Here is a 57,514-nt window from a genome sequence, read left to right as displayed (position 1 = left end):
TTCCCGCAAGGGAATGCCGAGCTTCTCGTAGGTCTTCAGAATCTCTGGATCGATCTCGTCGAGCGAGGTGATCGTCTTCTTCGGCTTCGGCGCCGAATAATAATAGAGGTCCTGGAAGTCGATCTTGGGATAATCGACGCGCGCCCAGGTCGGCTCGGTCATGGTTAGCCAGCGCCGATAGGCTTCGAGCCGCCACTGGAGCATCCAGGCGGGTTCGTTCTTCTTCTCGGAGATGAACTTGACGGTCTCTTCCGACAGCCCCTTTGGGGCCTTGTCGGACTCGATCAGGGTCTCAAACCCATAACGATACTGATCGACGTCGATGCGCTTCACGCGCTCGACCGTCTCTTGCACGGCTGGCATTCTATCCTCCGCTCGCGGTTTCAAGGACCGCGGTGGATCATCAAACTCGGACGACTATTACGATGTTTCTTGGCGGGACGCACGCGCTTAGAACCGTTCAAGCCGTGTTTCATCGCCTATCCCTTAAGTAGGGTATTACCGAGCTTTCGCCAAGCCTCTAACGCCCTGTTGATGTCATCCGGCTCCGTGGACCAGCCCAGACTTAGACGCACCGCTCCCTGGGCGACGGTCGGATCATACCCCATGGCCGACAACACGTGGGATGGCTGGACCTTGCCCGAGGAACAGGCAGAGCCTGAAGACACGGCGATGCCTTCGAGGTCGAAGCCGATCACCGCGGTCTCAGCTTTCAAGCCGGGAGCCGTGAAAAGAACGGTATTGGGCAACCGCCTGACGTCGCTTGAGAAGACCGTTGCGCCGGCCATGGAGCGGATGCCATTTTCCAAGCGATCTCTAAGACTTACCATCCGGTCCGCATCCTCTGTCAAAGCCTGAAGGCCGACCCGGACCGCTGCCCCGAAGCCGGCAATACCGGCGACATTCTCGGTTCCGGCGCGCCGGTTCAGCTCCTGTCCGCCGCCCCGCAGCAACGGCTCAAGCCCGGCCACGCCCTCGGCCGCGACCAGCGCGCCAACACCCTTGGGACCGCCGATCTTGTGTGCAGAAAAGGTCGCAAGGTCTGCGCCGATAGCTTTGATATCGAAAGGGATTTTTCCAAACGCCTGGATTGCATCGACGTGCAGGAGGCCGCCAGCCGCGTGAACGATTGCCGCGGCCTCGGCGATAGGCTGCAGCGCGCCCGTCTCGTTGTTGGCCGCCATGATGGAGACCAGCGCCGGCGGGCCGTCGCCGAGCAGCGCCTTCAAATGGTCGAGGTCGATCACGCCGGAGCGCGTAACCCTGACCTGACCGATCCTATCGGCCGGGAACCGGCCGCCCGCCAGCACCGACGCATGCTCGACCGCCGAGACCAGGAGCCGCTCGACAGGCCCGCCAGAAGGCCCTCGAAGGCCCGGCGACAGCGCCAGTGCGTTGGCTTCGGTTCCCGCGGAGGTGAAAACCACGTTCCGCGGCAACGCGCCGACGGAGGTCGCAAGCAGGGCCCGCGCGTCCTCGACAAGCCGTCGCGCCTCGCGCCCCTCGGCATGAACCGAGGAGGGATTGCCGATGAGCTCGGAGGCTGCGAGCATTGCGCTTCGGGCCTCGGGACGAAGCGGCGTGGTCGCATTCCAGTCGAGATAGATGCGGCTCGGCATAGAGTACTATATTACCTGCGATTGTGGTTGTTGCGCCATCGCTGGTACCCGACATGGGCTCCCCTGGAGCACTTGGCAATCTCGATTCCGGATTCCCCATCGCGCGACGACGCGGCCATGACGCTAACATCTTGAGCTCATTGGGCGATGTTCAAGATGCTTGCTTTTTGACCCTCGCCTCATGTTAGAACGCGCGCGTCAGTTCGCCGCGCGCCGCTCGCGCATCATCCGAGGGCGCCGCTCCACCCTTCCATTCGCGGCTTGATCGGCCCAGCAGCCGATGAAATCCGCACAATCGGTTGATTGTTGAAGAGCGTCTTCAAGGGATCAATCAAGAGATCATCATGCCTGAAGTTATTTTCACCGGCCCCGCCGGCCGTCTCGAAGGCCGCTACCATCCGGCCAAGCAGAAGAACGCGCCGATCGCGATGGTCCTGCATCCGCATCCGCAGTTCCACGGCACGATGAATCATCAGATCATCTACCAGTGCTACTATGCGTTCGCGCATCGCGGCTTCTCCGTGCTGCGGTTCAATTTCCGCGGCGTCGGCCGCAGCCAGGGCTCGTTCGACCACGGCACTGGCGAATTGTCGGACGCGGCCGCGGCGCTCGACTGGGCGCAGACCATCAATCCCGAAGCGCGCGCCTGCTGGGTTGCCGGCTTCTCCTTCGGCGCCTGGATCGGCATGCAGTTGCTGATGCGCCGCCCGGAGGTCGAGGGCTTCATCTCGATCGCGCCGCCCGCCAACCTCTACGACTTCTCGTTCCTCGCGCCCTGCCCGTCCTCTGGCCTGATCGTGCATGGCGAGAAGGACGCGGTGGTGCCGCCCAAGGACGTCAACACGCTGGTCGAGAAGCTGAAGACGCAAAAGGGCATCGTGATCGACCAGCAGGTCATCCCCGGCGCCAACCACTTCTTCGACGCCAAGCTCGAGCCGCTGATGGAAACCATCACCGCCTATCTCGACATGCGCCTCGCCAACGTGCGCTGAGCTTTCCGTGGGCGCGTTCATCGCATTGCTGCGTGCCGTGAATGTCGGCGGCACCGGCAAACTGCCGATGAGCGAACTCAAGGCCATTTGCGAGGAGCTCGGCTACGCCGCTGTGCGCACCTATATTGCAAGCGGCAACGTCGTCTTCACAAGCCGCAAGTCGCAATCTGCGATCAAGACCGCACTCGAAAAGCGGTTGCACGCCTATGCCGGCGCGCCGGTCGGCGTGCTCGTGCGCAGCGCCACCGAGATGGCGCGGGTCTTGGCCGATAATCCGTTTCCAAAGGCCGCGCCCAACCGCACCGTCGCGATCTTCCTCGACAAGGCGCCGCCGGCGGATGCGCTCGCCGGCATTCGCGGCCAGAACAAGGAGGAGGTCCGCCTCGGCCACCGCGAGATCTACGTGCATTACGGCGACGGCATGGGCACGTCGAAGCTGGTCATCCCCGCCGCCAAGACCGGCACCGCGCGCAACATGAACACGATCGCGACGCTCGCGAAAATGGCCGCAGAGCTCTAGGCCAGCTTGAGCGCCGCGATCCCCGTCAGCACCAGCACGATCCCCGCGATCTTCATCGCGCTCAGGGTCTCCCCGAACAGCACCACACCCATGACGAAGGTGCCGGCCGCGCCGATGCCCGTCCAAACCGAATAGGCGACGCCGACCTCGAGCACCTTCAAGGCGCGTCCGAGCAAGAACACAAAGGCGGCGAGCAGCACCAGCGAGACGATACTCCAGCCCACACGCGTGTAGCCCTCCGCAAATTTCATCGAGATCGCCCAGCCGACATCGAGGAGGCCGGCGATCACCAGCATCAGCCAGGCCATGGATTGCGACATCGGCGAGGGCTCAAGCCGCGAGCTTGAGCAGATGCGCGTCATGCCGCACCAGGAAGGCGCGCAGCAATTGCGGATAGTCCGCGCTGACCGCGGTGCGGACGCTCGGACGCTTCGCCAGTTCGGCGCGCCATGCGCGGACCTTCGGCACATCGCGGAAAATGCCGTGCTCCATCAGCTCGTCGAACAGATCGAAATAGCGGAAGACGGGCGCGAACACTGCGTCGACCAAACTGAACGCTTCGCCGGCAAAATAAGGACCGGCGCCGAGCGCCGCCTCGACCCGCGCGAATTTTGCGACGAGCGCCTGGCGCTTGCTCTCGAACGTCGCCGGATCGGTCGTGGTCTCCAGACCCCAGAGGTCGCCGAGCACTGCTGAACCAAACTCCATCCACGCCCGGTGCTCGGCACGCTTCAAGGCATCCGCCGGATGCAGCCTCACACCGCCTTGCGTCTCCTCGATGTACTCGCAGATCACGTTGCTCTCGAACAGCGCGACCTCGCCCTTGTCGGTCGTCACGACCAGCACCGGCACTTTGCCAAGCGGCGAAAGTTTGAGAAACCAGCCCGGCTTGTTGGCGAGATCGATGTCGACCCGCTCGAACGGAACGCCCTTCTCCTTGAGCGCGATCACCGCGCGCTGCACGTATGGACAAAGCTTGTGGCTGATCAGTCTGAGTGAAGCGGTCATGGCAAAGATCCCGGCGGTTGGATGCAACTGCATCCAAGATAGATGCATTTGCATGCATTCGTCAAGTTCAATGCATTTGCATCGACCGGTATCGATCTCGGGATCACCTCAAGGCCGCGCGATCACCCCGCCCGTCATTGGCATTGGCACGCCCGTGGTCGCGGGATACGACAGCGGCAGGCCCTTCAGGCCGCGCGCGGCAAGGAAGCCGAAGGCCTGCGCCTCGATGGCGTCGGAGGCCCAGCCGACTGCCTCGGCGGCCTCGACAGTGGCGGACCCAACGCGCTCCCGCAGCATCTGGAGCATGGTCCGGTTGCGGGCGCCACCGCCGCAGACGATCCAGCTTCGCGGCCTACGTGGCAGCAGCGGGATGATGCGGGCGATGGCCGCCGCGGTGAAGGCGGTCAGAGTCGCGGCGCCGTCGGCCGGCTGCACCTCGCCGAGCTTTAGTGCGGCAAAATCGTTGCGGTCGAGCGATTTCGGCGGCGGGCTTGCGAAGAACGGCAACTCCAGCGCCCGCGCGATCCAGGCTTCGTCCGCCTTGCCGAGGGCGGCGAACTTTCCGTCCGCGTCGAACGCCTGGTTCATGGTGCGGTACATGAAATCGTCGAGCAGCGCGTTGCCGGGCCCGGTATCGCAGGCGATCAGCGTGTCGTTGCCGTCGATATAGGTGATGTTGGAGACGCCGCCGATATTGACGACAACGATCGGCCCTTCGCGCTCCAGCGACTGGACGAGCGCCCGGTGGTAGACCGGCACGAATGGCGCGCCCTGCCCGCCAGCTTCGACGTCGGCGGCGCGGAAATCATGCATCACGGGGATGTGGATCGCCTTGGCCAGCGCCGGCGCATCGCCGATCTGCACCGTCAGCCGTTTCTCGGGGCGATGCAGCACGGTCTGGCCGTGGAAGCCGACGATGTCGATGTCTTCCGGCCTCATCCGATTCTGGGCGACAAAGGCGGCGACCGCCTCAGCATGCGCCTGGGTCACCGCGCGCTCGGCCTCGGCCAAAATCCCCGGCCGGGCATCGCGCTGCGGCAGGTGCACCGCCTCGCTCAGCGCCTGGCGCAGCAGGTTGCGCTCCGCCGGGCTATACGGCCGGTAGCCGGACGGCCCGAATGCCTTCACCTGCTTTCCGTCGGTTTCGATCAGCGCAACATCCACCCCGTCCAGCGAGGTGCCGCTCATCAAACCGAGTGCCGTCAACATCATGGATCAGCGTCCTCAAGAGACCCTTCCGGCATGCCGATCTTGTGCCAGAGGGACACATCTTATAATGCCACAGGCCAAAGTGGCGGGCAGCAATCGAGTTCCCATAGAAGACCCTTAAATTGCTCCCAAAACAGTAAACCAAGAATTGTCAGGCGCGCCGACAAATGACTGCATTCAAATCGGATTTCCTCAACACGCTGCAGGAACGTGGATTCGTCCATCAGTGCTCCGATTTCGAGGGGCTGGACGCACTCGCCGCCAAGGGCGAGGTGACCGGCTATGTGGGCTACGATTGCACCGCCCGCTCGCTGCATATCGGCAACTACCTGACCATGATGATGCTGCACTGGCTGCAGCAGTCCGGCAACAAGCCGATCACCCTGATGGGCGGCGGCACCACCATGGTCGGCGATCCCTCCGGCAAGGACGAGACGCGTGCAATCCGCTCTGTCGCCGAGATCGAGGCCAACAAGGAATCGATCCGCGGCGTGTTCGCAAAAGTGCTGCGTTATGGCGACGGCAAGAGCGACGCCGTCATGCTCGACAATGCCGAGTGGCTGACAAAGCTCAACTACATCGAGATGCTGCGCGACGTCGGCCGGCACTTCTCGGTCAACCGTATGCTGACCATGGACTCCGTGCGCCTGCGCCTCGAACGCGAGCAGGAGATGAGCTTCATCGAGTTCAACTACATGATCTGCCAGGCCTACGACTATGTCGAACTCGCCAGGCGGACCGGCTGCAACTTGCAGATGGGCGGCTCCGACCAGTGGGGCAACATCATCATGGGCGTCGATCTCGGCCGCCGCATGGGCACCCATCAGCTGTTCGCGCTGACGACGCCGCTGCTGACGACGGCATCGGGGGTCAAGATGGGCAAGACCGCGCAAGGCGCGGTCTGGCTCAACGCCGACCAATTCTCGCCGTATGATTTCTGGCAGTACTGGCGCAACACCGAGGATGCCGACGTCGGCAAATTCCTCAAGCTGTTCACGACGCTGCCGATGAGCGAGATCAGGAAGCTCGAGGCGCTCGGAGGCTCCGAGATCAACGAGGCCAAGAAGGTACTCGCCACCGAGGCGACCGCGCTCCTGCATGGCCGCGACGCCGCGAACGAGGCGGCCGAGACCGCGCGCCGCACCTTCGAGGAAGGCGCGCTGGCCGAGAGTCTCCCGACCGTGGAAATTCCGCGCGGCGAGTTCGACGCCGGCCTCGGCGTGCTCAATGCCTTCGTCAAGGCGGGCCTCGTTGCCTCCAATGGCGAAGCACGGCGCCAGATCAAGGGCGGCGGCCTGCGCGTCAATGACGAGCCTGTCACGGACGAGAAGATGGCGTTGTCGGCGGCCAACCTGACGCCGGAAGGCGTGGTCAAACTGTCGTTCGGCAAGAAGAAGCACATCCTCCTCAGGCCTGCATAGGCGTATGAGCTTTTCGCTGCTTGTCAGGGCGCGCTGAAGCGCGCTCCCTGATCGGCAATGGACCAGAACACGCTAGAGGAACAGTCCAAGCAAACGACCCGGGAACGCGTCACGGCGACGCCGCAGGGCGTCGTGCGCACCGCGCTGGTGGTGCTCGCGCTCTGCTTCACACTCGCCGTGCTCGGCCGCGGCCTCAGCGAAAGCTTCACCGTCTTCCTGAAGCCGATCTCGGAAAACTTTGGCTGGGATCGCGCCCAAGTGGTCTCGATCTATTCGCTGACCTGGCTCGTCAGCGGACTGATGGCGCCGTTGGTCGGGCGCCTGTTCGATCATTCCGGACCGCGCATCGTCTATGCACTGGGCCTTTTGCTGCTCGGCTCGGCCTTCCTGATCGCAAGCCACGCGCAGTCACTCTGGCAATTCCAGCTCTCGATCGGACTCTGCGTCGGCATCGGTGTCGCCTTCATCGGCAATGTGCCGAACTCGATCCTGCTGGGCCGCTGGTTCGGCCCAAAGCTGCCGACCGCGATGGCGGTGGTCTACTCGGCCATGGGAGGCGGCGTGCTGGCGCTGCTGCCGGCCTCGCAGCTTTTGATCGATCATCTCGGCTGGCGCGAAACCTACCAGCTGTTCGGCTTCGCCGCGCTCGGCCTGCTGGTGCCGCTGATGCTGCTGCCATGGCGGCTGTTCGCCTCGGGCTCGCCGCATATCGCCAAGAAGACCGATCCCGATTTCGTCGATCACGGCTGGACCCTTCCGAGCGCGATGCGCCATCACGCCTTCTGGGCGCTGTTCTCGACCTTCTTCTTCACCGCGGTCGGCATGTACGCGATCGCCGCCCAGATCGTGGCCTATCTGATCGATGCCGGCTTTCCACCGCTGCAGGCCGCGACGGCCTGGGGCTTCTCCGGCGTCGTGCTGGTGTTCGGCATGCTCGGCGTGTCAGCGCTCGACGGCCTGATCGGACGCCGGCCGTCGGTGCTGCTCAGCTACGCGGTCTCGATCCTCGGCATCTTCCTGCTGTGGCTGTTGCAATACTCCGCCAATCTCCTCCTGCTCACCGGATTCGTGGTCTGCTTCGGCAGCATGATGGGCTCACGTGGACCGCTGATCACGGCGACCGCGATGAAGATCTTCGGGGGCAAGCGCGTCGGCACCATCTACGGCACCATCTCGATCGGCAGCGGACTCGGCTCGGCGTTCGGCTCCTGGAGCGGCGGCCTGATCCACGACGCGACCCACGGCTACAACGCGCTGCTCGCCTTCGCGCTTGCGAGCGTGGTGCTCGGGATGATCCCGTTCCTGGTCGTGCCCGCCTTGCGGCGGTAGGTGTCTCAGAGGTAACCTGCGGGCATTCGCGTCACCGGGAAATTACGGATGGGCACGGCGCGAACAGCTGCAAAAGATGTGGATGGCGCGCGGCTGAAAGTCCCTCCCGCGGTGTTTTGTCCGACATGACAAAAATGTCAGCGCAAATTGCCCTTGGGCGGCTTGCAGCGCAGAACTGAATGCGGTCCTAGTCGCAGCATTGGATGGAGGGCACAAACCAATGAACTTTCCCTATCTCGTTCGCTTTCAACCGGTTCTCTTGAGCCTGTTTCGTTTCGTCACCGGCCTGCTGCTGTTCCAGTACGGCATCGCCAAGCTGTTCAAGTTTCCGGTGCTTCCCTACTTCGCAAACATCCCGCCGATTATCTACGCAGCCGGTACGCTTGAGCTCGTGCTTGGCGCGCTGCTGATGATCGGCCTGTTCACCCGCCTCGCGGCATTCATCCTCTCGGGTGAGATGGCCTTCGCCTATTTCATGGGGCACATGTTCAAGGGCGAAACGCCGGTGTTCCTGCCGCTGCTCAATGGTGGCACCGCGGCGATCCTGTTCTGCTTCGCCTGCCTCTACCTCTCGGCAGCCGGCGGCGGCTCGGTCAGCGCCGATGCGGCGATAGGCAAGGACTAGCGGCACAACCGGCGGCGCGTTCGCGCGGCGCTGAGGCGTCAGCAATTGATCCGCGAATAAAGAGATGGCACCCGTACATTTACGGGTGCCATCTCAGCGCGAGCCCAGCACGTTCCAGACGAGGACGAGGACCGCGACCAGCAGCATCGACATGATGAGGCGGTGGACGAATCGGTTCATGTCCGCTCCCACCGGATTCGGTCGGGACTGAAGACCCACACAATCTTTCTCCCAGTTGACTTGCCATGCGCCCACGCGGCGCATTTCCGCATGGATGTTTGCGCATGCAGCTCGCGGACGCCGCTTGCGCGGCAGCCGTCGCACGCGTCCATTCATGATTGGTAAGAATTTCATGCTACCGACGCGAGCAACAATAATCATTCCGTCGAGGCCGTGATGAAGCTGCTGAGTCACCTCAAGATCCGCACCAAGCTCGCCAGCATGGTCTGTCTTTCGGCACTCACGGTCACGGCCATCATCGGGGTGTCGTCCGTGCTCAGCAAGAGCCGCATGCTGGAGGACCGTGTCCAGCAGATGCGGACCGCGGTCGATATGCTCCACAACTTCGCCCAATCACTTGAAGAGGAAGTCGGCGCCGGCAAGCTGACGCAGGCCGAAGCGAAAATCCAGTTCCACCAGCGCGGTCGCCGCATGAGCTTCAATGGCGGCCAAGGCTATCCGGTGGTCTACAACGCCGATACGTCCCTCATCGTCAACGGCGCCAACCAGCAGCTCGAAGGCAAGATCACCGGTGCGAAGGACTCCAATGGCGTCCTGATTGCCGACGCCATTATCAAGGCCGGCGCCGAGACCACACAGGGTGGCGTAACCTCCTATCTCTATCCCCGTCCCGGGCAGACGGAGCCCGTCCGCAAGACCGTGTTCGCGCGCAAATTCGCGCCCTGGAACGCGACGATCAGCTACGGCCTCTATGTGGACGACATCGACGCCGACGTGCGAGCCTTGACGCTGGAGCTGGGGGCGATCGGCATCGGCCTGATGCTGCTGATGGCGACCCTGTCCTGGCTGATCGCCCGCGACGTGCTCGGCGCGCTCGACCGCCAGAAGAACCGCATGCAGGCCATTTCCGAAGGCGCGATCGACACGGCGGTCGAGGAGACCGGTCGCGGCGACGAGATCGGCCGCATGGCGGAGACCCTCGAAGTGCTCAGGCAGACCGCCTTGACGGCGCGCAAGCTGGAGGCCGAGCAGGTCGCCACCAAGTCCCGCAGCGAACAGGAGAAGCGCGACGCGCTGATCTCGCTTGCCGACCGGTTCGATGCCTCCGTCGGCCAGCTCGTCGGCCTGATGGCCTCGGGCTCCGGCGAGCTGGAGGTCACCGCCAAGTCGATGTCGTCGACCGCGGAAGGGACCAACCGCCGCGCCGCCGTCGTCGGCTCGGCCGCCACCGAAGCCAGCCAGCGCGTCCAGACGGTCGCGGCCGCCGCCGAGGAGCTCTCCTCCTCCATCACCGAGATCAGCCGTCAGGTCGCGCAGTCCGCCGTGGTCACCGGCCGCGCCGTGGATAGCGCGCGCCGCACCGACACCATCGTCCGCGCGCTCTCGGACGGCGCCCAGCAGATCGAGCATGTCGCCGAGCTGATTTCCAGCATCGCGGCGCAGACCAACCTGCTCGCGCTCAACGCCACTATCGAGGCCGCACGCGCCGGTGAAGCCGGCCGCGGCTTTGCTGTCGTCGCTTCGGAGGTGAAGTCGCTGGCGAGCCAGACCGCGGAAGCCACCCGCGAGATCGGCGACAAGATCGCCCAGATCCAGGGCGCGACCAAGGAAGCGGTGGACGCCATCGGTGGCATCACCGCCACCATCGAAGAGGTCAGCCGGATCGCCACCTCGATCGGCACCGCGATCGAGGAGCAAGGCGCCGCCACCGCCGAGATCGCCCGCAGTGTCTCGCAGACGGCCGAGGCGACCCAGGAGGTCACCACCAATATCGGCGGCGTCAGCACGGCAGCGAACGAGACCGGCAATGCCGCAGGCATGGTGCTCGCCGCAGCCTCGAACCTCTCCAAGCAGGCAGAGCAGCTCTCTGGCGAAGTCGGGACGTTCCTCGCGGGCGTGCGCGCGGCGTAAGGCGGCGCACGGGCCTCGTGGTTCGAGACGCCCGCTCTGCGGGCTCCTCACCATGAGGATCCAAGATTTATCCGTGGAACAGGACCTCATCCTGAGGAGCCCGCGGAGCGGGCGTCTCGAAGGATGGCCGCGCGCAAACCACCATCCGCATTCATTCTCGGAGACGTGAAGGGCGTAGCTCGCCGCTATCGCCGCGCGAGGGTGCAGCCGCTCGAGAGCTGGCGCGTCGTTCCGGTCGAGCCATCGCTCGACTGCGACGGAAATTCCTCGAACGGCGAGTTCTGTTTGCCGGTGTTGAATTCGAAGATCTTGCGGAACAGACCGGGCGCCATCGCCGAAATCGGATTGACGCGCATCACGGGTGCGGCCGGCGTGCCGACGACCTCGTAGGTCACGCCGATCAATCCTTCATTGTTGCCGCCGCCGAGGAAGATGCCGAACAACGGGATCTGGCCGAAGATGTTGTTGACGCCATACATCGGCACGAAGGTGCCGCTCATGCAGACCTGATTGCCGGGAAAGTCGATTGAGCCCTCGATGGTGGCGCCGATCATGGGGCCCTTGACCACGCCATCCCGGATCGTGAGCGCGCCGTTCTGCCGCGTGAACTCCGCGCGCAACGCCGTGAAGGCGACGCCGCTCTGCGCACCGTTGGGAGCGCCCGCCGCGACGCGATCGAGTTGATCCATGCCCTTGACCGAGAAGTCGCGCACGTTGATCAGGCCTTCCCGTGTCGTAGGCTCCGACGTCGGCGGCTCCATGGCCACCACCATCTGGCCGCCGAAGACCTTGTTGGTGGTGTCTGTGAAGCGCAGGAAGTTGCCGGCATCGCTGGTCTGGAGATAGATCACCTCGCGGTTGCCCTGGGCGCGGCCGCCGCGCAAATCGGCGGCCACAGGCGTGTCTTTTCCAATCCTGCCGCTCAGCGTGAAGGCTTTGACCGCACCATTGCGCCGCGACATCTTGGCCTCGACGCTGCGCATCGCTTCGCCATTGAACCCCATGACGGCGCCGAGCTTCACGTCCATGTCGAAATCGACGTTCTTCGTCTTGCTCTTGGCATCGTCCTTGGGATTGCCTGAGATCGCCGATTTCAGGAAGCCGCGGCCGTCGAATATGTCGCCGCGCATCGTGCCCTTCAGCACACCCTCCTGGCTGCGCTCCACCTTCAGCGACGCCTTGTCGCCGTCGGACGGCGCGTAGGTCGGGAAGTTCGCGTTCATGAGATCGCCGTTCGGATCGACCTCGAGCGCCCCCTTGATCGAGGCGCCGCCGCCTTCGATGACGATGTCCTCCAGACGCGTCGATTGCGCCGTCGGCACCACCTTGAAGCTGGCTTTGCCCGCTCTGCCCGGCAGCTTGACCCAGCCGGGCAGGATGTTGTCGAGCTTGACCGAGGTCAGGTCGGCCTCGATGCCGAGCTTCGTCGTCTGGTCGGGTCCCCCGGCGATCTTGCCTGAAAGCTTGATCGGCACCGATCCGCTGACGGCGGGGCCCAGATCGAACCCGAGGCGCGCACGGCTCGCATCATCCAGCGTGGCCTGCAATTTGACGTCCGCATCACCCTCGGCCGGCTTGCGGTAGTCGAGCGAGGCCGCCTGGCCGTTGATCTTGACGTCGCCCTTGACCTGATAGCCCTGGTTGCTCGCGACGATCTTGAGGTTGTTGGCCTCCAGCTTCTGGTTCATCACCAGCTTGTCGGCACCAAAGCCGTTGAGATCGGCGGTAACGCTGTAGGTGGTATCTGCTTTGGTCAGCTCGCCCTTGACCGGCAACCCAAGCTGGACGTTCGCCGAGAACGTCCCCTTGCTGGTATTGGGATCGATGACGGTCGACGACAGATCGCTCAGGCGATCATTGGAAAGCATTTCGGCGGCCGCAGGCACCGGTCCTTCGACACGAAACCTGGTCCGCGACGGCGACGGCTTGGGCGCCATATCGGGCACCTCGAAGACGAAGTCGGAAATCGTGATCTTGCGGCCCGCTGGCGTATCGGCAATCCCCTGCCCGATATTGACCGTCGCGGTGCGGCCGGTCACGCGCGCCTTCAAATCGGCATCGTGCACCACCGGCAGGCCATCGACGGGGCGAACCGTGATACCGCTCGCCACGATATTGACCGACAGGCCGTCGTCGGGAATGGGTGGACCCTTGCGCGGAAGATTCTTCGTCGGCGAATTAACGCCGATCTCGATGCGCTGGAGCGTTCCACGCTCGATCCGCTCGATTACCCATTCGCGCAACTCGGGAACCACAAGCGTCGGCCACATCCGCTTGAGCGCGGAGGCCGACATCGGCGTTCCCGCAAAGCCCAATGTCAGCCGCGGCTCGCCCGAATAGTCGATGGCACCGGTGCCGGCGACGCCGATCTCTCCGTTGGAGATATCGGCCTGCGTCAACAGCAGCCTCTTGTGGTCGGTATCGAAGCGGAAGCCGATCGCAATACGGTTGAAGACCAGCGGCGGCTCGTTGTCGATGCCGCCGAGCAGGATCGAGCCGCCGCTGAAACCGAGCTGCCAGTCATTGACGTTGCCGTTGGGCGGGTCGACATGAGCCAGCAGCGTCAGGCGGTTCGCGCCCGAGAGGATCTTGAACGGAGCGACCAGCACCCGCCGGTTGGCGTCCCACTCGACATTGATCTCGGCCGAGTCGATCGCCATCGGATAGTCGGGCGTATCGGTGTCGATGATGTTGCCCGCACCGACCGTGATCTTGCCGCGAAAGAAGGTCGGCACGCCGTCGCGGCCGAGCTCGCCCTTGAGCTCGCCGGTCAGCGGCAGGTCGGCGGTGTAGGTGAGGTCCTTCACCCGCAACGCCAGCAGGATGTTGGCGGTCGAGACCTTGTCGGCGCGGATATCGACCGAGCGCACGCCGTTCTCGGTGGGTCCGATCGTGGCACGCAACGACCACGGACGCGCGCCCTCCTCGCCGAGGCTGAGCGCGACGCCGCCATGGCTCGGCCGGCGCAGGCTGAGCGTGATGTTCTCGAATGTCCATTTGCTGCCGCGCTGCTGATCGTCGACGATCAGATTGCCGTTCTTCAGACCGATCTCATTGAGGTTCTGGCCGTCGAGGCCGGTCATGCTCAGACTGTCGAGCCAGTCGAGGCCCTGAAGAATGCCGGTCGGGGCCGTGACCTGGGTCGCGACTTGCGATGTGTCGGGGGTCGCAGGCTCGGTTGCGAATGGCGGCGGTGGGACACCGTTGCGCGGGAAAGTCGGCGGCAGCCCCGCGTCCTTCTTGGAGGCGACGCCGGTGGCGAGCGGCTTTGCGGTGTCGCCAGCCGACACTGTGACCGTCCCGTCAGGCGCGATCCGGATCGCGAGCTCGGCATCGACGAGGTTGAGGCTTTCGGCGCGCAGATGCCCCATCAGCAGGCCTGCACCCGACAGCTTCACCTCGGCCTTCGGTGCGGTGGCGACAATGACGTGATCGTGGTCGCGCACGACGATATCACGGATACGCACGGCGATGCGGATCCGCCCGGCCCGTTCGATCTGCGTGCCGCCGACCTCCACGGTGTTGCCGTGACCGATATTGTCCTCGATCGCGGCGGCGAGCCACGGCGTCGCAATGTCGAGATTGATGGGACCGGCACCGAGCCGCCACCACAGTGCGCCGAAACAGCCGACGAAGATGACAACCAGGGCACCGACGACCACGGCCACGCGCTTCAGCCAGCGACCGCCGCCCATCCAGCGGCGCAGCGGCCCAAACCCGTCAGCGAACCGATGGAAGCCCGAATTGGAACGCGACAACAGCCGGCGTGCCCGATAGCCCGCCGCCGCTTCCTGATCCGGATCCCAATCGGCGTCGTCCCATTGCTGCTGCTCTGGTTGGCTGCCGCGCCGATCCAAATCCCGATTGTAATCCTGGGGCGACGTATTCCTTGCCATTGCCTCTCGATACAGGCGCCCGTCGTGGGATTGAGCGCCGCCGGGGCCGCAGCCGTCGACGGGAAGCGAAGCTCCCTGCGCCGGCATTGCCGCCATACCTCGAATATTCCTTCTGTTCGTCATGTCGCCCCGGGAGCGCGTTCAACGAGCAGTGGGGTGGTGCGTGGAATTCCTTGTAACCAGACTCCGGCGTCGTCAGACTCGCCCAGCCGAGGGCACGATTCCGGTAGACCGGAAGAGGGCTGCAATACCGCTTTGGTTGACCCGCCGAAAGCGACGAAAGGAAGGCGTATGTCCAAGAAATCCCGAAAGAAATCGTCCAAAACGCCCTCCGGCAGTCCGACGGCTAAAAAGACGCCCGTGAAAGCGCGGGCTGCGACTCAAACCAAGTCCGCGAAAACACAGCGGACACCGGCGAGCAAATCAACTGGGACCATAGCAAAGACAGCATCGCATAAGGCCGCATCGAAACGGTTAAATTCTTCCAAATCGGCATCCGCCCCCAAAACGGCGGCGAAGGCCGGCTTGGCCGAGGGTCAGAAGGCTCCCGCCTTCCGCCTGCCCCGCGACGGTGGCGGTGTCGTCGCGCTGTCGGATTATACCGGCCAGAAGCTGGTCCTGTTCTTCTACCCCCGCGCCGACACGCCGGGCTGCACCAGGGAGGCCATCGATTTCACCCGGCTGACCGGCGCCTTCGCCACGGCTGGCACCGCCGTGCTCGGCATCTCCGCTGATCCAGTCAAGGCTCAGGACAAGTTCCGCGACAAGCATGGTCTCGGAGTGCCCCTCATCTCGGACGAGACACACGAGATGCTGGAAGCCTACGGCGTCTGGGGCGAAAAGTCCATGTATGGCAAGAGCTTCCTGGGAGTTCTTCGTACCACGATGCTGCTTGGCGCCGACGGCAAGATCGCCCGGATCTGGCGCAATGTCCGGGTCGACGGCCACGCCGACGAGGTGCTGGAGGCCGCAAGAAGCCTTTAACCAATCCTTTAAATTCAAGCGGTTCCGTTTCCGGAAAATTAACCATGACTGACCCAGATTGCCGCGGCAATTAGGCCGTACGGACTCATCCGACCGGCGCGGGAGTGCCGATGTCGAAAAGTTCTGCCCAACTCTCGCAGTACCCCCAACATCACCCCCACGACCACGGACGAGCCTTTCATCGCCGTGCCGCCGCTGTGGCAACAGCGCTTCCCCTTCCGGATACCGACGACGCCTACACCATCGTGCATCACGGCAAGCAGGTTCGCCTGGGACCTGTGGTGTTCTGGATCGTGGTCGGCACCGTCGTGTTGCTCGGGCTCTGGTCGGCCGCAACCGCGACCTATTTCGCCTTCCGCGACGACGTCCTCACCCGGCTGATCGCCCGGCAGGCCGAGATGCAATACGCCTATGAGGACCGCATCGCCGAGCTGCGCGCCAAGGTCGACCGCACCACCAGCCGGCAACTGCTCGACCAGGAGCAGTTCGACCAGAAGCTCGACCAGATCATGAAGCGCCAGACGGCGCTGGAGTCCCGTGCCACGGCGCTCGGGTCCATGCCGGACGTGACCGGATCGATTCCCCGCTCCACCCCGCAGCGTGGCGATGCCAGCCAGACGACGCAGGGCACGCCAAAACCCTCGCCGATCAGCGACACCGTGATCTTCGTCGCGCCGCCGGATCGCGAAGCGCGGCTCGAATCGCGCGCGCCGACCCTCGCAGCTCCGCCCGTCAATCAATTCGCCAAGAATCAAGGGTTCGACAACGTCGTCGTTCGGCTCACGACCTCGCTTGACCAAGTCGAGCGTCGCCAGATGGCGGCGCTCAACGCCGTCGAGGAAGGCATGGACTCACGCATGCGCCGGATGCGCGGCGTCGTCAGCGATCTCGGCCTGAACCTCGCAAATCTCGAAGCCGCCGTGCCGCGCACGGCGATGGGCGGGCCTTTCGTACCCGTAAAACTCACCGCCAGTTCGGGGCCGTTCGAAAAGCAGCTCTATCGCATCAACAGCACCCGCGCCGAGATGGACCGGCTCAATCGCACCCTCGCACTCGTGCCCTATCGCAAGCCCGTCATCGGCGAGGTCGAGTTCACCTCCGGTTTCGGCGTGCGCAGCGATCCGTTCCTCGGCCGGCCCGCGATGCACACCGGGCTCGACTTCCGCGCGGCGAGCGGCGATCCCGTTCGCGTCACCGCCAACGGCAAGGTCGTCTCCGCCGGCTGGTCCGGCGGCTACGGCCGCATGATCGAGGTCGATCACGGCAATGGCCTTGCGACTCGCTACGGCCATCTCTCCGAGATCAACGTCAGGGTCGGCGAGATCGTGAGAATCGGCCAGGTCGTCGGACTCGTCGGCTCGACCGGCCGTTCCACCGGCCCGCATCTGCACTATGAAACCCGGATCGACGGCGAAGCGGTCGATCCGCAGAAATTCCTGCGCGCCGGCGTGCGGCTCAGCGCGGGCTAGGCCCGCGCTTCTCGCATTCTACTGGCCGCGCTCGTGGCCGACCTCTCCTGTGATGACGTCGCCGAACAGCTCCCAGGCCTGCCCGTTGAAGCGCATCAGCTGCATCTGCTCGATCGGGAAATAATCGTCGGCCGAGGTGTTGACCATGATGCCGGGCAGCATCAGGTCGGTGTGGAAATCCTTCAGGTTCGAGGCCTGCTTCATCACGTTGTCACGCGTGAGATTATCGCCGCACTGCTTCAGCACCTGCGCCATCGCCTCCGCCTGAACGTAGCCATAAAGGTTATTGGCGTTGGTCTTGTCCCCTTCGGGATAGTACTTGTCCATAAAGGTACGCCACGCGATGACCGCTGGGTCCTTGTCCCAGGTCGGGTCGGTCGGATCCTTCAAATATGCGGTCGAGATGATGTCCTTGGAATAGTCGAGTCCGGCGGGCTTGAGCACCGAGGCGATCGACGTAGCCGTATTGGCGAGGAAGAATTTTGGCTTCCAGCCGAGCTCGCCGACCTTCCGGATCGCCTGTGCCGATCCCTTTGGCGCAGCCCAGGAGAAGAAGATGTCGGCACCGGAATCGTGAAGCGCAACGATCTGCGAGTCGATCGAGGGATCGCTGACCTCATAGGATTTGTCGGCGATGATCATATTGGCCTTGTCGCCGAGCCCATCCTTCAGGCCCTTGAACTGGTCCTTGCCGGCGTCGTCGTTCTGCCAGAACACCGCGATCTTGCTGTTTGGAAAATTGTCACGGATATATTTTGCGTAGATCCGCCCCTCGCTCTGGTAGTTCGGCTGGAATCCCATGGTCCATGGGAAATTCTTGGAGTCGCCGAACTTGGTGCCGCCGGAGGCGACGAAGAGCTGCGGTACCTTCTTGGCGTTCATGTACTTCATGATCGCGGAATTCGAGGGCGTGCCGAGCGGCTGGAAGATCAGCAACACCTCGTCGCTCTCGACCAGCTTGCGCGCCTGCTCGATCGCCTTCGGCGGTGAATAAGCGTCGTCATAGCTGATGAAATTGATCTTGCGCCCGTTGATGCCGCCCTGGTCGTTGATCATCCTGAAGAACGCAGCCTCGGTCTTGCCGATCACGCCATAGGACGACGCCGGCCCGCTATAGGGCATGATGTTGCCGAGCTTGATTTCGGTGTCGGTGGCGCCGGGATCGTATTTCTTCTGCGCCAGGGCCGGTGTCGTGACGAGCACTCCGGCAACAAGAATGGCGAGGGCAGCAAGGCTTTCGCGACGACCCGGCATCGTTCTCTCCCCTGTTTTGTAGTCTTGTTTTGCCGAGAGTGTCGCAAGGGGAGCGGCGGCTGGCAAGCGCCGCGATTTTCCGTGGAGTGAAACGACGACTCTGGAACTATGTGCCGCGCCGAAGCAGGTCCAGAACGCGCCCATCGATCACCAGCAACGCGCTGCCGATCACGATCGCGCCCGCGATCTCTCGCATCGAGATCGGTTCGCCCAGCACCAGCCATCCCAGAAGAACGGCGATGACGGGAATGAGCAGCGTCACCAGCATCACGTTGGTCGCACCCGACCGCCGCAGGATCTGGAAGAAGACGATATAGGCGAGCGCCGTCGACAGGCCGGCAAGGCCAAGCACTGCAAGCCACGTCGTCATGCCCGGCATCGGCAGACGCCACGGCTGCTCCGCTGCGCCCGCGACGATCACCATCATCACCGTGGAAGCCATCAGTTGATAGGCTGCCGTCACCAGCGGCGGGGAGTCCTTCAACAACCGGCGCGCTGCCAGCGCCGCAAAGCCATAGCTGAAGGCGCCGCCGAGGCAGAGCAGAATACCGAGCCCCTGCCCCGCCCGTGTTTCAGCGCCCCATCCGCGCAGGATGATCACGCCGGCGAGGCTCAGTGCCACGCCGGCGACGCGACGCAGCCGTAAGGCCTCTTCGCCTGCCGCCGCCATCACGATCACCGTGAACAGCGGCGTGGTGGCATTCAGGATCGACGCCAGCCCGCTTGGAATGAAGGTCTGGCCGACCACGATCAGCGAGAACGGGATGACGTTGTTGAGGAGCCCAATCGCGACGAACGGTTTCCAGCCGGCGATGCGCTTGGGAAAGCCAATGCCCTGGATACGGAGCAGCGGCAGTAGAATGGCCGCGCCAAGTGCAACGCGCAAAAGCACCAGCGTGAGCGGCGGCAATTCCCGCAGCGCCGCGCCGTTGAAGAAGAACGACCCGCCCCAGAGCACCGAGAGCACAGCGAGCAGCGACCAGTCGCGCGCGTCGATCCGGCTGCGATTCAGGGGCATGGCGTCTCATGTCGCTAGGCGAGACAGCCGCCTAGGACGATCCTGCGAACAGCGCCACCCGATTTCCGATGACGCATCCGTTTACAAGACCAACGTGCGAACGAGGCAAACGACGCTGCCCCATGTCGATGTGATCCGCTAGGACGGCTTCTTCGGCCGCGACACCAGCTCGATCATCTTGCCTTCATCGTCGTCAGGCATCGCAGCCTTCGCCTGCGCGTAGGCCTCGACGGCGGCGCGCGCGACCAGCGGCTTGTCGGCCAGCAGGCTCTCGGCGAGCTTCACTGCGTAGGCGGCATCCTTGTGCCGCAGCGCCGCCGTGAACGTTGCGCCGGAAAAATCGCGGGCGACCATGCGCTTGGAGTGGCGCTGCACCTGCGGGCTTGCGGCGACGCCCGCCTGAATTGATTCCAGCACCAGATTCATGTCGAGCCCGGCCTGCTCGGCGATGGCGAGTCCCTCGGCGAGGCCGGCGATCTGGATCGCGCCCATCAGATTATTGATCAGCTTGTAGACGGTGCCGGCACCGACCGCGCCGAAATGGCGGATGGTCGAGCCGATCGGTGTCAGATAGGGCCGCGCGCGTTCGAGATCGGCGGGATCGGCACCAACGAGCAGCGTCAGCTTTCCGCTCGCTGCCGCATCCGGCAATCCCGTCACGGGGCAATCGATATAGATTAGCCCGCGCGCATTCATTTCGCGGCCCATCTCGCGGGCGTGGTCATAGGAAACGGTGGAGCATTCGATCGCGATGGTGCCTGATTTCGCCGTCTTGGCTGCGCCCTCGGGCCCGAGCCAGACCGCGCGCGAGGCCTCGTCATCGGCGACCATCGTCACGACCGCGTCGGCGTCGATCGCCGCGTCCTCAGGCGAGGTCGCCCACAGCGCGCCGCGCGCGATCAGGTCTTCCGCTTTTGTTTTGCTGCGATTCCAAACCGTCACCGTGAAGCCGGCATCGAGATAGCGGCCGGCCATGCCATGGCCCATCCGCCCAAGCCCGATGAAGGCGATCCGGGGCATCAGTCGACGTCCTCGATGTCGGCGCCGGGAGTGCCGAAGGCGCGCTGCGCCAGGGTCGCGGCCATGAAGTCGTCGAGATCGCCACCGAGAACGCCTGATGTATCGGAGGTCTGCACACCGGTGCGCAGATCCTTCACCATCTGGTAGGGCTGGAGCACGTAGGAGCGGATCTGGTGACCCCAGCCGATGTCGGTCTTGGCGGCCTGGTCGGCGGCGGCCTTCTCTTCACGCCGCTTCAGCTCGATCTGATAAAGCCGTGCGCGCAGCATGTCCCAGGCCTGCGCCTTGTTCTTGTGCTGCGAGCGGCCGGCCTGGCAGACCACGGCGACGCCGGTCGGGATATGCGTCAGCCGCACCGCGGACTCGGTCTTGTTGACGTGCTGGCCGCCGGCGCCGCCTGAGCGCATGGTGTCGACGCGGACGTCCGATTCCTTGATGTCGATCTTGATGGTGTCGTCGATCACCGGAAACACAGCGACGGACGAGAACGAGGTGTGCCGCCGCGCGTTGGAATCGAATGGCGAGATCCGCACCAGGCGGTGCACGCCCGCCTCGGTCTTGAGCCAGCCATAGGCATTGTGGCCGGAGACCTGGATCGTCGCGGACTTGATGCCGGCCTCTTCGCCCTCGGACTCTTCCAGCACCTCGACCTTGAAGCCGTGGGTTTCGGCCCAGCGCGAGTACATGCGGAGCAGCATCTGCGCCCAGTCCTGGCTCTCGGTGCCACCGGCGCCGGCATGCACTTCGAGATAGGAATCGAAACCGTCGGCCTCTCCCGACAGCAGCGCCTCGAGCTCGCGCCGGGCGACTTCCTTCTTGAGGCTCTTCAGTGCGGCTTCGGCTTCCTTGACGACGCCCTCATCGCCCTCGGCTTCGCCGAGCTCGATCATGCCGATGTCGTCTTCGAGCTCCTGCTCGACCTTACCGATGCCGGAGAGCGAGTCCTCAAGCGAGGTGCGCTCCTGCATCAATTTCTGGGCTTTCTGGGGATCGTTCCAGAGGTTGGGATCTTCTGCGAGCTTGTTCAGCTCAGCGAGGCGCGCCGTCGATTTCTCGACGTCAAAGATGCCTCCTCAGCAGCCCGACCGACTGCTTGATCTCTTCTACCAACCGTTCGATTTCGGCGCGCATATGGTTCTCTGGTCTCGCGGAATTGTTCCGCGTCTAATGACAACGGGATGTAGCGGCGGCGGCTGAAAAGCGCAACCGCCGCGGCGACGAACGTCTGTCTTGTCCTAAGCCTTAGTACAGCCCGCCGGTGCCCGGCCGCATGAAGAAACCGGAATCCGGCTGCTGCTGCTGCGACGCCGGCGTCCGGCCGTCGGCATCGGCAACGCCAATGACCGAATAATTATCCGGCGGCGCCGTGCCCGGCTTGAAGGCTTCGAGGATGGTTCCGCCGGTCTCGCCCGGACCGGCGCGCATGCCGGTCTTGGCGACGACGCGCACCAGCTTGATGCCGGCCGGCACCTTGAACGGGACCGCGGGCTTGTCGGCGAGCGCGAGCTGGAGGAAGTCGCGTGCGATGGGAGCTGCGAGATGACCGCCGGTCGCGGCGTTACCCTTGCCGAGCGGACGCGGCTTGTCGTAGCCCATGTAGATGGCGACGGCGACGTCGGGCGAGAAACCGACGAACCAGGCGTCCTTGGCCTCGTTGGTGGTGCCGGTCTTGCCGGCGATCGGCTTGCCGACCTGCTTGACCACGGTCGCGGTACCGGCCTGGACCACGCCTTCCATCAGCTCGGTGATCTGATAGGCGGTCATGGAATCCAGCACCTGCTCGCGGCGGTCAATCAGCTGCGGCTCGTTCTGGTTCTTCCAACCACCCGGCGCGTCGCAGCCGCGGCATTCGCGCTGGTCGTGCTTGAAGATGGTGTGGCCGTAGCGATCCTGGATGCGGTCGATCAGGGTCGGCTTCACCCGGCGGCCACCATTGGCGAGCATCGAATATGCCGTGACCATGCGCATCGCCGTGGTCTCGCCGGCGCCGAGCGCGTAGGACAGATAGTTCGGCAGTTCGTCATAGACGCCAAAGCGGCGGGCATATTCGCCGATCAGGGGCATGCCGATGTCCTGGGCGAGGCGCACCGTCACCGTGTTGAGCGACTGCCGCAGCGCGTTGCGCAGCGTCACCGGCCCCTGGAACTTGCCCGAGGAGAAGTTTTCAGGCCGCCACACGCCCGCGCCCTGGCCCTGGTCGATTTCGATCGGGGCGTCGAGCACGACAGTCGAAGGCGTATAGCCGTTGTCGAGCGCGGCCGAATAGACGATCGGCTTGAACGACGAACCGGGTTGCCGATAGGCCTGCGTGGCGCGGTTGAACTGGCTCTGGTCGAACGAGAAGCCGCCGACCATCGCCAGCACGCGACCGGTCCAGGGGTCCATCACCACCATCGCGCCGGACACTTCGGGAATCTGGCGCAGCCGGTACTGACCTTCGACGGGCTGGGCGTCCTTGTACAGCGGATCGGCGTAGATCACGTCACCGGGCTGGAGCACCTGCGACACTGCGCTTGCCGCCCTACCCTTCGCAGCCCCGGAGGCCGCTCTTGCCCATTTGATGCCGTCGAGCGTGATGAGGCCGGTCTCGCGCTGCTTGCTGATGGCGCCGCCGAGCTCGCGGCTCGGCTGGAAGCCGATGCGCGCCGACTGATCGCTGGTCTCCAGCACCACGGCCATGCGCCATGGCGAGATATCGGAAAGAGACTTGATCTCGGCGAGCTTCACGCCCCAGTCGCCCGAAATGTCGAGCTTGCTGATGGCGCCGCGATAGCCCTGCTGCTCGTCATAGTTGACGAGACCGGCGACCATGGTCTTGCGCGCCATGACCTGAATCTTGGGATCGAGCGTAGTGCGGACCGAGAGGCCGCCCTCGTAAAGTTTCTTCTCGCCATAGCGCTCGAAGATGTCGCGGCGCACTTCCTCGGCGAAATATTCGCCGGCGAAGGTGTGGGCGCCATTGGAGCGGCTGGTAACGACCAGCGGCTCCTTGCGCGCCTTGTCGGCGTCGGCCTGCTTGACCCAGCCGTTCTCAACGAGACGATCGATCACGTAGTTACGGCGCTCGATGGCGCGGTCGCGGTTGCGGACGGGATGCAGCGTCGCAGGCATCTTCGGCAGCGCCGCGAGATAGGACGCTTCCGCCACCGTCAGCTCGTTCACTGATTTGTCGAAATAAACCAGCGACGCAGCGGCGATTCCGTAGGCGCCGAGACCCAGATAGATTTCATTCAGATACAGCTCGAGGATCTTGTCCTTCGAGTAGGTCTTCTCGATCCGCATGGCCAGCAAGGCTTCCTTGATCTTGCGCGCGAAGGAGACCTCGTTGGTCAGAAGGAAGTTCTTGGCGACCTGCTGGGTGATCGTCGAAGCGCCCTGCGGCCGGCGGTTGGAGCCGTAGTTCTGGATGTAGACCACGCCGGCACGCGCCATGCCGGTGTAGTCGATGCCGCCATGCTCGTAGAAATTCTTGTCCTCGGCCGCGAGGAAGGCGTTGATCACGAGTTTCGGCACCGCCTGGATCGGCAGGTACAGCCGCCGCTCCTTGGCGTATTCGCCGAGCAGCGAGCCGTCGGTCGCGTGCACGCGGGTCATCACCGGCGGCTCGTAATCCTGAAGCTGAGAGTAGTCCGGCAAGTCCTTGGAGAAATGCCAGATCAGGCCTGCGACGGCACCGACCCCGACAAGGAACAACACCGTTCCCGCGGCGAACAGGAAGCCCATGAACCGCACCAGCAAGCGCATTATCTGTTTATCCGTTCAAACTCTGGATCAGCCCAAAGATCAGCCCTGGCGCCCGAAACAGGCGCCAAACCATCGCGAATTCACCGGCCTTACTCAATACTATCGGTGCCGGACCCAAGACGCTTGCCGAGCGGGATTCTCGCCGATTCCGGAACCCCCTGCGGCGTTTTTATAAAGCGCCCGCTGTGGCCAAACTAGGGCTTTTGCGGCGGGACGGAAAATCCCTTCTCAATTCGACGATCCTCCGGTCGTCAATTTGACGATCCGGCCGTGGCCATCCGCTTGGCCAAAAACCCGTCGATCGCCTGTGCCATCGAGCCCACGGCACGCGAACGCCATCCTTCCGAGACCAGATGCTCGAGGTCGCCCTTGTTGGAGACATAGCCGATCTCGACCAGGACCGACGGCACGTCGGGCGCCTTCAGCACCCGGAAGCCGGCCGACTTCAGGGGATGCTTGTGCATCCGAACCGTCGACTTCATTTCGCTCATCAACAGGTGGGCAAAACGACTTGAAAAGGTGCGGGTTTCCCGCTGGGTGAGATCGATCAGGATGTCGGCGACATCGGTCGGCTCCTCCGCGAGGTTGAAGCCGGCGATGGCGTCCGCCCGGTTTTCCGCATCCGCCAGCCGCTGCGCCTCGGCGTCGGAGGCCTTGTCGGACAACGTGTAGATGGTCGCGCCCTGCGCATCGCCCTCGGCGCGCGGCAGCGCGTCGGCATGGATCGAGACGAACAACGCCGCCTTGAGGCTGCGGGCGACTTTGACCCGGTCGTTGAGCGGGATGAAGGTGTCGTCGTCGCGTGTCATCACCACGCGATATTTGCCGGTCTTTTCCAGCCGTTCGCGCAGAGCCAGGCCAAAGGCCAGCACCAGATTCTTCTCGCTCTCGCCGCTCGACTGGGTGCCATTGTCGATGCCGCCATGGCCGGGATCGATGACAACCACCGCGCGGCCATCGGCCTTCTGCCCGGCTTCAGGATGTGCAGATGCGGGAACCGTCGCGGGCGGCGGATCGGCAATTGCCGGCCGCAGCTCAGGACGATTTTCCGGAGCCAGCGACGGCACGAAGGCGGTGCGCTCGACCTCCTCCAGTTCGAGCACCAGCCGCGCGGGCTGACCGTTGGCAGCCTCCACCACGTAGGAATTGGCGATCTTGGCCGGGCCCGTCAGGTCGAACACGATTCGGGAGCCGCCGGGCATCACCAGCCCATAGCGGAAGGCCTTGACCAGTCCCCGTCCGCCGGACCCGGTGCCGGCGGGGAGTTGAAAATTGACCTGGGGAACGTCGACCACCACCCGATACGGGTCGGCCAAGGTGACGGCGCGGAAGCTAACGGTCTGGTCGATGTCGAGGACAAAGCGGGTTTGCCTGCCGTCACCGGCCAGCCGGGCGGCCGAGGCCGTCGGGAAATTCGCTGATGCAACAGCGGGTTGAGGCTGACTTTCCGCAGCCTTCAGGCGCGAGGAATCAGCACAGGGCAATGCCGCCGCGCAGAGCAGGACGCATCCCAGCAAGATCCTTTGATTTGCGCGGCTCGCCACCGATTCCGTGCCTCCGAGCAGCCTCTTTAACGCAATAGAACCACAGGGTTAAACGATCCTTAATGACGGACACGCGAAACTCGCTGACTGTGACCGCCGTGCGACGCTCCTTGCACGGATGGCCCAATCCACGTATGTACGGAATGCTGACGGCCGATATTTCCGGTTGTGTCGCATTCAGCCTCCCGGTGCAGCGCCGGAACTCTCAAGGTTTGGGAATTCCAGCGTTTTTCCGTTCCCCTCTAAGTCCAGCGCGGTGCGCGGCAGCAAGGTGGAGCGGGGCAAGCCCCGGCGGCGGACGGTTCCCGGTTACCACCACGTTTCCGGGACGGTTCTGACAGCGGCGCGACCCGTTACCCGGTCCCTTAATCCCAAGGGAGCGGTTCGTAATACCCAAGGCGAGCGCGCTCGCGCCATGCCTGGCCAACAGCAACTGATTGAGGGGCGGCCCCGCCGCCCAATGTTTCATACGGGCCGACGCTTGATGCGCCAGACTGTGCCGACCAATTCTGAAGGACCATTCGCGACGCTGCGGAGTGAAAATTCCGCGCGCCACTTTGGTCCTCCGGCGTCCGGTTCGGCAAGGCGCGAGAGACGGCGTTTCGGCCTTCCCCTCACCCCCGAATCAGGTGGACCGTCGCGTCACCCGGCAGCGCTGATGGCGCCCACGGTGAATCGCGCCCGCCGCCGCCAAGAGTTAAGACATGCCCAACAAGATGTTGATCGATGCCACCCACCCGGAAGAGACCCGGGTCGTCGTGGTCCGCGGCAATCGCGTCGAAGAGTTTGATTTCGAGACCGCGCAACGCAAGCAACTGCGCGGGAATATCTACCTCGCCAAGGTCACAAGGGTCGAACCCTCGCTCCAGGCCGCTTTCGTCGAATATGGCGGCAACCGCCACGGCTTCCTCGCCTTCAGCGAAATCCATCCCGACTACTACCAGATCCCGGTTGCCGACCGGCAGGCGCTGATCGAAGCCGAGGAGCAGGCCCATCGCGAGGCCGAGGAAGAGAGCGAGAACCGCTCCCAGGGCCGCCGCCGCTCCCGCCACCGCAATTCCCGCCGCCGTAGCCATGGCGAGCGCGTCCGCAGCGACGTCGTCGAAGGCAGCGATCCCGCGGCCCGGCAGGTCCAGGGCGAGGCCCTGCCCGAAGGCGCTTCGCACGAGGGCGAGCACCTGCACGCCGGCGCAGAGCATCACGGCGAGCACGAAGGCCACGATCATCACGACCACGAGGCACATGACCACGAAGGGCATGACCACGACGACCATCATCATGCCTATGGTGACGATCATGACGCGCACGAACATCACGACCACGATCATCATGGCGACCACGACCATCACGACCATGATCATGCCGACGAGACACCGGCGCCTGTCGCAGCGATCGGCGCCGAGCCCGCGGTCGCCACCGAAGCCGTTGCCGAGCCGCAGGAGGTTGCCTCCGACGTACACGCCGACGATCTTGCCGAGGCCGTGACGTCGGCTGCTGAGCCTGCCGACGCCGTGTACGCCCCCGGCGAGAGCGCGCAGGCTCCGCATCACGAATCCGAAGCGACGGCCGAGGATGACGGCGAAGACGAGGACGACGAGGAAGCCGAAGAGGACGTCGTTGAATCCGTCGGCGGCGACGATGTGCTGGAAGAAGTGCCGGAGCGCACCTTCCGTCCCCGCCGCCAGTACAAGATCCAGGAAGTCATCAAGCGCCGCCAGGTGATGCTGGTGCAGGTCGTCAAGGAAGAGCGCGGCAACAAGGGCGCGGCGCTGACGACCTACCTCTCGCTCGCCGGCCGCTATGCCGTCTTGATGCCGAACACCGCGCGCGGCGGCGGCATCAGCCGCAAGATCACGAGCGCGCAGGACCGTTCGCGCCTAAAGGAAGTGGTGCAGGATCTCGATGTGCCCGAGGGCATGGGGATCATTCTGCGCACCGCGGGTGCCGCCCGCACCAAGCCCGAGATCAAGCGCGATTTCGAGTACCTGATCCGGATGTGGGAGACGGTGCGCGACATGACGCTGAAGTCGCAGGCCCCGACCCTCGTCTACGAGGAAGGCTCGCTGATCAAGCGCTCGCTGCGCGACCTCTACAACAAGGAGATCGACGAGATCTCGGTTGCCGGTGAATCCGGTTACCGTGAAGCGCGCGACTTCATGAAGATGCTGATGCCCGCCAATGTGAGCGCGGTGAAGCAGTATCGCGACGGCCAGCCGCTGTTCTCGCGCATGGGCGTCGAAAGCCAGCTGGATGCGATGTTCTCGCCGACCGTGCAACTGCGCTCCGGCGGCTACATCGTCATCAACCAGACCGAAGCGCTGGTCTCGATCGACGTCAACTCCGGTCGTTCGACGCGCGAGCATCATATCGAGGACACCGCGCTCAAGACCAATCTCGAGGCCTCCGAGGAGGTCGCGCGTCAGCTTCGGTTGCGCGACCTCGCCGGTCTGATCGTCATCGACTTCATCGACATGGACGAGAAGCGCAACAACCGCGCGGTCGAACGCAAGCTGTCCGATTGCCTCCGGCAGGACCGCGCGCGGATCCAGGTCGGACGCATCTCGCATTTCGGCCTGCTCGAAATGTCACGCCAGCGCATCCGCGCCAGCGTGTTGGAGTCCTCGACCGATCCCTGCACGCATTGCGGTGGCACCGGCCATGTGCGCTCGGTGTCCTCGGTTGCGCTCCAATTGCTGCGCGGCCTCGAAGAGATCCTGATGAAGGGCGCGACCCACAACCTCGTGGTCCGCACCCGCACCGACGTCGCGCTCTATGTGCTGAACCACAAGCGCGGCCATCTGCGCGACCTCGAGAACGGCTTCAAGGTCACGTTGTCGGTCATCGCCGACCCGAGCGTCAACGGGCCGCAGGCCTATGTCATCGACCGCGGCGAGCAGGTGCATACGCTGGAAGCCGCCAAGGCTCTGCTGGCGGCGCAGGCGGCCGCAAGCCCGCCGCCCCTGGTCGAAGAGGCCTATGACGACGAGGAGTTCGATCCGGAGACCGAATCCGAGGTTGAGACCGAAGAAACCGAAGGTCTCGCCGAGGAGCAGACCGCAGGCGACGCCGCTACCGAGCAGGACGGCCAGCGCCGCAAGCGTCGCCGTCGCCGCCGCGGTCGCGGTGGCCCGCGCGACGAGGAGACGCGCGAGGATGGCGCTCCCGCTCTTGCCGAGACGGCCATGGCGGCCGGCGAAACCGAAGAGGATGCCGAGGCCGAGCCGGATGGCGAGGAAGGCGAGGAACAGGGAGCCCGTGGCGAGCAGCAGGGCAGCGCCGATCGCCGTCGCCGGCGTGGTCGCCGTGGCGGACGTCGGCGTCGTGGTCCTGGCGAGGAAGGTCTCGCCGGCTCCATCGGCGACGAGCTCGCGGCCAGTGCGCCGTCGGAAGCGACCGATGCAGTCGCCGATTTCGACGGTTTTAGCGGCGAGGCTGCGCCCTCGATCGCGCAGGCCGAGCACACGTCGGAACCTCAGGTCACCCAGCCTGAGCCGCGGGCCGAAGCACGGATTGAGGCAACGACCAGGCCTGAGCCGGCTCCTGCTGCCGCGGACGAAGAGCACGCCGACGACAAGGCCGCACGACGCCGTTCGACGGTTCGGGAAAAGGTGAGCTTCCTGTCGAGCAGCCAGAGTGAACCGGCACCGATCGCGCAGGCGGCCGAGCCGGTTGCCCCGCCCGCACCGGCTCCGGAGCCCGCGCCCGCAGCGGCAAGCGAAACCTCGGCCGCACCGCGTCGCGCCGGCTGGTGGTCGCGCCGCTTCGGCGGCGGCGAATAGACGAGCCCCAATCAAAAACGCCCGGCTTCGGCCGGGCGTTTTTCGTTCCACGCTCTCTTTGCTGTTCAGTGCGACGGCGGATCGCCTTCGATCGGCGCCACGTCGCGCGATGCGATCCGGCGGAGCTGATCGTAGAGGTCAGGCGCTTCGCTGGTGCAAAGGCAGACGCCTGTCGCAGCAGGCCCTTCGCCGGCGTTGAGGTAGGCGTGGCCCATGGTGCTGTCGAGATAAATGCCGTCGCCCTCGCCCAGGATCTCCGGCGCGTAGAACTCGGTGTGGACGGCAACGCGTCCGCTCGTCACCACGAAATATTCCTCGCCGGCGTGGCGCAGCAGCGGACCGAACTCCTCCAGCGAGCGCGCCCGGACTTCGGCCAGGATCGGCACCATGCGTTTGCCGATCAGATCGGTGCATTGATAGGTGTAGGTGTAGAATCCGGTCGTGATCACCTGCCCCTGCCCGGCGCGGCTGATGCTCCGTCGCGCCGTGACCGGTCTGCTCTGCTCGGGACGCGGGGGCACCGGATTGAACAGCTCGGCGATCTCCATCTTCAAGCCGGAGGTGAGCTGGAGCAGCTTGTCGTAGGTCAGCGACATCAGACCGTTCTCGACCTTGGACAGGGTCGACAGCGCCATGCCGGTCCGCTCCGCCACCTGCTTGAGCGTCAGCCCCCGCGCCTGGCGGGCAGCCTTGAGGCATTGGCCCAGCTGGGAGTTGGCGCCCTCCGGCGTCGTCACGATCTCGCTCATCCAGCAAGGTTATCACGGCGGCCGAAAAATTGTTTGATCGATCCACCTAATCTTTTCGACTGAAGCCGGCCCTGGGTTCCGCATCTGGCCGCCGTTTGGGCGGGCAAACCAGCATTTGTGCATGAAATGGCCGGTTCTGACGAATATTGGTGCGCGGCCTCCACTTTCCGATATGCTAAATCGTTTTCAAATTTTGAAAGGGATTGGCATTGTCCGACCTTTGCGATTCCAGCGCCGTTGAGCTGCGCCGCCGCCTGTCCGCCCGGGACATCTCGCCCGTCGAGCTGCTGGAGTTGTGCCTGTCGCGGATCGCCACCGTCAATCCCGCCGTCAATGCCGTCGTGACACTGGACGAGCCTGGCGCTCGCGCCGCTGCCAAGGAAGCCGAGGCCGCCATCCTGCGCGGCGAGGATCATGGCGCCCTCCACGGGCTCCCCGTTCTCATCAAGGACACCCAAGACACCGCTCGACTGCGCACCACCTATGGCAGTCCGTTGCTGAGGGACAACGTCCCACTCGCTGACCAGGGCTCGGTGGCACGGCTGCGCGCGGCTGGCGCCATCATCTTCGGCAAGACCAACACACCGGAATGGGCGGCCGGCGGCAACACCCGCAACCCCGTGTTCGGGGCGACCGGCAATCCGTTCGATCCGATGCGCTCGGCGGCCGGCTCCTCCGGCGGCTCGGCGGTGGCGCTCGCCTGCGGCATGGCTCCGCTCGCCTCGGGCTCGGACACCGGCGGCTCCTTGCGCAATCCGGCCGGCTTCGCCGGCATTGTCGGCATGCGCCCGTCCTTCGGCCTCGTCGCCAGCGAGAAGCGCGTGTTCGGCTGGTCCAATTTGTCGACCGACGGGCCGATGGCGCGCAATGTCACCGACACCGCGCTGATGCTGTCGGTGATGGCGAGCGACGATACCCGCGATCCGCTCGCCTATACGCTGCCCGGCGAGTCCGTGCGCGCGCGTGCCGAACGCTGGGCCGTACCGCGCCCCGCAGAACTCGGCAGGCTGCGCCTCACCTTCACCGAAGACTTCGGCTTCGCCCCGACAGAGCAGGCGATCCGGCGCGTGTTCCGCCATCGCGTGAGCAAGCTTGCACCGCTCTTTGGCGAGTGCCGCGAGGCGACGCCGGATTGCTCCGGTGCCGACGACGCCTTCGCCGTGCTGCGTGCAGGCATGTTCCTGGCGACGCACGGCAAGAACTACAAGGAGCGGCCCGAGATGCTCGGGCCCAATGTCCGCGCCAATGTCGAGGAAGGCCTCGGCTACACGCTCGAAGATCACGCGCGCGCCGCAACGACGCAGACGCGGATCTATCGCGCCTGGCAAAGCTTCTTCGAAAGCTGCGACGTGCTGATCAGCCCCACCATCACGCTTAGTCCGCGGCCGTGGTCGGAGCCGCATCCCGCGGAGATCGACGGGGTAGCAACGAAATCCTACTTCCATTGGCTGGCGCTCGCTTATGCCGTGACGCTTCCCGGCCATCCCGCCATCAGCATTCCTCTCGGCCTCGATGAAGCCGGGCTGCCTTTCGGCCTGCAGATCGTCGGTCAGCGTGGCGGCGACGCCGCCGTGCTCGCGGTGGCCGCGAGCCTCGAAGCAGCGTTCGCCGGCGACGCGCAATTGTGCCGGCCGGCGCCCGATCTGGCCCGGCTTGCCGTGGCGCCGCCGCTCTCGGCTGCACCCGGCTTCCTGACTTGGGAATGAAGAACGTGGGAATGATCAGAACTCGGGCATGACCTGAACTCGGCAACGACCGAAACCAGCCCTGGCGGCGCGATGGAGACGAGGATGACGGAATTGCCGAGGAAGACCAGCGTCATCGCATTCGTCCTGCTCTACGTCGCCTACTGCATCTCCTATGTCGACCGCGCGGCGATCTCGCTGGCGCTGGCGCAGATCGGCAAGGACTTCAACCTCCAGGCCGCAGATCTCGGCATCGTCATCAGCGCGTTCTTCCTCGGCTACGCCGCGATGCAGGTGCCGGGCGGATGGCTCTCCGACCGCTTCGGATCGAAATATGTGGTGATCATCACCATCGTGATGTGGTCGCTGTTCACGGCGTTCACGAGCCTTGCCTGGTCGCTCACCTCGCTGATCGCGATCCGCTTCCTATTCGGTATCGCCGAGGGCGGCTTCCCGCCGGCGAGCATCCGCGCCGTCGCGGAGGTGTTCAAGAAGGACAGCCGGCCGAAGATGTCGGCGCTGCTGCTGTCGTCCAACTATGCCGGCAGCATGATCGCGCCGCTGATCATGGCGCCGTTGATCCTCTGGCTCGGCTGGCGCCATGCCTTCAACGCGATCGGCATTGCAGGCATCGTCTTCGCGGTCGCCTATTTCGTCTTGGTCCCGTATCTGGGCCGCCCGGGCGCGAACGATCCGAACCTGTCCGGGACGAAAGCCGAGAACCGTGCACCGATGCGCGAGCTCATGAAGAATCCGCTGCTGTGGCAGCTGATGGTGGTGTGGTTCGGCCTCAGCTGCGTCAACAAGGGCCTGGATTCCTGGATGCCGCTCTATCTGCTCCAGCAGCGCGGGCTCGACCTCAAGACCGTCGGCATCGTGGCGCCGATCCCGTTCGTGATGGCGACGATCGCGACCGCGATCGGCGGCTGGGTGATGACGACGTTCTTCGCCGAGCGCGAAAAATATCTGCTGATCGGCGCCTCCGCATTGACCGGCATCTTCCTCTACGCCATGTACAAGGCGGAGACGATCGCGATGCTGATCACCTACCAGTCGGTGGTCTATTTCTTCAAATCCTTCGTACTGGCCTCGGTGATTGCGCTTCCGACCAAGCTGCTCCGCGACGACCAGATCGGATCCGGCATCGGCATGGTCAATCTCGGCGGCCAGAGCGCGGGCTTCGTCGCCCCCGTGGCCATCGGCTTCATCGTGACCGGAACCGGATCGTTCGATGCCGCCTTCGGCTTCCTCGTGGCGATGACGGCGTTATCAGTCGTGGTCGCCGCAACCATCAACACGGCCCAGCCGAAGCTCATGCCGCAGACGGCCTGACAGGAGAATTTCTTCCGATGCAAAGCGCGATCGTCCTCGGCGGCGGCATGATCGGCGTCAGCGCGGCGCTGCACCTCCAGCAGCGCGGCTGGTCCGTCACGCTGATCGACCGCAGGGAGCCGGGCCGTGAGACCAGCTACGGCAATGCCGGGATGATCCAGGCGGAAGCGGTGCGCCCCTATCCGATGCCGCGCGACCTCGCCACGCTCCTGAAGATCGCGACCGGCCGCACCAACGACGTGCGCTACAGCCTGTCATCTCTTCATCTTCATATCGAACCCCTGCTCCGCTATTGGTGGCATTCGGCGCCGAAGCGGCATCGCGAGGCGATCGACGCCTGGGCGCGGCTGATCGCCTACGCGACGGCGGAGCACGACATCCTCATTCGCGAAGCCCATGCCGACAATCTGATCCGCCGCGCGGGATACCGGCACCTGCATCGCGACGCTGCCTCGTTCGATCTTGCCGTCAAGGCGGCGGAAGAGGACCAGCGCGAATTCGGCGTGAGGTTTCGTGCGCTCTCGGGCGCCGAGCTCGCCAAGGCCGAACCTGTCCTGCGCGACGACCTGCCCGGCGCGATCCATTGGCTCGACACCTGGACCGTGTCTGATCCCGGCGCGCTGGTCACGGCCTATGCCAATCTGTTTGAGCGCCTCGGCGGCGCCATCGTGCTCGGTGATGCCCAAAGCCTGCAGCAGACCGCCACCGGCTGGTCGGTCAAGACAGACCATGGGCGGGTCGACGCCGCCAACGCCGTGGTGACGCTCGGGCCGTGGTCGCCCGATCTCCTGCTCAAATTCGGATATCGCATTCCGCTGGTGCGCAAGCGCGGCTACCACATGCATTACAGCGGTGGCGCCTCGCTCGATCTGCCGCTGGTCGACAAGGCCGGTGGCTACGCCATGGGTCCGATGGCGAAGGGTATCCGCATCACCACCGGCGCGGAGTTGACGGGCCTGGACGCGCTCGCAACGCCCGTGCAGCTCGCCAGCGCGGAAGCCTCCGCGCGCGAGCTGATCGACCTCGGCAAGCGGGTCGAGCCCGACCCATGGTTCGGCACCCGCCCCTGCACGCCCGATATGCTGCCGGTGCTCGGCCCCGCCCCACGCCATCCCGGCCTCTGGATGAACTTCGGCCACGGCCACCAGGGCTTTACGCTGGGACCCGCGACCGGGCGTCTGCTCGCCGAAATGATGAGCGGCGAAACGCCCGCGATCGATCCGACGCCGTACCGGCCGGAGCGGTTCTAGATCAGGGTTGACGGCAAGCACCGCGTGCGCGTCGCCAGATGCAGGTTGAACGCGCGAGTTCGCAACTTCCGTCAGTCGGCGCGCTCGGCGAGCAGTGTCCTGATGCGTTCGGCGTCGTCGGGAGTCGCGGGGTCGTAGACGATCATGCTGAGATCGGAGCGTCCCTCGACGATAAAGCTCGAATATTCGAACGACATCGTGCCGTGAACGGGGTGCCGCAGCCGCTTGGTGCCGTCGCCGTGGTAACGCACGTCATTGTCGCGCCAGAGCGCGGCGAATTCCGGGCTGGTCCGGCACAGCTCGTCGACAAAATCGGCGACATGCGAGACTGCGCCGGCCCGCGCGGCGTCCGCCCGGAAAGCCGCGACCACGAAGCGCGCCACGCTGTCCCAATCGTATTGCGCGGCGCGCACGCGCGGATCGCAGAAGATGAAGCGCAGGATGTTGCGCTGTCCCGGCGGGATCGCGCCGTAGTCGGTCAGCACGGCGCTTGCGGCACGATTCCAGGCGACGACGTCCCAGGTCGCGGTCCGCACCAGCGCCGGGCTGAACGCGAACGCATCGAGCACCCGCTGCAGCCGCGGCGAGACGCCTTCGCTCGCCTGGTAGCGCACCTCGGGCGGACGGCCGAGGCCGATCAGGAACAGGTGCTCGCGCTCGACATCGGTCAGCATCAGCGCTCGCGCGATGCGGTCGAGCACATCGGGCGACGGCGCGCCGCCGCGGCCCTGCTCGAGCCAAGTGTACCAGGTCGGGCTGATATTGGCGCGCTGCGCCACCTCCTCGCGGCGGAGTCCCGGCGTACGCCTGCGGCTACCCGCGAAGCCGAACGCGGCGGCGTCGAGCCGGGTGCGGCGGTCCTTGAGGTAGGTCCCGAGCAGGTTTTCGGCTGAAGCGGTCTCGCTCATCCTGTTAGCTATTATACCCCGATAATGTCACTACTTTACCCGGATAATCCTAGCGCGGATGGTCGTCTCCACCAACCCTGGAGATACTCATGCGTGTTTTCGTCACTGGCGCCACCGGCTTCGTCGGCTCCGCCGTCGTTCGCGACCTGATCGCCGCCGGCCACCGCGTCACCGGCCTCGCCCGCTCCGACGCGGGAGCCGCGACGCTCGCCGCGATGGGCGCCGAGATCCACCGCGGCTCGCTGGAGGATCACGCGTCCTTGCGCAGCGGCGCGGCCGCCTCCGACGGCGTCCTGCACCTCGGCTTCAACCACGACTTCTCGAAGTTTCTGGACAATTGCGAGCTCGACCGCCACGCGATCCTGGCGATCGGCGAGGAGCTCAAGGGCTCCGGTCGCCCTCTCATCGTCACCTCCGGCGTCGCGCTGCTTGCGCCCGGCCGCCTCGCCACCGAGGACGATGTGTCGGCGCAGCGCTTTCCGCGCGTGTCGGAAGCGACCGCGCTGTCCCTGGCCGGCGTCCGCGCCGCCGTTGTGCGTCTTCCGCCCTCCACGCATGGCGAGGGCGACCACGGCTTCGTTCCGATCCTGATCAACCTCGCGCGCCAGAAAGGCGTATCGGTCTATGTCGGCGATGGCAGCAACCGCTGGCCCGCCGCGCACCGCTTCGATGCCGCGCGCGTCTACCGGCTGGCGCTGGAGCAAGGCGCAACCGCGAAGCACTATCACGCGATCGCCGAGGAAGGCGTGCCGTTCAAGGCGATTGCGGAAGTGATCGGCCGGCGGCTCGGCGTGCCCGTGGTGTCCCAATCGCCCGAGGAAGCGACCGCGCATTTCGGCTGGTTCGCACAGTTCGCGGGCGCCGACGTTCCGACCTCGAGCGCGAAGACGCGTGCTGCTCTCGGCTGGTCGCCGCAAGAAAAAGGGCTGATCGAGGATCTCGACCAGCCCTATTACTTCAAGATCTGACGGCGCCCGGCACCGTCAAATGCAGATCAGTCCGTCGTGACAGCCGTTTCCATGTCGGTCGGATCGATCTGCCTGGCGAGGTTGGCGTTGAGCTTGTCGCGATCGAGTTCGCCCTCCCACCAGGCGACGATCACGCAGGCAACGCCGTTGCCGCACAGATTGGTCAGCGCGCGGCACTCACTCATGAACTTGTCGATGCCGAGCACGATCGCCATGCCCGGCACGAGGCGCGGATCGACCACGGCGAGCGTCGCCGCCAGCGTGATGAAGCCCGCGCCCGTGATACCGGAGGCGCCCTTCGAGGTCAGCATCGCCACCACCAGAATGGTGAGCTGCTGGCCGAAGGTGAGATCGAAGCCCAGCGCCTGCGCGATGAACAAGGTCGCCAGCGTCATGTAGATGTTGGTGCCGTCGAGATTGAACGAATAGCCCGTGGGCACCACGAGGCCGACCACCGATTTGGAGCAGCCCAGGCGCTCAAGCTTTTCCATCAAGGACGGCAACGCGCTTTCCGAGGACGAGGTGCCGAGCACAATCAGCAGCTCGTCCTTGATGTAGGCGAGGAACTTGAAGATGGAGAAGCCCGCGAAGCGCGCGATGATACCGAGCACGACGAACACGAACAGCGCCGCAGTCAGGTAGAATGTCGCTATCAGGCCGATCAGGTTGAGGATCGCCCCGGTGCCGAACTTGCCGATGGTGTAGGCCATCGCGCCGAAGGCGCCGATCGGCGCCGCGCGCATCACGATGGAGATGACGCCGAACACCGCATGCGCGGCGTCGTCGATGAAACTGCGGATGGTGTGGCCGCGTTCGCCGAGCCCCATGATGGCGAAGCCGAACAGCACCGAGAACAGCAGCACCTGCAGGATCTCGCCTTGCGCGAAAGCGCCGACGACGGTGTCCGGAATGATGTGCAGCACGAAGTCGACCGACCTCTGGCCTTCGGCCTGCTTGGCGTAGTTGGCGACGGCCTGCGCGTTGGCGGCGGCGCCGCCGAAGCCCGCACCCGGCTTCACCAGATTGCCGATGATGAGTCCGATCACCAGCGCGAAGGTCGAGACGATCTCGAAATAGACCAGCGCCTTGACGCCGATGCGGCCGACCTTCTTGGCATCCTGGATATGGGCGATGCCCGAGACCACGGTGCAGAAGATGATCGGCGCGATCACCATCTTGATCAGCTTGATGAAGCCATCGCCGAGTGCCTTGATCCACTCATTGGTGGCGACTGACGGCCAGAGCCAGCCGACGATGGCGCCGAGCACGATCGCGATCAGCACCTGGATATAAAGTACCTTGTACCACGGCTTGGCGGCGGGCGGCGCGACCGGCGCCCCCACCATCGTTGTCGTCGTCATTGTTTCACTCCCCCTCAAAACGCCGGGCCAGCCAAGATCAACTTGGCCGGCCCTGTCAATCGGAACTGCTCGTTATTGCGCGCTTTACCCGCGATCGACCACCCGGCGTATCGCCGGCATCAACGTCGCGCCCAGCGCGTTCTTGACCAACGACGCCGCAACGAACGGCATCAGGCCGACCTGCCAAGCCTTTGCGGCGCCAAGGCCGAGGCCAAAGGCCAGCCAGCCAAAGCCCGCGGCCAGAATGAGGATGTGGCCGACGGCCATGGCCGCAAACAGCAGCATGACGCTGCGATCCCAGCCGCGCTCGGCGAGCCAGCCGGTGACGAAGGCGGCGCCAATGAAGCCGAACAGATAGCCCGCGGTCGGGCCGACCAGCGGTGCGATTCCACCAACGGGACCGGCGAACACCGGCAGGCCCATTGCGCCCTCGGCGAGGTAGGCAATCATGGTTGCGCTGCCAAGCCGCCAGCCATAGGCGGCGCCGATCATCAACACGACCAGCGTCTGCAATGTCATGGGCACGTAAGGCAGCGGCAGGTTCACCTTGGCTGACAGCGCCATCAAGGCGGTGCCGAGCGCAATCAGCACGACGGCGCGCAAGGCGCCGACGGTTTCACCGGGCCGGACTGGCCACATCAATGCGGCGAGAGGAGAATGCGTGGCGGTAGACGGGACGGAACGGTCAGACAAGTTGCACTCCAGAAGGCTGTCGAAAACTGGCGGCTATTTAAGCCAGTGAGCGATCCGGTCAACTGCTTCCCGCATCTCCGCAGCCGAACGCGCATAAGAGAGCCGTATGAATGAACGGCCATGGATGGGATCGAAATCGAGCCCCGGCGTGACCGCGACATGGGCCTGTTCGAGCATCTGCTTGGCGAAGTCGAAACTGTCTGAGGTGAAATCCGAGACATCCGCATAGAGATAGAACGCGCCGTCGGCCGGCAGAAACCTGGTCAGGCCGGCCTTGGGCAATCCCTCGATCAGGATGCGCCGGTTTTCCTGATAGCCGTGCTTGATCTCCTCCATCTCGGCCGCGCCGTCGAAGGCCGCTTCGGCCGCGATCTGCGACAGCGACGGCACCGAGATCGACAGGTTCTGCTGCAGCCGCTCGATCGGCCGCACCAGAATCTCGGGCACGACCATCCAGCCGACGCGCCAGCCCGTCATGCAGAAATACTTCGAGAACGAGTTGATCACGAGCGCGTGGTCCGACAGCGCCGCAGCCGTCACCGCGGGAAACGCGTAGTCGAGCCCGTGATAGATCTCGTCCGAGATGAAACGGATGCCCGCGTCTTCCGCCGCAGCGATCAGGCCTGCGAGCGCCTCGCGGGACATCATGGTCCCGGTCGGATTGGCCGGGCTGCCGACCAGCACGCCCTTCAGCGGCGCCTTGCGATGGGCGACCAGCAGCGCCTCGCCGGTCAGCGCATGGCGCGTCTCGTTCGTAGTCTCGATCAGCACCGGCTCGCAGCCGAGCGCGGTGAGAATATGACGGTACGGCGGATAACCCGGCACCGTCACGGCGACGCGGTCGCCCGGCTCGAACATCGCCAGGAAAGCCAGAATGAACCCGCCGGAGGAGCCGGTGGTCACCACGATTCGCTCGGGGCTGACATCGCAGCCATAGGCATCGCGATAATGCCGCGCGATGCGCGCGCGCAAGGAGGGGATGCCCAGCGCGGAGGTATAATCGATCCGCCCTGCCTCGAGCGCCGCATGGGCGGCCGCAATCGCGGTCTTCGGCGCGCCGGCGGCGGGCTGGCCAACCTCCATGTGGATGACATGGCCCCCGGCCGCCTCGATCCGGGCCGCCGCGGCCATGACGTCCATCACCATGAACGGGGGAACATCGCTACGGCGGGAGGGCTCAAGCCACTGCCCCAACCGGTTCCTCAAGGTCGCATCGTGCATCGATTTCTGCTATTCGCTGGCGGACTGATCCGTCCGGTCTGAGAACGGGGTTCTTGCGCCCCAGACTGGCCGCATTGTACGGCTCATAAGGGGAACGGCTCAAAAGGGCATATCGCGTATCCGGTCCGCCGCCAATCGTCAAAACCAATCACGAAACTGCTCGACCAGCCTGCTGACAAGACCGTTTGACCCAGACCGCTTGATGTTGTTCCAGATCGCATTGCGCAAGAAGGCCACCGCCCTCATCTCCCTCCTCGCGGCGGCTGCGATCGCGCTGACGCCGTTCTCGGCCGCGCATGCGCAGGCCAAGGGGCCGCCGGTCCTGCGCGACACCGAGACCGAGCAGCTGCTGCGCGAATACACCCGCCCGATCCTGCGCGTCGCCGGTCTGGAGAAGCAGAACATCCAGATGGTGATCGTCAACGAGGGCTCGTTCAACGCGTTCGTCGCCGACGGCCGCCGCATCTTCGTCAATTACGGCGCGATCCTCCAGTCGGAGACGCCGAACCAGATCATCGGCGTGCTCGCGCACGAGACCGGGCATCTGGCCGGCGGCCATCTGTCCAAGCTGCGCGAGCAGCTCGCCAATGCCCAGACCCAGATGATCATCGCCATGCTGCTCGGCGCCGGCGCGATGGCCGTGGGCAGCACCCGCGGCAGCGGCAGCGCCGGCAACAATGGCCTTGCCAATGCGGGAGCCGCCGCCCTCGCCGGCCCGCAGGAGATGATCCGCCGTACGTTGCTGTCCTACCAGCGGCAGCAGGAGGAGAACGCCGATCGCGCCGGCGTGAAATTCCTGACGGCGACCCAGCAGTCGCCGAAGGGCATGTACGAGACCTTCAAGCGCTTCACCAGCGAGAGCCTGTTCGCAGCACGGGGCGCCGATCCCTATCTCCAGTCGCACCCGATGCCCGCCGAGCGCGTCGCTTCACTGCAGGAGTTCGCCAGCGCCAGCCCCTATTGGGACAAGAAGGACGATCCCGCGCTTCAGCTGCGCCACGACATGGTGCGCGCCAAGATCTCCGCCTTCATGGAACGGCCGGAGACGGTGTACCGCCGCTATCCCCTGACCAACGACAGCCTGCCGGCGCGCTACGCCCGCGCCATCAGCACCTATTTGCATGGGGATTTGCGCAGCGCGCTCACCCAGATTGACGCGCTGATCCAGGTCCAGCCCAACAATGCGTATTTTTACGAGGTGCGCGGCCAGGCCCTGCTGGAGGGCGGCAAGCCGGCCGAGGCGATTCCGGCCCTGCGCAAGGCTGTCGCACTTTCGAACAACGCGCCCCTCATCGAGATGTTACTTGGGCAGGCTCTGGTTGGGTCCGATAATAAGGCCTACACCGATGACGCCGTTCGGATTCTCCGGGCCGCGGTGGCACGGGAACCGGAGGCCGTGCTCGGCTACATGCAGCTCGCGATGGCCTATGGCCGGAAGGGCGACTATGCCGAGGCCGATCTGGCGTCGGCGCAGGCCGCTTATCTGCGCGGCGACAACAAGACCGCCCGCGAGCTTGCGACGCGCGCGAAAACCCGTTTCGCCGTCGGCACACCCGGATGGGTCAAGGCCGACGACATCGTGGCGTCGAAACCGCCGCGCAACTGACCAGAACGACGCCTTACGCCACGACGCCTTACGAAACGACGTCACGACACCGAGCTTAAGTCCGCCGGGACGTTTTCCGAAACCTGCTTTGGATAAGAGGATTTGCCTATGCCTTCGCTGCGCCTGCTTGCTCCCGCGCTGTTTGCGCTCGCCATGTTCGGCGCAGCCGTGCCCGCGTCGGCCGACAGCTTCTCCGATGCCCAGCGCACGGATATCGAGGCGATCGTCAAGAACTATCTCGTCACCCATCCCGAGGTGCTCGAGGAAGCGATGACCGAGCTCACCAAGCGCCAGGCCGCGGCTGAGACGCAGAAGCACGAAGCCAGCGTCGCCCAGAATTCCGATGCGATCTTCAATTCGCCGCGCCAGGTCGTGCTCGGCAACAAGGACGGCGACGTCACCTTCGTCGAGTTCTTCGACTACAATTGCGGCTACTGCAAGCGCGCGATGGGCGACATGCTCGACCTCATGAAGGCCGATCCGAAGCTGAAGGTGGTGCTGAAGGAGTTTCCGGTGCTGAGCCAGGGCTCGGTCGAAGCAGCCCAGGTCGCCGTCGCGGTGCGCATGCAAGATCCCTCCGGCAAGAAGTATCTCGATTTCCACCAGAAGCTGCTCGGCGGTCGTGGGGCGGCCGACAAGGCGCGCGCACTTCAGGCGGCCAAGGAAGCCGGCCTCGACGTCGCGAAGATCGAGAAGGACATCGGCAGCGCCGAGGTACGCACCACCATCGAGGAGAACTTCAAACTCGCCGAAGCGATGGGGATGAACGGCACGCCGAGCTATGTCATCGGCAGGCAGATCGTTGTCGGCGCCGTCGGTGTCGAAAGCCTGAAGGAAAAGATCGCTGTGGCCCGCTGCGGCAAAGCGACTTGCTAATTAGCCGACTTGTTAACAAGGCGACCTGCTGACAAGGCGACTTGCTGATAAGCGATCTGCTCTACAACTCACGCATGCAAAAGGCCGGCTGAAACGCCGGCCTTTTCATTGCGCCGAAATCTGGCGCGCGCATTCATCTGGCATTCAACAAACAAAAGCCCCGGAACCACCGAAGTTCCGGAACAACTCAAATCTCCTTTCGTTGTCGGCGCGGGCAATGACGCAATTGAACACGTGAGGAGAATTCCATGTCTAACCGCTTTATGATCTCGGTTGCCACACTCGCGCTCGTCGCGGGCACCGGTCTGGCGAACGCACAGGGCACCATGAACCGCGACAGCGGTGGCGGCGCCGGTGGTGCGCAGATGCAGCATTCGCAGCCTTCCGGCGGCGCCGCCGAACGCGGCGGCTCGATGGGTAAGGAATCCGCCCATGAGAAGGGCACCGTCGGCCAGGCTGGTGGCTCCAGCAGCATGAAATCCGGCACGTCCGCCGAGGACAAATCCTCCGGCGCGACCAAGGACGAGCACTCCGGCCGCGAGATGAACAAGAACGCGGCTGAGGACAAGTCCGGCGCTACCAAGGGCCAGCGCACCGACGAACGCGCGCAGGGTCAGCAGGACAAGTCCAAGAGCATGAGTCAAGACACGAGCAAGGACTCGAGCAAGACCGGCGCCAAGGACCAGAAGGACATGAAGGCTGAGGGCGCCAAGAGCGGCACCAGCAGCACCAACAATGCCGAGAACCAGAAGGGTACCGAGACGCGCACCAACCAGAACGCTCAGGGCCAGACCGGCACCAGCACCAACCAGAATGCGCAGGGTCAGAGCAGCACCAACACGACGGTCGGTCAGGCCGGCGCGGGCGCCAAGCTCTCGACCGAGCAACGCACGCAGATCACCTCGGTGATCCGCGAGGAGCATGTGCGTCCGGTGACGAACGTGAACTTCTCGATCTCGGTCGGCACTCGCATTCCGCGCGAGGGCGTCGAGCTGCACACCCTGCCGTCCCGTGTCGTGACGATCTATCCGGAATGGCGGACCTATCGCTACGTCCTGGTCAAGGACGAGATCGTGATCGTCAATCCGGACACCTATGAGATCGTGGCTGTCCTGAACACGTAAGACGATACCCGGCAACCATCGGGGGCGGGCAGCAATGCCCGCCCCTTTGCCGTTCGGCCGGCAGCCATGCTTCGGACTGGTTAACAAGCAATTTCCGTAGCTTGCGCACAGATTTTTGCACCCCGGATGAGGCATCTGAAGCCACCTCGGAGGTCCTTCAAGGCTTCCCCTCACGCGCTTTGTTACCTATAACCCCCGCCACGCCGAAGCACCTCTTGCGGGATTGGAATGGCCGAACCAGCAACCGACACGATCCTTGTCCTGAACGGGCCGAACCTCAACATGTTGGGGACGCGCGAGCCCGAGAAGTACGGGCATGCGTCGCTGGCCGACGTTGAGGCGCTGTGCCGGGAGACGGCGGCCACGTTCGGCCTCAAGGCCGACTGCCGGCAATCCAACCGCGAAGGCGAGCTGATCGACTTCATCCACGAGGCACACGCCCGCAAGATGAAGGGCATCATCATCAATGCCGGCGGCTATTCGCACACATCGATCGCGCTGCACGACGCGCTCCTCGCGGTGCAGATCCCGACGGTCGAAGTGCACGTCACCAACATTCACGCCCGCGAGAATTTCCGTCATCACTCCTACACCGCGCGCGCGGCCTTCGCCTCGCTCTGCGGTTTCGGCATCGAGGGCTACCGCCTTGCCATTCAGGGCCTTGCCGCCAAGCTCGGCATCAAGCCCAAAGCCTGACGCTCCCCCTTCACACAGAACATTCGGATCAAACAACATGGCGCGCCAGCCAGACGACAAAGCAGCCGCAAAGTTTTCCAGCGAGGATTCCGCCCTCGTCCGCGAGCTCGCCTTGCTGCTCGATGAGACCAGCCTCACCGAAATCGAGATCGAGCGTGCCGGCCTGCGCCTGCGCGTCGCCCGCAACATCAGCGTCGCCGCGACCATGCCGATGCAGATGGCGGCCGCTCCCGCTGCCCTCCCGGCGGCCGCAGCTGCCGCCGCGCCTGCCGCTGCCGACCTGTCGAAGCATCCCGGCGCCGTGACCTCGCCGATGGTCGGCACCGCCTATTGGGCGCCGGAGCCCGGCGCCAAGCCGTTCATCGAGGTCGGCAGCAAGGTCTCGGTCGGCCAGACGCTATTGATCATCGAAGCCATGAAGACCATGAACCAGATCCCCTCGCCGCGCGCCGGCACGGTGACGCAGATCGTGATCGAGGACGGTCAGCCGGTCGAGTACGGCGAGCCGCTCGTGATTATTGAGTGACGGTCGAGGGCGACCTCATCGCCCTCGCCGCTTTCCGCGCGTCAGTCCAATAAGGACACCATGTTCGACAAGATCCTCATAGCCAATCGCGGCGAGATCGCCCTTCGCATCCTCAGGGCCTGCAAGGAGCTCGGGATTGCGACCGTCGCCGTGCACTCCACCGCCGACGCCGATGCCATGCATGTGCGCCTGTCGGACGAGAGCGTGTGCATCGGACCGCCGGCGTCCAAGGACAGCTATCTCAACGTCCCCGCGCTGCTCGCGGCCTGCGAGATCACCGGTGCCGATGCCGTGCATCCCGGCTACGGCTTCCTGTCGGAGAACGCGCGCTTCGCCGAAATCCTCGCCGAGCATAATCTGCATTTCATCGGCCCGAAGGCCGAGCACATCCGCCTGATGGGCGACAAGATCGAGGCCAAGAGGACGGCCAAGAAGCTCGGCATTCCCGTGGTGCCCGGCTCCGACGGAGGGGTCGGCCCCAACGACGACGCGATGGCGATCGCCAGGAAGATCGGCTTCCCCGTGCTGGTCAAGGCCGCGGCAGGCGGCGGCGGTCGCGGCATGAAGGTGGCCGAGAGCGAGGCCGATCTTCAGGTCGCGCTGTCGACGGCGGCCAACGAGGCCAAATCCGCCTTCGGCGATGCCTCTGTCTACCTCGAGAAATATCTGCAGAAGCCGCGTCACATCGAGATTCAGATCCTCGGCGACGGCCGCGGCGGCGCGATCCACCTTGGCGAGCGCGACTGCTCGCTGCAGCGACGCCACCAGAAGGTCTGGGAGGAAGGCCCCTCGCCCGTGCTGACCGCGGCTGCACGCGCCAAGATCGGCGAGACCTGCGCCAAGGCGATGCGCGAGATGAAATATCTCGGCGTCGGCACGATTGAATTCCTGTTCGAGGACGGCGAGTTCTACTTCATCGAGATGAACACGCGCATCCAGGTCGAGCATCCCGTCACCGAGAGCATCACCGACATCGACCTCGTGCTGGAGCAAATCCGCATCGCCGCCGGCGGCGACCTGCCGGCGAAGCAGGAAGAGGTCCAGGTCATCGGCCACGCGATCGAGTGCCGCATCAACGCCGAGAATCCGGAGACCTTTCGTCCTTCGCCCGGCCGTATCACGCAATATCACCCGCCCGGCGGGCTCGGTGTGCGGATCGATTCCGCGGTCTATCAGGGCTACACGATCCCGCCTTATTACGACTCGCTCGTCGGCAAGCTGATCGTGCACGGCAAGACCCGCGGCGAGTGCCTGATGCGGCTGCGCCGGGCGCTGGACGAGATGGTGGTCGAGGGCATTGAGACCACCCTGCCGCTGTTCCGCGCTCTGGTGCGCGAAGACGACATCATTAACGGCGACTATCACATCCACTGGCTGGAACAATATCTTGCCGGCAAGGCGGAACCCGCCCCGAAGTAGCCGTCCCTGCCTATGGAACCCTTTGGCCCCAATCGCGTTTGGCACGATGGGGACAGTTCCGAGGGGGCGTTTTGAAGTCCGCAATCCTGATCGAGCGAGACCGTCGTGATCGCTGACGCGCAGCGACGGCGTACATTCTGGCAGATCCTGCTGTTCGCAGCGGGACTGCTGGTGCTGACCGTGATCAGCGCCGGCTCCGTCTACCTCGTCAACAAGGCGAGAGACGACAGCAAATGGGTGATTCACACCATCGAGGCGGAGAACCAGATCAACGCGCTCCTGCTGGAAATCCGCCGCGCCGAGAGCACCGCCCGGGGCTACCTTCTGACACAAGGCGAGGATTTCAAGGTCGACCATGCCAAGGCCGTGGCAGCGATCATCCCGGCTCTCGACAGGCTCACGCGCCTGATCGGCGACAATCCGGAGCAACGCCAAAACATCGAGAAGCTGAGCGCGGCGATCGAGACCAGGCTCGGCCAGTTCGTGCAGGAGATGGATTTCATCCGGAGGGGCGAGCCGGAGAAGGCCGCAGCGCTGGTCCGCGAGATCGCCTCCACGGACACAACGGCCGCGATCGCCAATGTCGCGACCGGGATGATCCAGGAAGAAGAACGGCTGTTCCGGCTCCGAACGGTCAATTCGGACCACAGCCAGACCCTGGCCGCGTCGATGACCGGCATCGGCTCCGGCCTCGTCGTGCTGCTGGCCCTGATCTCGATCTGGCTGGTACGGCGCTCGGCCCTTGCCCGCGACGATGCCGAGGGACGCCTGCGCGATGCCAATGTCAATCTGGAGGCCGTGGTCGACGAACGCACGGGCGATCTGCGCGAAGCCAACAACGAGATCCAGCGCTTTGCCTATATCGTCAGCCACGATCTGCGCTCGCCACTCGTCAACATCATGGGCTTCACCAGCGAGCTCGAAGAGCTCGGCGGCGACATTTTCCGCCGTATCGGCAGCCTCACCCATGTCCCGGCCGACGGGCCGCCGTTGCCGGACGGCGAGATCGCACTCGAAGGTCCGGACAAGCAGCTGTCAGAGGATTTTTCCGAAGCGCTGGGCTTCATCAAGTCGTCGATCGCCAAGATGGACCGCCTGATCTCGGCGATCCTCAATCTCACCCGCGAGGGTCGGCGCGAGTTCCAGCCGCAGAAGATCGACACGCGCGAGCTGATCGAAGCCATCGTGTCGACGCTGGCGCATCAGGCCGCCGAGGCGCAGGCGGACATCCATGTCGCGCCGCTGCCGGATCTCGTCAGCGACCGCCTGGCGCTGGAGCAGATCTTCTCCAATCTGATCGACAACGCCATCAAATATCTCAAGCCCGGCGTCGCCGGCGAGATCAGAATTCGCGGGCGCACCAAGCTCGGCTACGCTATCTTCGAGATCAGCGATAACGGCCGCGGCATCGACCCCAAGGACCACCAGCGGATCTTCGACCTGTTTCGCCGCGCCGGAACCCAGGACAAGCCCGGTCAGGGCATCGGTCTTGCGCATGTGCGTGCACTTGTGCGTCGCCTCGGCGGCACCATGTCGGTATCATCGGAACTGAATACGGGCAGTACCTTCACCATCACGCTGCCCATCACCTGGAACGCCAGCAACCGGAACGCGGATCAATGACCCAACCCGTCAGCATCATCATGATCGAGGACGACGAAGGACACGCGCGGCTGATCGAGCGGAACATCCGTAGGTCCGGCGTCAACAACGAGATCATCTCCTTTGCCAACGGCACGGACGCGATGAAACATCTGTTCGGCCCCGATGGCAGCGGGCTCGTGCAGAAGGGCAATGCGCTCCTGATCCTGCTCGATCTCAACCTCCCCGACATGACCGGGATCGACATTCTGAAGCAGATCAAGGAGAACAAATATCTGAAGGCCTCGCCCGTGGTGGTGCTGACCACCACCGACGATTCCCAGGAAATCAAACGCTGCTACGAGCTCGGCTGCAACGTCTACATCACCAAGCCGGTGAACTACGAGAATTTCGCCAATGCCATCCGGCAGCTCGGCTTGTTCTTCTCGGTCATCCAGGTCCCGCCCGCCGCCTCATGAACCAGCGCATGCCCACATTGCTCTACATCGACGACGACGGGGCGCTTGCGCGCCTGGTCGATCGCGGCCTGACACGGCGCGGCTACAAGGTCGTTCACGCCGCGAGCGGCGAGGAAGGCCTCGAGCTCATCCGCCGCGCGGGTGCGCAGGACAGCATTGACGGCGGCATCGACGTCGTGGCGCTCGATCAGTACATGCCAGGCCTCGACGGACTGGAGACGCTGGAGCAGATCATGGCGATCCCAGGCGCGCCGCCGGTGGTGTTCGTCACGGCGTCGCAGGATTCCAGCATTGCGGTGACGGCGCTGAAGGCGGGCGCGGCCGATTATCTCGTCAAGGACGTCAAGGGCGACTTCATCCCCCTGCTTCACGTCGCGGCCGAGGGCGCGCTGCGCCAGGCCGAATTGCAGAAGGCGCGCGAGGAAGCCGAAGCCGAGATCCATGCCTCGCGCGACCGCTACGCTGCTCTTGCAGCCGAACGCGAACTGCTGCTGCGCGAGGTCAACCACCGCGTCGGCAACTCGCTGCAGATCATCGCCTCCCTGCTGCACCTGCAGGCCAGCTCCGCCGCGCAGGACGAGGTCAAGGCTGCGTTGACCAATGCGATGGGCCGCGTCGCCGCGGTCGCGCAGGTGCACCGCCGCCTCTACACCTCGCAGGACCTGAAGAGCGTGGTCCTGAACCAGTATCTGGACTCGCTGCTCGAGGATCTCAGGCGGTCGGCCGAGGGCAACCGGATGTCGCGCCTGACGCTGAAGGCCGAACCGATCGAGATCGATCCGGACCGTGCGGTCGCCGTCGGCATCATCGTCAACGAGCTGGTGATGAACGCGGTGAAATACGCCTATCCTGACGGCGCCGGCCCGATCCATGTCGAGCTGACCTCGCAGGGCGACGATCTCCTGCTGTCGATTTCCGACGATGGCGTCGGCGACAACGTCAAGGCCGATCCGCGCTCCACCGGCATGGGCCAGCGCATCGTCGCAGCCATGGCCAGCAAGCTCGACGCTTCGGTCGAGCGCGACCCCACCCATTCCGGAACCCGAATCATGTTGAGGTTCCGCCGTGTCCCGGCTGCCGCCGACAAGCCGGCTGCTGCCGCAGCGAACTGATCCGCTCCCGCCCATCGCAACCGCATTGCGATCCTGCTATTGTCGCGAGCCATGACTTCGCGCGACTCTGCCCCATCTGAAATCACGCCAGCCGTGCTGCTGCGCGCCTATGCCTGCGGCATCTTTCCGATGGCCGAAAGCGCCGATGATCCGACCCTGTTCTGGGTCGAGCCCGAGTTGCGCGGCGTCATCCCACTCGACGGATTTCGCGTGGCCTCGCGGCTTGCGCGCACCGTGCGTTCGGATTCATTTCGTGTGACCGTCAATACCGCCTTCAAGGCCACGATCGCCGGCTGCGCCGCGCCGCAGGCCGGGCGGGAGGACACCTGGATCAACAAGCGCATCCGCGACCTCTATGGCGGGCTGTACGAGCTCGGCCATTGCCACAGCGTCGAGGCCTGGCAGGGCGAAGACCTCGTCGGCGGGCTCTACGGCGTCAGCCTGGGCCGGGCTTTTTTCGGCGAGAGCATGTTCCACACCGCGCGCGATGCCTCCAAGGTCGCGCTGGTGCATCTGGTCGCGCGGCTCATCCATGGCGGCTTCGAGCTGCTCGACACCCAGTACGTCACCGAGCACCTGAAGAGTTTCGGCGCGGCCGAGATTTCGCGGCGGCGCTACACCGCGCTGCTCGACAAGGCGCTCGCGGGCGAGCCCGGCGATTTCCTGAGGCTCTCCGCCGGTGGAGCGATCCCGGGTGCACGCGCGCTCGAGATCATCGCCGCGCGGCAATAATCAGCGATTGCCTGCCAAACCCGGGGCGATTGGCCTAGCGACCAAACGCTGGGGATTTGGCCTAGCGGCCAAACCCGGGGATACCGAACAGACCCGGCCGCTGCTCGGGCGGCGGAGGTGGCGGCGGCGGTGCCGGCTGCTGCTGCTGGATCGGCGGCAATTGCTGCGGCGGACGCTGCTGCACCTGCTTGGGCGCGGCCTTCTTCTGCGCGGGCGGCGGCGGTGCTGCCGGCTTGGTGCCGGGATCCGGTGCCGCGGTCGCAATCGTTTGCTGCGGCTCTTTGCAGTCGGTGAGCCAGATATCGTAGATCGGGTGCTCGACGCCGTGCAGGCCCGGACTTGCCGCGTACATCCAGCCCGAAAAGATGCGCTTCACCTCACCCTGCAAGGTGATCTCGTCAACCTCGACGAAGGCGTCGGTGTTGGCGGCCTCGGTCGCCGGCCGCGTGTAGCAGGCGTCGGTTTTGACGCGCAGCGCACCGAACTGCACCGTCTCGCCGATCTCCTCGTCGAAATTGATGATGCGCCCGGTGATCTTGTCGAGGCCGGAGAAGGTCGCTTTCTTGTTCACGATCTTCTGGGCCGGCGGCTCGGTGACGACCTCGTCGCCCGGCTGAAGGCTCGCCGGCGTCTGCGGGACGGCGCCGCCCGGCCCGCCCTTTTGCTGGGGCTGGCGTTGACCGGGCGCACCGGGGGCGCCTTGCGGATTGGTCGGAGCGACCGCGACGGGCGGCGGCTGGTTTGGCGGAGCGGCGCTAGAACCGGGCGGCGGCGCCAGAGGCTGGGTCTCGACCGGACCCGGCATCACATTGCCCTGCCGACCCGGCGGCGGCGCCATCGGACGCGATGGCAGCACACGGCCCTGCGGCGGCAGCTCCGGCACCTCTTCGTCGTCATCGGGAATCTGCGGCTGCGGCTGAGGCTGGCCACGCGGAATGTTGCCGGGCGGCCGCAGCGGCGGCGGATCGGAGAAGATCGTGCCGATCTGCGCCTGCGCCGGCGTCGCAGCCGTCAGTGCGGTGGCGGCCAGAAGCGCCGCAAGACCTGTCAGAGTAAATGTTCGAAACATCTCGCGCGGCTTCAACAGCGAATCGGGCTTGCTGGACATTCTACAGGGGATACCGCCGCTCGCAGGCCATCCGGTTAACACGGCGAATACGGCGGGGGAAGGGCGGCACCCCTACCCTTCCCGGCCCGGTCTGGCCAGATCGGCCCCCGGATGGGATAGTCGAGCACTCCTCCCAGGCGTCAGGCGGGCATCGCCCCCGAAAACGACGTCCAACGAACAATCAGAAACCCGCAAGGTCGCTTCCCATGCCCGTTGTGCTCGATCCCGATGCCGCCGCCGTCTACAAGGCCTTCCAGGAGGCCGGCCGGCCCGCCTACGAGAGCCTGACCGCGCCGGAAGCGCGGGCCTATTACGCGCAGGCGCGCTTTGCGACCAATCCCGAGCCACCGGACCTCGCACGCATCACGCCGCTGTCGATCCCGGCACCGCACGGCGCCATTCCCGCACGCCTCTATGTTCCGAAAGAGCCGCGCCGGCATGATGGCTTGTCCCCGGCGCTGGTGTTCTTCCACGGCGGCGGCTGGGTGATCGGCGATCTCGACTCCCATGACGTCGTCTGCCGCCAGCTCGCCGACGCCGGCGCGCTGATCGTGATCTCGGTGGACTACCGCCTCGCGCCCGAGCACAAATTTCCCGCCGCCATCGATGACGCGATCGCCGCGACCAAATGGGTCGCCGCCAACGCGCGCGAACTCGGCATCGACGCCTCCCGGCTTTCGATCGGTGGCGACAGCGCCGGCGGCAATCTCGCCGCAGTCGTCGCGCTCGCCGCGCGCGATGGCAACGGTCCCGCCATCGCGGGCCAGTTGCTGATCTACCCGGCGACCGATTTCGCGATGACGCACGGCTCCCACAGCGAGCCCGAGACCAGCGTGCTGCTGACGCATTCGGTGATCCGCTGGTTCCGCGACCATTATCTCAACGGCGCCGCCGATATCCACGACTGGCGCGCCTCGCCGGCACGGGCGACGAACCTGGCCGGCCTGCCGCCGGCCTATGTGCTCACCGCCGGTGCCGATCCCCTGCGCGACGAAGGCAACGAATATGCCGAGCGGCTGAGGCAAGCGGGCGTGCCCGTGGCTACCAAGTATTATCCCGGCCAGTTCCACGGCTTCTTCACCATGGGAAAATTGCTGCGAGAGGCCAATGTCGCCGTGAGCGAGATCGGCACGTGGCTGAAAGGATTGGGCTGAGACGCCGCTCCCATGCCGCCCGTTCTTCAAAGCATATTCGCCCTCCCCCTGCGCGGGCTGACATGGCTTGGCGGCCAGGGCACCCGCGCGGTGGCGGCCGTCGTGTTCATTGCGCTCGCGGTGCCGCCGCTCGGGGCGTTGCTGCGCCCCTTCGTCACCGAGGCGATCTTCGTTCTGCTCTGCATCTCCTTCATGCGGGTCGATCTCGCCGCACTCTACAGTCATCTGCGTCGGCCGGCGCTGGTCGCGACCGCGAGCGCCTGGACCATGATCGGCGTGCCTGTGATCGTCGGATTGATCGTCCATGTCACCGGGCTCACGGCGCGCGCGCCCGACCTTGCCCTGGCATTGATGCTGCAGAGCATGGCCTCGCCGATGATGGCCGCGCCGGCGCTGGCCGCGCTGATGGGCCTCGACGCCACGCTGGTGCTGGTCACGCTGGTGAGCGCGACCGCGCTGGTGCCGTTCACGGCATCGCTGTTCGCAAGCCTGTTCCTCGACGGCATGCTCAGCATCTCGCCGCCTGCGCTGGGCTTGAAGCTGCTCGGCATCCTCGCAGCATCGCTGCTCGCGGCGACCGTGATCCGGCAGGTCTTCGGCGCGGCCGCGATCCAGCGTCACAGGCAGCCGATCGACGGCTTCAACATCGTCATCCTGCTGGTCTTCGCGACCGCGATCATGGGCGACGTCGCGAGCGATCTCGTCGCCCGGCCGGTCTCCACCATCGGCTTCGCCGCGCTCGCCTTCGCGATTTATTTCACGCTGCTCGCCGTCACCACGCTGCTGTTCCGCCGCATCGGCTACGAGCGCGCGCTGGCGCTCGGGCTGATGGTGTCACAGCGCAATCTGGGCCTGATGCTCGCCGCGACCGCCGGCGCGCTGCCGCCCACCACCTGGCTCTATTTCGCGATGACGCAGTTTCCCATTCACCTGGCGCCCTACATGCTGATGCCGATCGCGAGGCGCTTGACGGCGCGCGCACAGGCCTCGGGCGCCGCGGCAACCGGCGGCAAGGCCGCATCGGGCTGAATCAACACGCAAGTCTTGCCAACACGCAAGTCATGCCCGCTCTGCCGTCGCGAACCGCTGGTGACCAGGCGAATGTCGTCACGCAGGACGCCAATGTCCCTTGTGAATGTCGAACTTCACGGCGCCTTCGTCACGCATCTTCAACAGGAGCGATTGACAGTCGTCCTGGTTCTTGATGTTCACGCGCTTCATGACTTCGAAAGTCTTCAGGGGCTTTTCGCGAAGGGCAATCAGAATCTTTTCTCGATCAGTCATTGGAGTTCCTTGCATCGGTATCGGCGACGGTACGTGTTGTAGACATCGTCTACAACGGGTGCATTCGCTTGACGAGGTCCGTTCCGGGCCAAAAGGCGGAAGACCGGGCATTATGCAAGTCTGCTCACCCGCTCAAGCGGGCTCTCTAACTCGATCAATTCTCCCTACCCGGCCCTTGCCGCGCGCCGCAGCGCTTGCGGCGGCTGACCGAAGGCGCGGATGAAGGCGCGCCGCATGCGCTCGGGATCGCCGAAGCCGGTCGCCTCCGCGACGAGCTCGATCGCCTCGCGCGAGGACTGGACGCGCTCGCGCGCGACCTCGATGCGCAGCCGTTCGATGGCCTTCGAGGGCGTCGTGCCGGTCTCGGCGGCAAAGGCGCGGGCAAAATGCCGCGCGCTCATGCCGGCGCGGTCGGCGAGATCTTCCACCGTCAAGCGGGCGTCGAGGTTCTCGCGCGCCCAGGATAGCAGCGCACCGAACCGGCCGTTCGGCGTCTTCAATTCCAGAAGTGACGAGAATTGCGACTGGCCGCCGCTGCGGCGATGATACAGCACGAGCTGCCGCGCGACCTGTTGCGCGATCTCTTCGCCATAATCCTCCGTCACCATCGCGAGCGCAAGGTCGATGCCCGCCGTGATGCCTGCCGACGTCCACACATTGCCATCGCGCGTGAAAATCTGGTCCGGCTCGAACTTCACCTTGGGATAGCGCGCGACGAAATCCCGCGTGCGTCCCCAATGCGTGGTGGCGCGACGGCCGTCGAGCAGACCCGCTTCGGCCAGCACATAGGCGCCCGAGCAGACGCTGGCGACCCGCACGCCGCGCCGCGCCAGCCGCTGCACGAAGGCACGCGTGACCTCGCAGCGCGCGGCATCCGTCACCCCCGCGCCTCCCGCCACGACCAGCGTCGTGATCGCATTCGCCGACTTGAAATCGCGCGCCATCATCTCCACGCCGGACGAGCTGCGCACGGGCCCCGCGTTCACCGCCAGCACGCGGATCCCGGTCGTCGATTTGCCCGTGCAGCGCGCCGCGATCTCGAACACCGAGATCGGGCCGGCCGCATCGAGCAACTGGAAGTTCGGGAAGATCAGGATGCCGATCATGGTTATGTCCGAAAGCGAGGGAAAAACGCCATTTTGGACAGAATGGCATCATGAGAGGCTGCTTCCGTCAAGCTCATAATTGGAGGCTCGCATGTCGTCCCCGCTCCAGATCGGTCTCTTGGTGTTTCCGCGCGTCACCCAGCTCGACTTCACCGGCCCGTTGCAGGTGTTCTCGTCTCTGCCGGGCGCGAAGCTGCATCTGATCTGGAAACGGATCGAGCCGGTGCCGAGCGATACCGTGCTGACGCTGACACCGACCATGACGTTCGCCGGTTGCCCGCAGCTCGATGTGATCTGCGTGCCCGGCGGCCGCGGCACCGACGATCTGCTCAATGACGAGGAGGTGCTCAATTTCCTGCGCAGGCAGGCCGAAGGCGCCAAGTATGTCACCTCAGTCTGCACGGGATCGCTGGCGCTCGGCGCTGCCGGCCTCCTGAAGGGCTACCGCGCCGCCACGCATTGGAGCGCGATGGAGATGCTGGGCCAGTTCGGCGCGACGCCGACCAAGACGCGCGTCTGCATCGACCGCAATCGCGTTACGGGCGGCGGCGTCACCGCCGGAATCGATTTCGCGCTGACGCTGGTGTCGATCCTGGTCGACCGCACGACGGCGGAAGCGATCCAGCTCGGGATCGAATACAATCCGGCGCCTCCGTTCAATTCCGGTTCGCCGGATACTGCGTCAGCCGACGTGCTGGAGCAGGTCAAGCAACGGATCGCGCCGAACCAGGTCCGCCGTCTCGAAGCCGTCCAACGGGCGGCGGAACGGGTGATGTAGTTGCTCGCGTGTCCCGGACGCGGCGCGGCACGCAGTGACGCTCCGCAGAGCCGGGACCCAGGAAGCCACGCGGGTGCTGATGCATGGGCCCCGGCTCTGCAGCGCATCGCTGGAGAAGCGCTGCGCTGCGTCCGGGGCACGAGACATCCACAAGCCCCAACAGAAAAAGGCCGCCCGGTTTCCCGAGCGGCCTTTCCTGTCTTACGGCGGCTGCACATTTCATCGGGCGATTTCGGAGCTTCCAGACCGGGGGCCTATCTCCCGATCGAGTCCTGGTCGGCGGCCGCTGCATTTCGGGACAGTCGCGAACTGTTGCCCGAACCGAACGCGATGGTCTCCCATCTCCGTAAGATGCGATCATTGAGCCGCATCGCTCGCGTGGCTGCAATCAGCGCGCGGGACTCATCCCCGCTGTTCCCGTTGTCCACAGCAAAGCGAGGCGGATGCGGGCGCATCCACTTCCACGACAAGAATTGAGACCGGGATCAGACGCCTAGCTGGGCGTCCAGGGCTGATAGTCGCCGGTCGCCTTCGGCCGCTTGCCGCTGGCGAGCGTCGAGCCCGAGGGACGATAGGCGTTCGCCGTGCCGGTGAGGTTGGGCTGGTGCGGCTTTTCCCACTCGCGCGGCTGGTAATTGTCCTGTGTCGGCGGCACGTCGACGGTGTGATGCATCCAGCCGTGCCAGGACGGCGGGATACGGCTGGCCTCGGCATAGCCGTTATAGACCACCCAGCGCCGCTCGAAGCCGAGCGTCGGGTCGATCACCCCGCCACGGGTGCGATAATAGAGGTTGCCCTGCTCGTCCTGGCCGACCAGCTCGCCGTAGCGCTTGGTCCAGAGTTGGGTGCCAAACGTCTGGCCATTCCACCAGGTGAAAAACTTGAGGAAGAACTGTTTCATGCGGCAAGGGCCCTGCTTCGTCGGGTCCTGATGCCATCCGGACGGCGAAATGTCCAGTTCGGCGCGGGCGGCGGTGCCCCGCTGTAGATGCGGTCTACCGGCACGGAACGCTGCCGCAAATCGGACGCGATCCGTTCATGCCGGATACAGCGTCGCCATGAAAACTTTTCGTCGCACGCAAACCCCCGTGATCCCAGGAACTCCGGCCCTTTCATGGGGTTTGCTTCCGGGAAAAGGAGTTTTGATCATGAAAAGTCTGAAAGTCTTGAGCGCGGCTGCGGCAGTGGCGCTGGTTCTCCCGTTGGCGACGCCGAGCTTTGCCCAAAGTCGGGCCGCAGCGGTTGGAGGCGGAGCACACTTTGGCGGCGGCGGCGGAGGTGGCGGTGCCCACTTCGGCGGCGGCGGCGCTCACTTCGGTGGTGGCGGGGCTCACTTTGGTGGTGGCGGCGCCCGCATGGGCGGCGGCAATTTCGGCGGCGCGCGGATCGGCGGCGGCGGTGGCAATTTCGCCGCCGGCGCAGCGGTACGTCCCGGCGGTGGCAGCTTCGTAGGCGGCATGGCTAGCCGACAGGCCTTCTCGCCGTCCTACAGCGGGACACGCAGCGTCGCGACTGCGGGCAACTGGCAGGGCGGTAGCGGCAATTGGAGTGGTCGTCACTGGCATCACCGTCACGGCGGCGGCTTCTGGCCCGGCTTCGCAACGGGTGCTGCGATCGGCGGACTCGGCTCCTACGCCTATTACGGCGGCGGGTATTATGACGATCCCTACTACTATGGCGACAGCTACTATGACGAACCGTCAGTGGCAGTCGTGCCCGATAGCGGTGGCGATTCCGCGGGCTACTGCGCGCAGCGCTACAAGTCCTACGATCCGGCGTCGGGCACCTATCTCGGCTATGACGGCCAGCGTCATCCCTGCCCGTAACACGACCTGCAGCACTTGAAGAAGAAGGCGTCGCAGCGATGCGGCGCTTTTTTCATTCAGGCACGTCACCTGTGTCGCTCGCCTCGTATTCGTCATCGGCGATGCCGCGCACAATCGATGCGAGTGGACCTCTATTCACCGCACCGTGCATATCCACCCTTATCCAATCCCAAATTGACCCGACGCGCGATTCACCTGTATCAACTTGGCTGTGGGGACTTCGATGACTGGGAAGTGTCATGCCGCGCATTCTCGTGGTTGATGACGATCCGATGGTCGGCGCGACCATCGAGGTCCTCCTCCAACGTCAGGGCTTCGACGTCACGTTGACTGACGGCGGAGAAACGGGTTTGGCTGCGCTCGAAACTCAGAATTTCGACGTGATGCTGGTCGACATCTTCATGCCGCACATGCGCGG

At 64.9% G+C, this 57,514-nt stretch carries 50 protein-coding genes (1 of these 50 cut by a window edge); 28 read left to right on the top strand and 22 right to left on the bottom strand.

Annotated elements, in window-relative coordinates:
* A protein-coding gene (sufB, locus tag FXB41_RS17495; RefSeq protein ID WP_007591558.1) for a Fe-S cluster assembly protein SufB crosses the window boundary here: on the bottom strand, positions 1-363 show its 5' portion. The gene continues 1,134 nt to the left of window position 1, outside the view; the window shows 363 of its 1,497 coding nt (coding positions 1-363); it begins with the start codon at positions 361-363; the stop codon falls past the left edge of the window.
* Between the two features lie 116 nt (positions 364-479).
* The gene (locus tag FXB41_RS17490) at positions 480-1,619 is read right to left on the bottom strand and encodes a cysteine desulfurase family protein (protein WP_219682614.1); all 1,140 of its coding nucleotides are present in this window, start codon (positions 1,617-1,619) and stop codon (positions 480-482) included.
* Positions 1,620-1,963: 344 nt separating this feature from the next.
* On the opposite strand from FXB41_RS17490, the gene FXB41_RS17485 reads away from it, so the two are divergent.
* Together FXB41_RS17485 and FXB41_RS17480 are read left to right on the top strand one after the other, a co-directional pair.
* Positions 1,964-2,611 (top strand): alpha/beta hydrolase, encoded by a 648-nt coding sequence (locus FXB41_RS17485; protein ID WP_007591562.1) that lies wholly within the window; start codon positions 1,964-1,966, stop codon positions 2,609-2,611.
* A 7-nt stretch (positions 2,612-2,618) separates the two neighbouring features.
* Positions 2,619-3,131 (top strand): DUF1697 domain-containing protein, encoded by a 513-nt coding sequence (locus FXB41_RS17480; protein ID WP_007591564.1) that lies wholly within the window; start codon positions 2,619-2,621, stop codon positions 3,129-3,131.
* Here the strand turns inward: FXB41_RS17480 and FXB41_RS17475 are convergent.
* The 3 genes from FXB41_RS17475 to FXB41_RS17465 form a co-directional block, all read right to left on the bottom strand.
* Positions 3,128-3,451, bottom strand: a complete 324-nt coding sequence (locus FXB41_RS17475; protein WP_219682613.1) for a DMT family transporter — start codon at positions 3,449-3,451, stop codon at positions 3,128-3,130. The genes FXB41_RS17480 and FXB41_RS17475 overlap by 4 nt on opposite strands.
* A gap of 10 nt (positions 3,452-3,461) precedes the next feature.
* Complete coding sequence (locus tag FXB41_RS17470; RefSeq protein ID WP_219682612.1) at positions 3,462-4,139, bottom strand: glutathione S-transferase family protein; 678 nt, start codon at positions 4,137-4,139, stop codon at positions 3,462-3,464.
* 108 nt (positions 4,140-4,247) lie between these two features.
* Entirely contained in the window at positions 4,248-5,351 is a 1,104-nt protein-coding gene (locus FXB41_RS17465; RefSeq protein WP_007591569.1) for an anhydro-N-acetylmuramic acid kinase, read from the bottom strand.
* Positions 5,352-5,515: 164 nt separating this feature from the next.
* Between FXB41_RS17465 and tyrS the strand changes: the two genes are divergently transcribed.
* From tyrS to FXB41_RS17450, 3 genes are all read left to right on the top strand, one after another.
* On the top strand, positions 5,516-6,769 hold the full coding sequence (tyrS, locus tag FXB41_RS17460; protein WP_219682611.1) for a tyrosine--tRNA ligase: 1,254 nt from the start codon (positions 5,516-5,518) through the stop codon (positions 6,767-6,769).
* Positions 6,770-6,826: 57 nt separating this feature from the next.
* Complete coding sequence (locus FXB41_RS17455; protein WP_219682610.1) at positions 6,827-8,098, top strand: MFS transporter; 1,272 nt, start codon at positions 6,827-6,829, stop codon at positions 8,096-8,098.
* A gap of 220 nt (positions 8,099-8,318) precedes the next feature.
* Positions 8,319-8,723: a DoxX family protein gene (locus FXB41_RS17450; RefSeq protein WP_007591572.1), complete on the top strand. Its 405-nt coding sequence runs from the start codon at positions 8,319-8,321 to the stop codon at positions 8,721-8,723.
* A 93-nt stretch (positions 8,724-8,816) separates the two neighbouring features.
* Here FXB41_RS17450 and FXB41_RS17445 read toward each other — a convergent pair whose 3' ends face one another.
* Positions 8,817-9,137, bottom strand: a complete 321-nt coding sequence (locus tag FXB41_RS17445) for a hypothetical protein (protein ID WP_219682609.1) — start codon at positions 9,135-9,137, stop codon at positions 8,817-8,819.
* Between FXB41_RS17445 and FXB41_RS17440 the strand changes: the two genes are divergently transcribed.
* Positions 9,120-10,814 (top strand): methyl-accepting chemotaxis protein, encoded by a 1,695-nt coding sequence (locus FXB41_RS17440; RefSeq protein ID WP_219682608.1) that lies wholly within the window; start codon positions 9,120-9,122, stop codon positions 10,812-10,814. The genes FXB41_RS17445 and FXB41_RS17440 overlap by 18 nt on opposite strands.
* Before the next feature lie 185 nt (positions 10,815-10,999).
* On the opposite strand, the gene FXB41_RS17435 is transcribed toward FXB41_RS17440, so the two are convergent.
* Positions 11,000-14,797: a YhdP family protein gene (locus FXB41_RS17435; protein ID WP_219682621.1), complete on the bottom strand. Its 3,798-nt coding sequence runs from the start codon at positions 14,795-14,797 to the stop codon at positions 11,000-11,002.
* A 204-nt stretch (positions 14,798-15,001) separates the two neighbouring features.
* Here FXB41_RS17435 and FXB41_RS17430 point away from each other — a divergent pair, with 204 nt between their 5' ends.
* Positions 15,002-15,694, top strand: a complete 693-nt coding sequence (locus FXB41_RS17430; RefSeq protein WP_219682607.1) for a peroxiredoxin — start codon at positions 15,002-15,004, stop codon at positions 15,692-15,694.
* 110 nt (positions 15,695-15,804) lie between these two features.
* Positions 15,805-17,163, top strand: coding sequence for a M23 family metallopeptidase (locus FXB41_RS17425; RefSeq protein WP_219682606.1), 1,359 nt, complete (start codon positions 15,805-15,807; stop codon positions 17,161-17,163).
* A gap of 18 nt (positions 17,164-17,181) precedes the next feature.
* Here the strand turns inward: FXB41_RS17425 and FXB41_RS17420 are convergent, their stop codons facing one another.
* The 6 genes from FXB41_RS17420 to FXB41_RS17395 all read right to left on the bottom strand — a co-directional run bounded on the left by FXB41_RS17420 (position 17,182) and on the right by FXB41_RS17395 (position 25,743).
* Positions 17,182-18,417 (bottom strand): ABC transporter substrate-binding protein, encoded by a 1,236-nt coding sequence (locus tag FXB41_RS17420; protein WP_219682605.1) that lies wholly within the window; start codon positions 18,415-18,417, stop codon positions 17,182-17,184.
* A gap of 106 nt (positions 18,418-18,523) precedes the next feature.
* The gene (locus tag FXB41_RS17415; protein ID WP_219682604.1) at positions 18,524-19,435 is read right to left on the bottom strand and encodes a DMT family transporter; all 912 of its coding nucleotides are present in this window, start codon (positions 19,433-19,435) and stop codon (positions 18,524-18,526) included.
* 138 nt (positions 19,436-19,573) lie between these two features.
* Complete coding sequence (locus FXB41_RS17410; protein WP_007591584.1) at positions 19,574-20,455, bottom strand: NAD(P)-dependent oxidoreductase; 882 nt, start codon at positions 20,453-20,455, stop codon at positions 19,574-19,576.
* Positions 20,455-21,586, bottom strand: a protein-coding gene (gene prfB / locus FXB41_RS17405) for a peptide chain release factor 2 (protein WP_007591586.1) whose coding sequence is annotated in 2 segments (ribosomal slippage) — positions 20,455-21,516 and positions 21,518-21,586 — 1,131 coding nt in all. Because the reading frame shifts where the segments join, the coding sequence is not laid out codon by codon here. Before prfB ends, FXB41_RS17410 begins: the two co-directional genes overlap by 1 nt.
* 111 nt (positions 21,587-21,697) lie before the next feature.
* Positions 21,698-24,199 (bottom strand): penicillin-binding protein 1A, encoded by a 2,502-nt coding sequence (locus tag FXB41_RS17400; protein ID WP_007591587.1) that lies wholly within the window; start codon positions 24,197-24,199, stop codon positions 21,698-21,700.
* Positions 24,200-24,450: 251 nt separating this feature from the next.
* Positions 24,451-25,743, bottom strand: a complete 1,293-nt coding sequence (locus FXB41_RS17395) for an N-acetylmuramoyl-L-alanine amidase (RefSeq protein WP_219682603.1) — start codon at positions 25,741-25,743, stop codon at positions 24,451-24,453.
* Between the two features lie 704 nt (positions 25,744-26,447).
* Between FXB41_RS17395 and FXB41_RS17390 the strand changes: the two genes are divergently transcribed.
* The gene (locus FXB41_RS17390; protein WP_219682602.1) at positions 26,448-29,522 is read left to right on the top strand and encodes an Rne/Rng family ribonuclease; all 3,075 of its coding nucleotides are present in this window, start codon (positions 26,448-26,450) and stop codon (positions 29,520-29,522) included.
* A gap of 65 nt (positions 29,523-29,587) precedes the next feature.
* On the opposite strand, the gene FXB41_RS17385 is transcribed toward FXB41_RS17390, so the two are convergent.
* Positions 29,588-30,271, bottom strand: coding sequence for a helix-turn-helix domain-containing protein (locus tag FXB41_RS17385; protein ID WP_219682601.1), 684 nt, complete (start codon positions 30,269-30,271; stop codon positions 29,588-29,590).
* 209 nt (positions 30,272-30,480) lie between these two features.
* Here FXB41_RS17385 and FXB41_RS17380 point away from each other — a divergent pair, with 209 nt between their 5' ends.
* The 3 genes from FXB41_RS17380 to FXB41_RS17370 all read left to right on the top strand — a co-directional run bounded on the left by FXB41_RS17380 (position 30,481) and on the right by FXB41_RS17370 (position 34,538).
* Complete coding sequence (locus FXB41_RS17380; RefSeq protein ID WP_219682600.1) at positions 30,481-31,977, top strand: amidase; 1,497 nt, start codon at positions 30,481-30,483, stop codon at positions 31,975-31,977.
* A gap of 84 nt (positions 31,978-32,061) precedes the next feature.
* On the top strand, positions 32,062-33,288 hold the full coding sequence (locus FXB41_RS17375; RefSeq protein WP_219682599.1) for an MFS transporter: 1,227 nt from the start codon (positions 32,062-32,064) through the stop codon (positions 33,286-33,288).
* Positions 33,289-33,305: 17 nt separating this feature from the next.
* Entirely contained in the window at positions 33,306-34,538 is a 1,233-nt protein-coding gene (locus tag FXB41_RS17370) for an NAD(P)/FAD-dependent oxidoreductase (RefSeq protein ID WP_007591598.1), read from the top strand.
* Between the two features lie 71 nt (positions 34,539-34,609).
* Here FXB41_RS17370 and FXB41_RS17365 read toward each other — a convergent pair whose 3' ends face one another.
* Complete coding sequence (locus tag FXB41_RS17365) at positions 34,610-35,446, bottom strand: helix-turn-helix transcriptional regulator (RefSeq protein WP_219682598.1); 837 nt, start codon at positions 35,444-35,446, stop codon at positions 34,610-34,612.
* A gap of 89 nt (positions 35,447-35,535) precedes the next feature.
* Here FXB41_RS17365 and FXB41_RS17360 point away from each other — a divergent pair, with 89 nt between their 5' ends.
* Positions 35,536-36,414, top strand: coding sequence for an SDR family oxidoreductase (locus FXB41_RS17360; protein WP_007591600.1), 879 nt, complete (start codon positions 35,536-35,538; stop codon positions 36,412-36,414).
* Between the two features lie 26 nt (positions 36,415-36,440).
* Here the strand turns inward: FXB41_RS17360 and FXB41_RS17355 are convergent, their stop codons facing one another.
* From FXB41_RS17355 to FXB41_RS17345, 3 genes are all read right to left on the bottom strand, one after another.
* Positions 36,441-37,775, bottom strand: coding sequence for a dicarboxylate/amino acid:cation symporter (locus FXB41_RS17355; RefSeq protein WP_007591601.1), 1,335 nt, complete (start codon positions 37,773-37,775; stop codon positions 36,441-36,443).
* Positions 37,776-37,859: 84 nt separating this feature from the next.
* Positions 37,860-38,414 carry a biotin transporter BioY gene (locus FXB41_RS17350; protein ID WP_063992558.1) on the bottom strand — a complete coding sequence of 185 codons (555 nt, stop codon included), beginning with the start codon at positions 38,412-38,414 and terminating at the stop codon, positions 37,860-37,862.
* 87 nt (positions 38,415-38,501) lie between these two features.
* Complete coding sequence (locus FXB41_RS17345; RefSeq protein WP_219682597.1) at positions 38,502-39,689, bottom strand: pyridoxal phosphate-dependent aminotransferase; 1,188 nt, start codon at positions 39,687-39,689, stop codon at positions 38,502-38,504.
* Between the two features lie 202 nt (positions 39,690-39,891).
* Here FXB41_RS17345 and FXB41_RS17340 point away from each other — a divergent pair, with 202 nt between their 5' ends.
* The 10 genes from FXB41_RS17340 to aat all read left to right on the top strand — a co-directional run bounded on the left by FXB41_RS17340 (position 39,892) and on the right by aat (position 49,840).
* Positions 39,892-41,295 carry a M48 family metalloprotease gene (locus tag FXB41_RS17340; protein WP_007591606.1) on the top strand — a complete coding sequence of 468 codons (1,404 nt, stop codon included), beginning with the start codon at positions 39,892-39,894 and terminating at the stop codon, positions 41,293-41,295.
* A 108-nt stretch (positions 41,296-41,403) separates the two neighbouring features.
* Positions 41,404-42,171 carry a DsbA family protein gene (locus FXB41_RS17335; protein WP_219682596.1) on the top strand — a complete coding sequence of 256 codons (768 nt, stop codon included), beginning with the start codon at positions 41,404-41,406 and terminating at the stop codon, positions 42,169-42,171.
* Positions 42,172-42,419: 248 nt separating this feature from the next.
* A complete protein-coding gene (locus FXB41_RS17330; RefSeq protein WP_007591608.1) occupies positions 42,420-43,295 on the top strand; it encodes a DUF1236 domain-containing protein in 876 nt (291 codons plus the stop codon).
* Positions 43,296-43,523: 228 nt separating this feature from the next.
* Positions 43,524-43,991, top strand: coding sequence for a type II 3-dehydroquinate dehydratase (gene aroQ / locus FXB41_RS17325; RefSeq protein WP_007591609.1), 468 nt, complete (start codon positions 43,524-43,526; stop codon positions 43,989-43,991).
* A 37-nt stretch (positions 43,992-44,028) separates the two neighbouring features.
* On the top strand, positions 44,029-44,517 hold the full coding sequence (gene accB, locus FXB41_RS17320) for an acetyl-CoA carboxylase biotin carboxyl carrier protein (RefSeq protein WP_007591611.1): 489 nt from the start codon (positions 44,029-44,031) through the stop codon (positions 44,515-44,517).
* 60 nt (positions 44,518-44,577) lie between these two features.
* Positions 44,578-45,936, top strand: coding sequence for an acetyl-CoA carboxylase biotin carboxylase subunit (gene accC, locus FXB41_RS17315; protein WP_007591613.1), 1,359 nt, complete (start codon positions 44,578-44,580; stop codon positions 45,934-45,936).
* Between the two features lie 105 nt (positions 45,937-46,041).
* Positions 46,042-47,559, top strand: coding sequence for a sensor histidine kinase (locus FXB41_RS17310; RefSeq protein WP_219682595.1), 1,518 nt, complete (start codon positions 46,042-46,044; stop codon positions 47,557-47,559).
* Positions 47,556-47,996, top strand: a complete 441-nt coding sequence (locus FXB41_RS17305) for a response regulator (protein ID WP_007591617.1) — start codon at positions 47,556-47,558, stop codon at positions 47,994-47,996. The genes FXB41_RS17310 and FXB41_RS17305 overlap by 4 nt, the downstream gene beginning before the upstream one ends.
* A complete protein-coding gene (locus FXB41_RS17300) occupies positions 47,993-49,108 on the top strand; it encodes a sensor histidine kinase (RefSeq protein ID WP_219682594.1) in 1,116 nt (371 codons plus the stop codon). Before FXB41_RS17305 ends, FXB41_RS17300 begins: the two co-directional genes overlap by 4 nt.
* Before the next feature lie 51 nt (positions 49,109-49,159).
* Positions 49,160-49,840: a leucyl/phenylalanyl-tRNA--protein transferase gene (aat, locus tag FXB41_RS17295; protein WP_219682593.1), complete on the top strand. Its 681-nt coding sequence runs from the start codon at positions 49,160-49,162 to the stop codon at positions 49,838-49,840.
* 61 nt (positions 49,841-49,901) lie between these two features.
* Here the strand turns inward: aat and FXB41_RS17290 are convergent, their stop codons facing one another.
* Positions 49,902-50,948 (bottom strand): DUF2155 domain-containing protein, encoded by a 1,047-nt coding sequence (locus FXB41_RS17290; RefSeq protein ID WP_007591621.1) that lies wholly within the window; start codon positions 50,946-50,948, stop codon positions 49,902-49,904.
* A 206-nt stretch (positions 50,949-51,154) separates the two neighbouring features.
* Between FXB41_RS17290 and lipP1 the strand changes: the two genes are divergently transcribed.
* Positions 51,155-52,102, top strand: a complete 948-nt coding sequence (gene lipP1, locus FXB41_RS17285; protein ID WP_219682592.1) for a LipP1 family hormone-sensitive lipase — start codon at positions 51,155-51,157, stop codon at positions 52,100-52,102.
* Between the two features lie 12 nt (positions 52,103-52,114).
* Positions 52,115-53,131 carry a bile acid:sodium symporter family protein gene (locus FXB41_RS17280; RefSeq protein WP_219682591.1) on the top strand — a complete coding sequence of 339 codons (1,017 nt, stop codon included), beginning with the start codon at positions 52,115-52,117 and terminating at the stop codon, positions 53,129-53,131.
* 78 nt (positions 53,132-53,209) lie between these two features.
* Here FXB41_RS17280 and FXB41_RS17275 read toward each other — a convergent pair whose 3' ends face one another.
* Positions 53,210-53,386 (bottom strand): hypothetical protein, encoded by a 177-nt coding sequence (locus tag FXB41_RS17275; protein WP_007591624.1) that lies wholly within the window; start codon positions 53,384-53,386, stop codon positions 53,210-53,212.
* 164 nt (positions 53,387-53,550) lie between these two features.
* Positions 53,551-54,492 (bottom strand): GlxA family transcriptional regulator, encoded by a 942-nt coding sequence (locus tag FXB41_RS17270; RefSeq protein ID WP_219682590.1) that lies wholly within the window; start codon positions 54,490-54,492, stop codon positions 53,551-53,553.
* 91 nt (positions 54,493-54,583) lie between these two features.
* On the opposite strand from FXB41_RS17270, the gene FXB41_RS17265 reads away from it, so the two are divergent.
* Complete coding sequence (locus FXB41_RS17265; RefSeq protein WP_219682589.1) at positions 54,584-55,270, top strand: DJ-1/PfpI family protein; 687 nt, start codon at positions 54,584-54,586, stop codon at positions 55,268-55,270.
* A 493-nt stretch (positions 55,271-55,763) separates the two neighbouring features.
* Here the strand turns inward: FXB41_RS17265 and FXB41_RS17260 are convergent, their stop codons facing one another.
* The gene (locus FXB41_RS17260; protein WP_007591635.1) at positions 55,764-56,171 is read right to left on the bottom strand and encodes an NADH:ubiquinone oxidoreductase subunit NDUFA12; all 408 of its coding nucleotides are present in this window, start codon (positions 56,169-56,171) and stop codon (positions 55,764-55,766) included.
* A 247-nt stretch (positions 56,172-56,418) separates the two neighbouring features.
* Here FXB41_RS17260 and FXB41_RS17255 point away from each other — a divergent pair, with 247 nt between their 5' ends.
* Complete coding sequence (locus FXB41_RS17255; RefSeq protein WP_219682588.1) at positions 56,419-57,096, top strand: BA14K family protein; 678 nt, start codon at positions 56,419-56,421, stop codon at positions 57,094-57,096.
* Positions 57,097-57,335: 239 nt separating this feature from the next.
* The coding region (locus FXB41_RS17250) for a response regulator (RefSeq protein ID WP_219682620.1) at positions 57,336-57,514 on the top strand (179 nt) is incomplete at its 3' end.

The sequence above is a fragment of the Bradyrhizobium canariense genome (genome assembly GCF_019402665.1).
Classification (GTDB): domain Bacteria; phylum Pseudomonadota; class Alphaproteobacteria; order Rhizobiales; family Xanthobacteraceae; genus Bradyrhizobium; species Bradyrhizobium canariense.
Note: the sequence above shows the minus strand (reverse complement) of the source record. Positions and strands in the feature narration are given on the sequence as shown.

Excerpts from the sequence above, each read along its gene's own strand:
- FXB41_RS17355 (WP_007591601.1), bottom strand. The coding sequence starts at position 37,775 with ATGACGACGACAACGATGGTGGGGGCGCCGGTCGCGCCGCCCGCCGCC.
- FXB41_RS17465 (WP_007591569.1), bottom strand. The coding sequence starts at position 5,351 with ATGATGTTGACGGCACTCGGTTTGATGAGCGGCACCTCGCTGGACGGG.
- FXB41_RS17485 (WP_007591562.1), top strand. The coding sequence starts at position 1,964 with ATGCCTGAAGTTATTTTCACCGGCCCCGCCGGCCGTCTCGAAGGCCGC.
- FXB41_RS17420 (WP_219682605.1), bottom strand. The coding sequence starts at position 18,417 with ATGCCGGGTCGTCGCGAAAGCCTTGCTGCCCTCGCCATTCTTGTTGCC.
- FXB41_RS17305 (WP_007591617.1), top strand. The coding sequence starts at position 47,556 with ATGACCCAACCCGTCAGCATCATCATGATCGAGGACGACGAAGGACAC.
- FXB41_RS17430 (WP_219682607.1), top strand. The coding sequence starts at position 15,002 with ATGTCCAAGAAATCCCGAAAGAAATCGTCCAAAACGCCCTCCGGCAGT.
- FXB41_RS17280 (WP_219682591.1), top strand. The coding sequence starts at position 52,115 with ATGCCGCCCGTTCTTCAAAGCATATTCGCCCTCCCCCTGCGCGGGCTG.
- FXB41_RS17275 (WP_007591624.1), bottom strand. The coding sequence starts at position 53,386 with ATGACTGATCGAGAAAAGATTCTGATTGCCCTTCGCGAAAAGCCCCTG.
- FXB41_RS17400 (WP_007591587.1), bottom strand. The coding sequence starts at position 24,199 with ATGCGCTTGCTGGTGCGGTTCATGGGCTTCCTGTTCGCCGCGGGAACG.
- FXB41_RS17300 (WP_219682594.1), top strand. The coding sequence starts at position 47,993 with ATGAACCAGCGCATGCCCACATTGCTCTACATCGACGACGACGGGGCG.
- FXB41_RS17290 (WP_007591621.1), bottom strand. The coding sequence starts at position 50,948 with ATGTCCAGCAAGCCCGATTCGCTGTTGAAGCCGCGCGAGATGTTTCGA.
- FXB41_RS17365 (WP_219682598.1), bottom strand. The coding sequence starts at position 35,446 with ATGAGCGAGACCGCTTCAGCCGAAAACCTGCTCGGGACCTACCTCAAG.
- FXB41_RS17455 (WP_219682610.1), top strand. The coding sequence starts at position 6,827 with ATGGACCAGAACACGCTAGAGGAACAGTCCAAGCAAACGACCCGGGAA.
- accB (WP_007591611.1), top strand. The coding sequence starts at position 44,029 with ATGGCGCGCCAGCCAGACGACAAAGCAGCCGCAAAGTTTTCCAGCGAG.
- tyrS (WP_219682611.1), top strand. The coding sequence starts at position 5,516 with ATGACTGCATTCAAATCGGATTTCCTCAACACGCTGCAGGAACGTGGA.
- FXB41_RS17415 (WP_219682604.1), bottom strand. The coding sequence starts at position 19,435 with ATGCCCCTGAATCGCAGCCGGATCGACGCGCGCGACTGGTCGCTGCTC.
- FXB41_RS17345 (WP_219682597.1), bottom strand. The coding sequence starts at position 39,689 with ATGCACGATGCGACCTTGAGGAACCGGTTGGGGCAGTGGCTTGAGCCC.
- FXB41_RS17470 (WP_219682612.1), bottom strand. The coding sequence starts at position 4,139 with ATGACCGCTTCACTCAGACTGATCAGCCACAAGCTTTGTCCATACGTG.
- FXB41_RS17265 (WP_219682589.1), top strand. The coding sequence starts at position 54,584 with ATGTCGTCCCCGCTCCAGATCGGTCTCTTGGTGTTTCCGCGCGTCACC.
- FXB41_RS17370 (WP_007591598.1), top strand. The coding sequence starts at position 33,306 with ATGCAAAGCGCGATCGTCCTCGGCGGCGGCATGATCGGCGTCAGCGCG.
- FXB41_RS17350 (WP_063992558.1), bottom strand. The coding sequence starts at position 38,414 with ATGTGGCCAGTCCGGCCCGGTGAAACCGTCGGCGCCTTGCGCGCCGTC.
- FXB41_RS17475 (WP_219682613.1), bottom strand. The coding sequence starts at position 3,451 with ATGTCGCAATCCATGGCCTGGCTGATGCTGGTGATCGCCGGCCTCCTC.
- FXB41_RS17390 (WP_219682602.1), top strand. The coding sequence starts at position 26,448 with ATGCCCAACAAGATGTTGATCGATGCCACCCACCCGGAAGAGACCCGG.
- FXB41_RS17435 (WP_219682621.1), bottom strand. The coding sequence starts at position 14,797 with ATGCCGGCGCAGGGAGCTTCGCTTCCCGTCGACGGCTGCGGCCCCGGC.
- FXB41_RS17340 (WP_007591606.1), top strand. The coding sequence starts at position 39,892 with ATGTTGTTCCAGATCGCATTGCGCAAGAAGGCCACCGCCCTCATCTCC.
- accC (WP_007591613.1), top strand. The coding sequence starts at position 44,578 with ATGTTCGACAAGATCCTCATAGCCAATCGCGGCGAGATCGCCCTTCGC.
- FXB41_RS17450 (WP_007591572.1), top strand. The coding sequence starts at position 8,319 with ATGAACTTTCCCTATCTCGTTCGCTTTCAACCGGTTCTCTTGAGCCTG.
- aroQ (WP_007591609.1), top strand. The coding sequence starts at position 43,524 with ATGGCCGAACCAGCAACCGACACGATCCTTGTCCTGAACGGGCCGAAC.
- FXB41_RS17255 (WP_219682588.1), top strand. The coding sequence starts at position 56,419 with ATGAAAAGTCTGAAAGTCTTGAGCGCGGCTGCGGCAGTGGCGCTGGTT.
- FXB41_RS17375 (WP_219682599.1), top strand. The coding sequence starts at position 32,062 with ATGACGGAATTGCCGAGGAAGACCAGCGTCATCGCATTCGTCCTGCTC.
- FXB41_RS17410 (WP_007591584.1), bottom strand. The coding sequence starts at position 20,455 with ATGCCCCGGATCGCCTTCATCGGGCTTGGGCGGATGGGCCATGGCATG.
- FXB41_RS17490 (WP_219682614.1), bottom strand. The coding sequence starts at position 1,619 with ATGCCGAGCCGCATCTATCTCGACTGGAATGCGACCACGCCGCTTCGT.
- lipP1 (WP_219682592.1), top strand. The coding sequence starts at position 51,155 with ATGCCCGTTGTGCTCGATCCCGATGCCGCCGCCGTCTACAAGGCCTTC.
- FXB41_RS17330 (WP_007591608.1), top strand. The coding sequence starts at position 42,420 with ATGTCTAACCGCTTTATGATCTCGGTTGCCACACTCGCGCTCGTCGCG.
- FXB41_RS17385 (WP_219682601.1), bottom strand. The coding sequence starts at position 30,271 with ATGAGCGAGATCGTGACGACGCCGGAGGGCGCCAACTCCCAGCTGGGC.
- FXB41_RS17425 (WP_219682606.1), top strand. The coding sequence starts at position 15,805 with ATGTCGAAAAGTTCTGCCCAACTCTCGCAGTACCCCCAACATCACCCC.
- FXB41_RS17335 (WP_219682596.1), top strand. The coding sequence starts at position 41,404 with ATGCCTTCGCTGCGCCTGCTTGCTCCCGCGCTGTTTGCGCTCGCCATG.
- FXB41_RS17360 (WP_007591600.1), top strand. The coding sequence starts at position 35,536 with ATGCGTGTTTTCGTCACTGGCGCCACCGGCTTCGTCGGCTCCGCCGTC.
- FXB41_RS17440 (WP_219682608.1), top strand. The coding sequence starts at position 9,120 with ATGAAGCTGCTGAGTCACCTCAAGATCCGCACCAAGCTCGCCAGCATG.
- aat (WP_219682593.1), top strand. The coding sequence starts at position 49,160 with ATGACTTCGCGCGACTCTGCCCCATCTGAAATCACGCCAGCCGTGCTG.
- FXB41_RS17270 (WP_219682590.1), bottom strand. The coding sequence starts at position 54,492 with ATGATCGGCATCCTGATCTTCCCGAACTTCCAGTTGCTCGATGCGGCC.
- FXB41_RS17260 (WP_007591635.1), bottom strand. The coding sequence starts at position 56,171 with ATGAAACAGTTCTTCCTCAAGTTTTTCACCTGGTGGAATGGCCAGACG.